Genomic DNA, 45,892 nt, shown 5'->3' on the forward strand with positions numbered 1-45,892 from the left:
GTTGTGATATTGACGGGAATAGGTACCGTTTTATCATCAACCCGGGCAACTACAGTATGTTCCCAAGTATACCATTCGGAAAATCTGTTTACGTAATTCCACACTGCTTCATCATTAGTATGAAACAGATGAGCGCCGTATTTTGAAACCAGAATTCCGTTCTGATCTATGTAGTCATAGCAGTTTCCCGCAATGTGATTCCTTTTTTCTACAATTAAAACTTTTTTGCCAATCGAAGCGTATCTTTCAGCAAGCACAGCACCAGAGATACCAGCACCGATGATTAAAATGTCAATTTCTTTCATTTGGCAAAAGTTTCGATGATAGACTCCATTCTGCTGACTGTTGTATCCCATGATGTGTTTTTGAGAATGTTATAATATTCTACCGGCATGCATAACTGCTCGTCTCTTTTTTTGAATACAGAAACAATAGTTTTTGCAAATTCATCAGCGGTTACTATAGTTTCAATGCAATTGCTATAATCTCGGACTACATCTGTTATTTTTGTAGAGATAATTGGTTTGCCAGCAGCCATATATTCCAGCGTTTTTGTCGGGCTTATATATTTTGTTGCGTCATTAATTGCAAAGGGCATCATGGCTATGTCAAAAGCTTTTAGATAGTTAGGAAGCATTTCATAAGAACGCATTCCGAGATAATGAATATTGCCAGCTTTTGGGAGATCCGACTCATCAATTTTGGCCAATGGGCCAATCATTACAAAAGAGGTGTCAGGGAGTAATTTTGCTGTTTCGTGTAATAATTCTAAATCTATCCTTTCGTCAATTACTCCATAATAACCTATGATGGGAGCTTTTAAATTAGATACATCAGCTGGAATTATAATCTCAGTTTGAGCTTTTGCAAAGTGTGTTTCATCTACAGAACTAGGAAAGCAATACACGTTAGTATGCAGTTTTTTTTTGGATTCGTATAATGATTTGCCTCCCGTAAAAACTATGTCAGCATGCGACATCAGATATTTTTCCTGATCAATAAGAACTTTTGGAGCTCCTTTAAACAAGGAAAGTTCGTCCATGCAATCGTATATTGTGATTTCAAATTTTAAAGACGTTAACAGCGGACTGAAAGAAGCAGAGTAAAACCATCCTATCGGAGTGCTTTTACTTTTTATGTACTGTGGCAGTATGGCAGCAATTGATTCGATGCTGGATACTTTTGGCTGTAATACGTGAAGATTATCATTAATACGCAGTAGAGTGGCTGTGTTTTCTTCGTTCTGCTCAAAAGACACTGGTTCTTCAATCAATAGGGTTTTTAAATTCTTTGATAATCTGCTAATTAAATGCTGGGGGCGCTGGTATACAAACTGCCATCTTAAATGACAAAAAACTACCATATCATACTCTGAGGATGTTTTGTTTTGGCGGATAGAAATTTCGTTTTCAGCAATTCTTTTCTTTGTTTTTTTTAAATTGTTAAGCATGATATTTTAATTTTTAATTATTAAATTTTATTAAGTGATTGTAAACCGAAATATTATTGACAATCCTCTAATCCCCAAAATTACCTGCAGATACCACTCAATATTTACATAATTACCAGCCGATGTTACAGAATTTTCCTTGATTCAGGCAAGGTCCTGACGTATAATAAATGCTATTAAATACTACGAGTAAAATGATGTAACGCTATGCAGAAATTGTATAAGAAGCGGTGTATTCCTTTGCATAAATTTGAATTGTAACAGTATTGCAGCTGAAATGATTCTGTTAACGATAAAAACGAAGCTTAAAGTGATGATTAAGTTTTGTTAGTAACCTGTGGTATACCCGATGTATCACAGGTTTTTTTATAAAAAAATGCTTCATAGAAAAAAGAGATAGAAATAATTAGTATGCCCGATGCTAGTTTCTGGCTGAATGTATTAGACAATTATTATTCTGTTCCATAAAAGAACTTCAATCTTTTTGGAAAAATGTATTTTTTCAGGATTGACAGTAAGAGATAAATTTTCGAAATTATATTCTAAATCCCAAACGGAAATAACTGCTTCTTTAAGATTCCATTCTTTGTGATGTATGTCGTGGCGATATAGTTTGCCGTGCTTGTAATTATAGAGGGCATGCCGCTCAGTAAGCCAGATGTCAAGTTTCGATTTGCCCACCGGCAGTCCAGCTGGCTGGAATGAGATATCTAGAAAGAACTTATGGGTTCTGTTGCTGCTAAAAAAGCTGTTATTGTTTTTTTCTATGTTTGATTTCAAATAAGGAAGGCCTATAAAGGTTCTGGTTAATAATACTTCAATCAATTTATCAGTTTCTATAGAAAACATATATATTCCCCTGATGCCATCCCGTATCACGTATGTGCGAACATTTATTTCTTTAAATTTGCTGATATATGGAAAAGGCGGCAAATAATGAACACACATTTTTTTTACTTCGAATGCTACCAGAGAAACCCATGCATTGTCCTCAAATATGTCAGTTTTTAAACCAGGAGGCAGCAGTTCTTGAATTTTTTCGGCTGGAATTCTCCAATGCAAAAATGTAGTATCGTGCCATTGCTGATAATAACTCCAATTTCTATCTGGAAGCGGATAAGTCCTTTTTGAGGTATCTTCTAAAATGTGTTTTGTTTTCATACTTAAATCTAACAGGGATCACTATTTGTAATAAATTAAAAAGCCAAGAACTCAGTGTTCCTGGCTTAGGTTAATGCTTAAATTGGTTTTCCAATTTAATTCTTAGTATCAATGAATGTAATTTATGCAAGACAGTCTATTTTTTACCAGAGCTTTTGTCAGTACTGCTTTTTCCAGAACTTCCGGAATCTTTTCCAGTTGTTTTCTTAGCACTGCTGCTTTTAGCTCCATCGGCCGTTTTTTTGCCAGTATCTTTTGATGTACTGTTTTTGTCTGTTTTATTTCCAGTTGTGTTCATGATAAATAGGATTTAAGAATTGATATTGTACAAATCTATACGCAATGCAAAAAATATTATTACAGAATTTTTATAGAGGTTTATATAATTTTGCACGCTTGTCGAGCTTGCTGTTCATTTATTGAAAAAAATATACCAGCTAATAAATGTGAAGAATTTCAAAGCGTTTCTTCGGAAACCCAGGTCAAGGCTTCATCATAAAGTTCTTTTTTGAAGCCTTTAAATTCTCCAGGAACAAAATAACTGAATCCGTTGGTAAAAGTGATTGCTGTGTCAGAGTCGGTAACAATAGCTGCGCGATTCCATTTGGATAAATTTTTGAGTCCAAGTAACGCATCTTGTACCCAGGCGCCAGTAGTAAAATTTTCTACCTGTGTATCCAGATACAATAAAAAATTAATATGCCCAATGGAGGATATAACACGGTTAACTTCGGGGATAACAATATTTTGATAGTCTTCTTTTGTTACTTCACCTTCAGCACGGAATGCTGCAACATTACTCGGTGCATTTTCTATTAAATGAATCATGATCTTATAATTTTAGTTTACATAAAAGTAAACACCATATAAAATTGTTCATTATATAATTTTTTAGAAATGTAATATAATTTTAACTAATTGATATTCAGTCTGTAGTTATTGTGTTATGGCTGAAGATTATTATTGAATTATGTAAGATATAATTAAAAACATGCAACAGTTAGCTGCAGCAGAATTTTAAATTTGAGTAAATAAACAAGTATTAACTTAAAATTTAAAATTTATGAAAACTGTATTCAAATCAAAATTGATAATGGTGGTTATCGTATTGATGCTTTCCTTTGCATGTAAAACAAATACATCTGGTGACTATAATTCGAATGATGAAAACGGAGTTACTGACAGCACAGCAGTAAATTCGGGTATGAATAGCTCAGGAACTCAATCTGGAACAAGTCAGGACACAATCTCTGGGACAAATACAAATCCTGGGACAAATAATTCTAACAGCGGCAGCACACAGCAGAATGGTACCACAATTGACACAACAGCCACTCCAAAAAAATAATAATCATAAAAAATTATATGGATTACGTAACGGCTGTTTTTTAGCAAACCCTTTGGCCATTATGGTGAGGGGTTTTGTTATTTTTGAAATCAGTTTAGGCTCTGCTGATATTTAGTAATCTGAATCAGTGATTTTTCGATTCCTAAAAGCTGGTTCTGCAACAATAAAGAGAGTGCCGAATAAAATTTTATTTCCTGTAATGATAATTTATATTTAAGAATAAGTTTCTGTTCCATCTCTATACAGGATAAAAGGAATGTATTGAGACAGAAAGCACTTTTCAAGCTCCAATCTCTTTCCTTTAAGTACTCTTCCCAATCATCATTGTAAGGCTGCCCTAATTTTTTCATTTCATGCTGCAGCTGCAGCAGATAAAAGGAACGTTCTCGAAAATAAACCATTATGGATTCTTTTATTAACGGATCTTCAACATCTTCTGAAGCTGCTTGATAACTGGCTGTACTCAATTGAAGAATAAAAATAAGCCCCTTTAACGTTTTTATTGCTTTATCTGTATGTTCCATAATTGTTTTATTGCTAAAGGTTTTATTTTTTAAATTTCTATTACTCCAGGATTATTGCTGGTTTATTTATACTGGAAAAAAAACATGAAAAACTGCTCCGCCATTTGTAATGCCTTCTGCAGATATTGTTCCCTTATGATTGTCCACTATTTTTTTGCAGATAGCGAGGCCAATCCCGGTTCCTGTGTATTGGCTATTATCATGAAGCCTGCTGAATATCGTAAAAATACTTTCGGCATACTGCTGATCAAATCCAATACCATTGTCAGCAAATGAAATCTGGTAGTATTTCAATGTTTTGTATCTGAGCTTAGGAATTTCATCTCCTGCAACTATTTTAGCAGCAATAGAAATCTGTAATGGAATGTTTTCCTTGGCATATTTAAGCGAATTACTTATTATGTTATTGAAAAGCTGCTGTATTTGAAAAGCAATACCATTGATGGTTGGGAGGATTCCTGCAGCCAGATTAGTTTTTTTCTCTTTGAGCGATTCATCAAAATCCTGAATCGTATTTTTAAGAATTAAATTAAGGTCAATTTCTTCAAATTCTTTATTCAGTTTATTGGATCTCGAAAATAGCAGTAAATCAAAAATAAGCTTTTCCATCCTGTACGAAGCAGCTTCTATTCGATTAAAGGACTGCTGCAGGCTTATTGGAAATGAATCAAAATGTTCGGTCCTGATTTTGGAGATAAATAGCTGTACTTTGCGCAAAGGTTCCTGTAAATCATGGCTTGCTACATAATTGAATGCAGATAATTCCTTATTAGAAATCTCCAGATCAAAGACTTTTTCCTCCAGTTCCTTGGCTTTCTGCAATTCATCTGTAATATCTAAATAGATGCCAATTAAGATTCTCTCTTGAAATAAATCTGAAATTACCTTTTCAGCAGATTTTATATACCGCAATTGGCCATCTTTTCTGATAACCCTAAAATAATATGTAAAAGTATTTTCTCCATTTATTATTTTTTGGCGTATGTCTGTAACCAGCTTTCTGTCGTCAGGATGTACAAATTCTATAAATTTTGTAAAATTGCTAAATTCATCAGCAGTTATCCCTAAAATTTTATAGCTGTTTTTGGAAAAATAGGTTTGCTCTGAATATATATATTTAAAGAAATGACTGGACAGGCCAATTTCTTCGGAGTATTCATATATGATTTTGTTGACTATTAATTCATTATTGGATTTTTTAAGATGTTTGAAACCCGATTGAATTTTCCAATAAGCACTGCTGATAATCAAAACAGTCAAAAAAGCCGCCGCAAGAAAGAACATAGGAGGGAAATTCCTGTCCTGCGCATAAGCTGACTGGGTGGCAGAGAGGGAGAAAAGCTGTTTCCCTTTCATCATATTGATATGAAGGAGCAGGGAATGGAACACTTTTTTGTGCTGCTCGGCCTTAATTCCAAATCGGTTTATTTGTTTTTTGCTCATCAGATCCCATTGAAACGGCGGGAACTTTATATCAATATAGTTTTTTAAAGTGCGAAGGTTTTTTTGCTGCGAACTTTCAGTTTTGTGAAAAGCTGCTAGTGTATTATAAGAGTTTTGAAGTTTTGTTACCGAAAAATTATAGTCAGACATTTTGAGGCTGTCTTGTAAATTTATAAAATCACGCTGTTTAATTTCGGCCTCATTAATATCGGAAACAACCTCTATAATAGCCAGATGCATATTATAAGATTGCATTATTTTATTTTCACTATCCAGATTGGTATTGATTTTATTGTAAAAAACAGCAATCAATACAGATAATATAATCAGAGCGCTCACAAAAACGAATGTGAGCGTGTTTTCCTTTTTATTATTGTAAAGATTATTCATGAGAAGTTATTGTGTCATACAGTTAAAAAAAACGTTTCAGTATTAAGATGAGAAATATGATATTGCCAGTTGATTGTTACTACTTTATGAAGAACTTTTTTTAATGTCTCAAAATTGCCTGGTTTCCGGATATAGATATTGGCTCCCAAAACAAAGGCGTTATGAATATCTTCGGGACTTGAAGATGTAGAGTAGATAGCAATGGATAAATGTTTAAGTTTCTCATCATTCCGGATTTCATTTAAGCATTGAATTCCGTTTTTTCGAGGCATGTTTAAATCCAGGAAAATAATAGTTGGCAATATAATGTTGGGGGTTCTGAGGTAAGTCATTAATTCCTCTCCATTTTTTACCATTTTCAGGTTTATCTTTAATGAGAGTGCTGTAAAAGCATCGGCAAAGAAAAGACGATCATCCTGATCATCGTCAGCCAAAAGAATATGCATAGTATTATCAATCATTTTGCTGCCTGTTTAATGTTGTTTTACATAATTGAATCATAAATCTGATTGTTCCGGTCTTCCATTATTCTTTGAAACATAGTCGGAGTAAGACCTATTTTGTTTTTAAACTGATTGGACAAATGGGCGACACTGCTGTAATTTAATTGCCAAGCCATTTCTGTCAGTGTGTATTTGTTTTCTAAAATCATTTGTTTTGCTCGCTCAATTTTTTGAATAATGATATAGTTTTCAATTGAGATATATGTTATTTCCGAAAAAACATTGGCAATATAACTATAGCTCTGCTGTAAGGTTTCTGTGAGATATACAGATGTCTTCCTGTGTCGCAATATGTTATGATTGCTGATAATCTGTGAAATGGCATCTTTAATCTTTTGTACAAAAATGCGTTTAGGATTGTCATTAATTTCAATCCCATAATGCTCCAAAGAAGCCCGCAGTTCCTGGTATACATCGTCCGGAATCGCTTTGGTAACAGCAATTATCATATTATTGAGCTCAAATGGGATCGATAATCTCTGGAGCTGTTCCTTTATTACGGTTTCACAGCATTTGTTGGCGTTATATTGAATTTGAAAGTGCATGTAAGTTTTTGTTTAAAAATTAATAATTGGTAATTCCTTTATTTAATATGAATTCTAGATAAGTTTTTCGTGGCTGGACCATTAGTTACAGTTCCGTCTGATGCGAATCTGGAACCGTGGCATGGGCAGTCAAAAGTCTTTTCGTCTGTGTTCCATTTTACTATACATCCCAAATGCGGACACACTGCCGAGAAAGCCTTTAGTGTATTGTCATAATCACGATATACGGCTATTTTTTTTAATCCTGATGAAATTATACCTCCTTCACCAGCAGGTATGTCTACAGTATCATTTAAATCATTAAATGAAATCCAATCCAGATATTGTGCTGCCATATTTCCAGTCTCTTTAAGGAAATCTCCAGTGGCTTTCAAGGTTATTCGTGATGGGCTGTACAATTCTTCCCATTTGTTTTTCTTTCCAGCAATACTGTCGCTGATAATTCTGGCACCAATTGTAGCATGTGTCATCCCATTTCCAGAGTCTCCTGTAATAATATAAATGTTGTCATCCCCGGGATTTTTACCCATAAAGCCAAGTGAATCCACAGGTTCAATTATCTGCCCTGACCATCTATAGTCTATATCATCTATCATAGGAAAATAGCTCCTTGCCCATGCTTCCAATCGGTCATATCGTGCAGATTCCGAAATGTTTTCTTCATCAGACTGCCCGGTTTTATGGTCTTCGCCTCCTGCAATCAATAAGTCATATTGTTCGTCAAAGTTTTCTAAACGAACATAATGATAAGGCTGGGAAACCCATTTAGACTCTGCATCTCCGGTATCCCACCATAAAGAGTATGGTAAAATGCCTTTTGGGATTTTGCCTGCAATCACATAACTTCTATAAGCATATTGTTTTGTATGCATAGTTACAATATTGTTGATAGGGGAGTTTGCAGCAACTACAATATATTGGGCCGAAAAATTAAATCCATTTACTATTGCCCCATGCTTTGAAATGTTTTCGGCATGAGCTTGAGTATATATAATTCCGCCAAGTTCGATAATAGCTTTTGAAAGCCCTTCGAGGTAATTCAGTACATGGAACTGCGCCTGATTTTTAAATTCAATACAGCGCATATTATTGCCACCATCTATCGCAGGCGTGTGTGCTAATATATTAGTCTGCAGTCCAGCTTTTTGTGTTGCTTCAAATTCTTTGTCCAGGTTTTCTTCCTTATCGCTGGAGTGCAAAAATAAATACCCATTTACCCTTTTAAAAGAACAGTCAATATTTAATGCAGCAACATTACGCTCTATTTCATCTATCGCCTCCGAATGGCTTGCAGCTGCAAGTGCTGTATCATCTTTACCAAAAATACTTTCAAGATAATAATAGCGGTCATCTAAAGCATTGCTCAAATGAGCTGTTGTTCTGCCAGTTTCACCGCTGCCAATAAAACCATCCTCGACCAGTACTGTTTTTTTCCCTTCCTTAAGAAGATTATAGGCTGTTGTAATACCTGCAATGCCTCCGCCTATCACAAGAACTTCGGCAGTTATATCTTTATTTGGCTGCGAGTGTGATAAAATAGACGTTGAATCAATCCAGTAAGAAACATTTTCTCCCGAAGATAGAGAGCCGCCATTTAACTTTGCATTCAAATTATCCATAAGTTTCCAGTTATAAGTTAGCCTGATTAAGTATTAGAGGAAAAAATAATACTCAAAGCTACTTAAACATTTAAGGAAAAGCTTACAACTTTATTTCGAAATCTTATAGGATTGCCATTTTAACTATTTATCATCGAAGCCACAGCCAAATATAGAGCTGCGAAAATCCAATATACTGCTGCAGCGGTCACACCAAAAATTATATGGGCAAAAAACAGCTGCAGATAATAGCCCTTAAAATCAATATGGGGCTTGTATTTAGCCAGTTTAAAGATTAACAGCCAGCCAAAAATCCCCACAATTCCAGATAAACTTCCTAATAATAAACCGCTTAAAAAGGATAGCTCAAGTATTGCTTTTGTCCACAAAAAATGATATATCAGCACGAAAATCAAGCCGATGAGATAATGAATTAACCAAGCGGCCTTTTTTTTAGTGTTTAAGGATAGCTCTAGATTCAGTTTTATAAGTACAAATGTCAATAAAACAGGTTCTTTGTATAATTCCTTATAACTTGCCGAAATGGCGTAGCTAAATAAAGTCATAGCCGAAACAGCAAATGCAGTTGTTACTATGATTTGAATAAAAGAATAAAAATCCATAAGGCTGTTTTACAAAAATGTTCAATCCTTTAAGGTTTCAATTTGTTGAGGTCTGTTTATTGTCTGCTGCTGGTTTGTTTCTTTTGCAGGCTCCTCTTCTTCGCAGGTGCATGCACTATTAAGCAGAATGGCAAAAAACAAGATTGGCAGTATTTTTAAATAGATAGATTTCATAACGGCTGATTATTAAAGTACGGAGTAAAAGTAATTTTGATGCCGATGCCTTTTTTATAGAATTACGGCTGATGTTTATATAATTTTCATCTGCCTATTCCATATAATTAACTCAAATCATATAAGTTTCACTAATAATTATGTAATATTTTTTTTAATGTAAAATCTATATTTGATTTAAGATAATTCTCAAAAAAATTAAAGGTATGTCTCTTCAAAAATACAATCAGAAGCGCAATTTTACAGAGACCGATGAACCGCAGGGAAAAATCGGAAGATCTGAAAATGAATTGATTTTTGTGATACAAAAGCATGCTGCATCACATTTGCATTATGACTTCCGTCTGGAAATGGATGGTGTTTTGAAAAGCTGGGCTGTACCCAAAGGACCTTCGCTAGATCCAGAAGTTAAGCGTCTGGCAATGATGGTCGAAGATCATCCTTATAGTTATAAAGATTTTGAAGGCACTATTCCCGAAGGAAATTATGGCGCAGGAAATGTGATTGTATGGGATAACGGAACCTATCTTCCTGCCGATGATGATTACAAAGGAACTGCCGAAAAAAAACTGCTGGCCGATCTTGCAAAAGGACATTTGAGCTTTATACTGAAAGGCAAAAAACTGAAAGGCAGTTTTTCATTAGTAAAGCTAAAAGGCAAACAGGAAAATGCCTGGCTTCTTATCAAAAAAGATGACAAATATGCCACAGGCAACGATATTCTTGAAAAAGACAAATCGGTTATTTCTAAATTAAGTCTTGATATTTTAGAAAAAAAAACATCGAAAGAAAAAAAAGCAGTCAGTAAAAAAAAAATAACTGAAAAACCTGCAGTTTCTACAAAAACTCCTCTCGTTTTTCAAAAACCAATGCTGGCAAGCCTAGCCCAAAAGCCTTTTGATGATCCTGATTGGATTTTCGAAAACAAATACGATGGCTATCGCACCCTTGCTCTTATTGATGGAGATACAGTACAGCTATTCAGCCGAAACCAAATCTCGTTTACCAACAGCTTTAAGCCAATTGCTGAGGATTTGAAAATGCTGACCCATCAGGCAATTCTGGATGGGGAAGTGGTGGCCGAGGATGTATCGGGACGCTCGAACTTTCAGCTATTGCAGAATTATTTAAAAACCGGGAAAGGAACTATCAAATATTATGTTTTTGATATTCTGAATTTAGATGAAAACGACACGACCCATTTAACTCTGCTGAAACGAAAAGAACTGCTTGAGATGCTGTTATTTAAATCTCAATTTAAATCGGTGTTTTATTCTTCCCACATTCAGGAAAAAGGTATCGATTTTTTAGCCTTGGCATCCAAAAATCAAAGTGAAGGCATTATTGCGAAAAAAGCTGACAGTTTATATCACATAGGAAAACGGACCGGAGACTGGCTCAAGATCAAACTGTCACAGCAGGAAGAGGCAGTTATTATTGGTATTACAGAGCCAAAAAACTCCCGTACATATTTTGGTGCCTTGCTTTTAGGACAGTATGCGGGAAATACATTAAAATTTATTGGCAAATGCGGTACTGGTTTTACAGAGGAAATTCTGAAAGAGCTTCACGCAGCATTTTCCCAGTATTTTACAGATAAGTCTCCGCTTGAAGAAAAACTCCCGCTGCGGGATACCATTCAATGGATAAAACCAAAATTCATCTGCCAGGTAAAATTTGCCGAGTGGACACAAGACAATCATCTGCGTCAGCCTGTATATCTAGGGCTTCGTATTGATAAAAAACTTAAAGAAGTTGTTTTTTCGGGAAAAAACAAGGAAACAGTAATGGAAGAAAATAAGGAAAAAATGGAAACTAAAACTAATACTCATACCGAAAATGATTATGATTTAAAAGTAGGGAAAACGACTCTCCACTTTACCAATCAGAATAAAATTTATTTTCCGGACGAAGGTATCACCAAAGGAGAAATTGTTAATTATTACAATGAAATTGCCGATTTGATTTTACCTTATTTAAAAGACCGCCCACAGTCTATGTACCGTTTTCCGAACGGCATTGATCATTCTGGATTTTACCAAAAAGATGTGGATTTGGATAAAATCCCTTCCTGGCTGCAGACCCAGAAGATTTTTTCGGAATCCAACAACGCCGATATAGATTATCTCATCTGCAATGATAAAGCAACTCTGCTCTACATGGCCAATTTGGGCTGTATTGATGTCAATCCATGGAATTCTACCATCAAAAAAATTGATAATCCAGATTGGGCAGTAATTGATATTGACCCTGAAAAAGATGATTTTGTTGAGGTGGTAAAAACAGCACTTGCCGTAAGGGAAGTAATGGACAATTTTGATGCAGAATGCTACTGCAAAACTTCAGGTGCTTCTGGTCTTCATGTCTATATTCCGTTAGGTGGCAAATATGATTATGAGACAGTAAAATTATTTGCACATCTTATCGCCGTCGAAGTCAATAACAGCCTCCCTGAGACGACTACTTTGGAGCGCTCTATCAAAAAGAGAAATCATAAAATATACATCGATTATCTGCAAAATAGAAAAGGCCAGACTCTTGCAGCACCATATTCGGTAAGGCCAAAACCTGGTGCAACAGTTTCTACGCCACTGGACTGGAATGAGGTAAATGTAAAACTTTCGCCTTCACAGTTTACCATCAAAAATGTTTTGCACCGTTTTGAAAAAAAAGGTGACTTATGGAAACCTGTTTTAGGAAAAGGAGTTGATATTGAAGCTATCATTAAAAATATTTCCTCAAAGCCGTGATACGCTATTTATTTCAGGAAGATTTTTTCTTTCTGCTTTCAAGACTGGCTTTGAGCATGCTCATTAAATCATCGCTTTGTTTGTGAACTACTTTGAGTTTAGCAGGAGCTTGTTTTTTGCCCTTGGCTTTATCCTTAATAATTTGAAGCAGCTTATCGGTGTATTCGTCTTTATAGCTGGAAATATCAAATTTTTCGGTAAGCTGTTCAACCAGCTTATTGGCCATTTCCATTTCTTTAGGCTTTGTTTTGGATATTGGAGGCAGCTTCAGTTCAGATGTATTCCTGATTTCCTGCTGAAACCGGATGCGGTTGAGTACAATGACATCTTTGTAAGGTTTTAATATAGCCAGCCCTTCTTTATTCCGGAGTACAAAACTGGTAACTCCCACTTTTCCCGAAGCCTGCAAAGCATCTCTTAATAGGGCATAGGCTTTCATTGCACCTTTATCTGGCTCCAGATAATAAGGCTGTTCATAATACAGGCTGTCTATTTCTTTTTCTAGTGTAAAGTTGAGGATATCGATAGTTTTTGTTTTTTCGGCATCGGCGGCCTCAAAATCCTTGTCATCAAGAATGACATATTTGTCCTCAATTTTATATCCTTTCACGATATTGGCAAACGTAACTTCCTTTCCGGTTGTTTCATTTACCCTTTTGAATTTTATATTAGAATGATCGCTTTTGTCTAGCATATCCATATCCAGCGTACTTTCCTGTACCGCAGAAAATAGCTTTACAGGAATATTTATTAACCCAAAACTGATTGAACCTGTCCATATAGATCTCATAATTAATGATTTTAAATTGTTATTCGTATGCTGCAATAACCAAATAAGCAATTAGAGCAATACTCATAAAAAAAAGTGCCATTGCAATAAAAGTTAATAATCGGGTCGAGTATTGAAATTTTCCCTGTTTTAAAAGCTTCACCGTTTGCATATAGCGTATGTATGATAAAATAATGGTCAACGCTCCCGACACCAAAAGACCAATACCCAGATAAATACTGAAATTACTGCTGGGAACTGTAGTGTCAGGCAAATATTTTGCTGGGAGCTGCTTGATGAATAAAGAAAATTTTACTGCCACAAAGCCAAAAACCATTATTCCCATTCCAGTTCGTATCCATGCCAGTAAAGTTCTTTCATTGGACTGATATTCATTTAAAAGCTCTTCATCTTTTTTCTGCTTCATTATTATCAGTATTTAAGTTTTTAAAAACATCAAATCTAATTAGAATCTTATTTTTTGATTTATAGAATTGGATGTTTTATTTATAAGATTCATGACCGATAAAATCCTTATAATTGATAATTATGTAATTGACAGCTTTAATTGTGTAAGCCTAAAAATGGCAAATGGTAATAGTTTTGAAATTATTAATCAAAAATTTTTGAGACATGAAAAACGATAGTAAAACTTCGGAAGATAAAAAAGAGACAAAAAGGACTGCTGATAAAAAATCAGTAAAAAACACATCCAAAGCGGTAAAAAAAAGCCCAGCAAAAAAATAACAATTTAAAACAATTAAAAATGGAAGATAACAGAAATCGTAATTACAATCAGGAAGATCGCAATTACACAGATGCACCAAGTACAGCTGATTTTGAAAAATCAAGTTTAAATGATGATCCAAATCAAAATTATCCGAGAGAAGAATCATCCGATAATTTCAGCCGCGATAGTTCAAATAATTATGAAGAGAGTGATACGGATATAAGTTCAGGCAACACTACGGATCCAAAATATGATCCAGATGAAAATTTTGAAGAAGACAGTGATATGGATGACGCAGATTTAGACGATGAAAGCGATAGCGATAATGCTTTTGATGAAACTGATATTGACGATTCCGAATCTGAGGATGAAATTGACAACGAGGACGATGATGATGAGTACATTTATGAAGATAGAGATCTTTAAGCATTTTTCATAGTGATTTAAAAGCCTATGGTTTAATTGATTTTATCGGTTAATTCATAGGCTTTCTGTTGATTCTTATGTTGATTTAAGGTCTACATCTGATTTTATTTAAAAGTTTCAATTTTTGTATTACAGCAGAATAAAAGTTTTGGTTTAAATAATATTTGTTTTAATTTTTTTATATGTTTGCAAAAACAATCGGTTGCGTTATTCGATTTTAATAGGTTTAATGGCAAAATCATCGAATATCCTTAGATAATAACCTGTATGGCCAGGGGCTTTTAATTATAACATTTTAAAAACTTAAACAAAAAACATATGAAATTTTTTATTGACACAGCAAATTTAAAAGACATCAAAGAAGCAAATGATTTAGGAATATTAGATGGAGTAACCACCAATCCGTCATTAATGGCTAAAGAAGGAATTACAGGAGCCGAAAACATTATAACCCATTACACAAAAATATGTGAACTGGTGGAGGGCGACGTTAGTGCCGAAGTAATCTCAACAGATTTCGATGGAATGGTTGCCGAAGGCGAAAAGCTAGCAGCATTGCATCCGCAGATTGTTGTAAAAATACCTATGATAAAGGATGGAATAAAAGCCATCCGTTATTTTTCGAATAAAGGAATCAGAACCAATTGTACTCTGGTTTTCTCCTCGGGACAGGCTTTGCTTGCTGCCAAGGCAGGAGCAACGTATGTGTCGCCATTTATTGGCAGGCTGGATGATATTTCTACAGATGGATTGCAGCTCATAGAGGAGATCAGATTGATTTATGATAATTATGGATATGAAACTCAAATACTGGCCGCATCAGTGAGGCACGTGATGCATATTCTTAATTGTGCCAAAATTGGTGCCGATGTAATTACTGGTCCATTAAGCGCGATAGAAGGCTTGCTGAAACACCCTCTTACCGATAGCGGATTAGCCACTTTCTTGGCGGATTATCAAAAAGGAAATAGTAATCTATAAAAATATCATTTGTTATTATTCATTTAGAAGAATAGTAGAATGCTTTATATTTCATTGTTGTTAAAAGGAGTCTGATTCAGGCTCCTTTTTTATTTTTTACAAATCAGATACTTTTCGCTTTAATTTTCTTATAAATATAATTAGTAAGGTTAAACATTTGTCTTTCTAAAAGCAATCGATTGTTTTTTTTAATGAAATTAAAGATTTTTTTTGATAAATATTATAAAACGAGGAGATTATGGTTTATTTATTTATTTTATTGAAATGATATTTTTTTATTAAATAATCTTTGATTTTAAAAATAATATTTAAATATAATTTAATTTTTTAAAACTATTTATATGCATATAATTTTTAAAAGCTGTATTTTTTTTTAAATTCATAAAAAAAAATATACACAACCGATTGTGTATTTAATTTATATGTATATATTTGTTTCTCTCAAAACTTATTAAAACAATGAGTTTAATTAACTAACCAATTTTAATAATTAAATCAATTTTTATGACTAGCTATTACTTTACTAGAAATTCAAAGCATTTCAAATGTTTTGTTTTTTTGATTTTAATGTTTGTTATGTCGCTCAATTCGAGTGCGCAAACAACTGTTACAGGAATAATATCAGATAAAAATGGTCCTATTCCGGGGGCGAATGTAAATTTGAAAGGATCATCTAATGGATCCAGTTCTGATTTTGATGGTAAGTATACTATAAAAGATGTTCCTTCCAATGGTGTACTTGTTTTTAGTTTCGTTGGATATCAATCTAAAGAAATTACAGTGGGCGGGCGAAGCACTATAAATGTAGTTTTAGAAGATGAATCAAATACTCTGAAAGAAATTGTTGTAATTGGTTATGGTGCCGTTAGAAAAGAAGCTGTTACAGGATCTGTATCCACTCTTGCAGGCAAAGAGCTTAGCGAATTTGCATCAGGTAATGTTACGCAAGCCCTGCAGGCAAGGCTTCCAGGTGTCGAATTGACTCAAACGTCTACCAAACCTGGTGCTTCGATGCAGATTCGAATTCGAGGAACCCGATCGCTTACAGCAGATAATAATCCGCTGATAGTGCTGGATGGAGTGCCTTTTGCTGGATCAATTGGTGATATTAACCCTGTTGATATAAAATCACTTGACATTTTGAAAGATGCCTCTGCAACTGCTATTTATGGATCCCGTGGTGCTAATGGAGTGATATTGATTACAACTAATAAAGGCAGAAAAGGACAGAAAGCTAAGTTCACCTATAATGGATTTGGCGGGGTAAAAAATGTATTCGGCGATTATGATATGATGAATGGTGACCAGTTTGCAGCACTTCGTGATATAAGCAAATTATATTCAGATGGCAGGGATGAAGTGAGAGGCCAGAACACTGACTGGCAGGGATTATTATATGATTCAGGCCAGATAACCAGTCACGATGTAGGAGTTTCTGGAGGAAGTGAAGGAGGTTCATACACTGGAGGTCTCGGTTACTATAAGGAAGAATCTGTTTTGCCAGGTCAATCTTATGAGCGTTTTAGCCTTAGAGCTTCATTGGATCAGGAAATTGGAACAGCATTCCGCATTGGTTTTACAACTAATAATAATTATGCGATTACTAATGGCGATAATATAGGTCCTGGAGCTGCCTTAGGAATGTCTCCTTTGATTGATCCATATGATGCTGATGGTAATTTAAAAAGAACAGTAAACATGGGACTTATAGATGATAAATGGGTTTATACCAGACAATCTATCAATGCATTAGGCGATTCTTATGTTAATTTAAACAAGGCATTCAGTTCATACAACAATATTTTTGGTGAGATAAAAATCCCTGGGGTAGATGGACTGAAATATAGATTAAATTCGGGATTGAATTTCCGTACTGCCAATAATGGGTATTATGAAGGGCAAGGCGTTTTTGATGTTAACCCAACCACAATATCGAATGCTTCAATCAGTAATTTTATGTCTACACAATGGCTGCTCGAGAATTTAATTACTTATGATAAAACTTTTGCTGGAAAGCATACTGTCAATTTTGTAGGACTGTATTCTAACGAAAGTTACACAGGAAATAGTTCGAGAATAGCTAGAAACGGAATTACTTCGGATGCATTTCAGTTTTATAATTTAGGTCAAAGTGAGGAACCTGTTACTATAACACCAAGTGAGCAGGATTATACAAAATGGGGATTACGTTCTTACATGGCTAGATTAATGTACTCTTATGATAATCGTTATTTTATTTCAGGAACTGTCCGTTCTGACGGATCTTCAAGATTAGCTGAGGGTTCTAAATGGGTTACTTATCCTGCGGTTTCTGCAGGCTGGACAATTTCGAACGAATCATTTATGAAGGATATATCATGGCTAAGTTCATTAAAATTGCGTGCAGGATATGGTGAGACTTCAAATCAGGCTGTCAGTCCTTATGCTACTTTGGGAGCTTTGAGCACAAGACCATATAATTTTGGTACTGCTACAAATTCTACAGGAGTATTTGTAACAGAATTGCCTAACCCAATTTTAGGATGGGAATATTCTAAAACTGTAAATGTTGGTTTGGATTTTGGATTTTTTAACAGCCGTTTGACAGGAACTGTTGAATATTATAATACACAGACAGAAAATTTATTGCAAAGAGTAGCACTGCCTCAGACAACTGGTGTTGATGGCTATACTGCAAATGTTGGAGCGACTGAAAACAAGGGATATGAAATTTCATTAAATGGTGTGATATTGGATAATCCTAATGGTTTGACATGGACAGTAGGTTTCAACTTATATGCTAATAAAAATCAAATTGTTTCTCTAGCTTCTGGAAAGGATAGAGATGAGGGCAATTTATGGTTTGTTGGTCATAACATTGCTTCACTTTATGACTATGAAAAAGTTGGACTTTGGCAAGAAGGTGATGCTTTTATGGATAAATATGAATCAGGGCCAACGAATGTAAATGATAAAGGAACAGTGGTTGGATCCATAAAAGTAAAATATACGGGAGGGTATAATGCAGATGGATCACCTATACGCAGGATCGATGCTACAGATAGACAGATCATGGACACAGATCCAGATTTTCAAGGAGGTTTTAATACTAATTTGACTTATAAAGGTTTTGATTTTAATGCTGTGGGAGCCTTTAGAAGCGGCGGAATTTTAGTAAGCACACTTTATGGCAGTGCCAGTTATTTGAACTTGCTTAATGGCCGAAGCAGTAATGTTGACGTAGATTATTGGACACCTTCAAATACAGGTGCAGATTTTCCTAATCCAAATGGAATCAGAAGCGGGGATAATCCAAAGTATATGTCGACTATGGGGTATTTTGATGGTTCGTATTTGAAAATCAGATCGATAACTCTTGGATATACACTTCAGCAGGATTTTATGAAAAAAGCAGGAATTGATAAATTACGTATCTATACTTCAGTTCAAAATCCATTTGTTTTCTTTTCTCCTTATTACGATATGTCTGGAATGGATCCTGAAACTAATTCATTTGGAGACCAGAATCAAGCCGTAAATTCTTATCCAAACAGAATTTTGGTGATAGGAACTAATACGCCTTCAACTCGTAACTTTTTATTGGGGCTTAACTTAACATTTTAATAAATTAGAATAATATGAAACGATATATTTTTAAAAATATAATTATAGGATCAGTAGCTTTGTTTAGCTTGGCAGGTTGTTCTGACCTATTAGAAGAAGAACCACATGATTTTTATGAGCCATCCTATTTTAAAACTGAACAAGGTGTACTTCAAGGACTAACATCTCACTATGCTCACTTACGCTGGATATATGGAAATGCTTATTTTTATAATTCATTACAAACAGGAACTGACGAGGCAACCTATGCACAAAGTGCCGATGGAAATTTCAAAGACCATGATTTATCAGGTGTTGGGACAATCACTCCAAGTTCAAGCCGTTCGGATGTGTTGTGGAATAATTCCTACGCCGACATTAATACGGCCAGCGGTATCATTGAAAACGGTGCAGAAGTAGGGGTATCTTCAAGTTTAATAGCTGAATCTAAATTTTTCAGAGGATTTGATTATTTCTTACTAGTACAGACTTTTGGTGGCGTTCCTTTAGATTTAGGTACGGGAATTTTAAAATTTAATAATAAAGCAACACGATATTCAGCTCGAAATACAGTTACTGAGGTATATACCAAAGCAATATTTCCTGATCTAAAAGCAGCAGTTGCCGAGTTGCCAGATGTACCAAGACTTACAGGAACCGCAACAAAAACACTGGCTCGCCTGTTTTTGGCAAAAGCTTATTTGACATATGCCTGGTGGCTGCAAAACCCAAATAATATTCCAACTTATCCTGATACACCACGAACAGATCCTGATGGACATAATGCGCAATGGTATTTTCAGGAAGCTTACAATGTCGCTATGGAAGGTATCAATAATGCTGGGTCAAATTTTGGACTAGAGGCTTATTATTATGATGTTAATTTAGGGTCTAATGATCGTAATAAAGAAATGCTGCTGTATGCAGATCATAATGAAAAAAATGAGTACTACAATGGCTCAAGCCTTACCTATGCTGGTGGTGGCGGTGCAGATAATTTTGCAGGATGGATGGTTACCTGGAATTATACAGCCTTGAAAAGTAAGGATGCATCAGGTAAACTGGTATCGCCTGTCCAGAGAGAAGCAGCTCAGGCATTAGGACGACCTTGGACACGTATGGCACCACCTATAGATGTTTTCACAAATACATTTGCTGATAAGTCAAATGATTCACGTTATGATGGTACTTTTGCAACTGTATATCGAGGAAACTGGAATTTAAAAACTACAGGACTGACAGATATAGTTACATTGTTTAATGCAAATGGATTGCCAGTAACTTCAAAAGATGCTATACTTACGTTCCTCAATGACGAGCCATCTACTGCCATTACTTATCCTGCTGGTGGCGGTGATAGCGGTATTGGTGCAGGAGTTTTGCCAGGCAGGGCTGATTATGTAATCTCTCCAAACGGTATCAGCAGGATAGTGTACCCAGGATTCTGGAAATTAGGTCCTTATCGTACAGACAATGCGGGAACTTTAGGACAGCCAAATGCGGCGAGTACCAGACCATTTCCAGTAGCTAAATTTTCAGAACTTTATTTTGTGGCGGCCGAAGCTGCTGTAAAAGGAGCTACAGGAACGATGACTGCCCGAAACCTGATTAATGTTATCCGTGCGCGTGCAGGAAAATGGCGCTGGGACAATAATGGCAATGTTGCAAAAACTGCAGATAACAGCGCAGCTCTTACTGCAGCAACTCCAGCTGTAATTGATATCAATTATATCTTGGCAGAACGTTCTCGAGAATATTTTGGTGAAGGATATCGCTGGTATGATTTAGTTCGTACTCAAAAATGGAATGAAGTTGCTGGAACTTATAGAATTGGTGGTTCAAGCTATGGTGATCACACCCCGGCTACAGTAACTAGAACAATCCAGCCGTATCATTATTTAAGACCTATTCCAATCGGGCAATTTGATCGTATGGAATTGACAGATGCAGAGAAAGCAGCTTATCAAAATCCTGGATATTAATTCTCAAAATAAAACAAATTTAGAATTGATTTTTGGTTAATGGACAATTGAAGTGTAGTTTTTACAGGATGCTCTTCAGGAGTTACTTAAGTTTGTTTAGTTAGGAGCCGAGTGTGAATTCGCTCGGCTTTTTAACAATTTTCAAAAAAATGTACACTCACAGACACAATCTATGTATTAAAACAATAGTAATGTATGTGAAAAAAAATCTTTATAAATTGTTTCTTTTAAAAATACCCCATCGGGTTTTTTTTTAACTTTTTTTAAAAGTGTGATATTAACACTTTTTAAAAATGTTTTTTATGAAGAATATGTAATTTATCGAGTTAAAGCAATAATTTTAAATTATGAAATTTAAATATACATCAGCTTTTATTGGAATAATTGGCATGACTTTGATGCTTAAGGCACAAAATCCAATTATAAGAGATGTTTTTACAGCCGATCCCGCACCAATGATTTACAAGGACAAAGTGTATATGTATGTAGGCCACGATACAGCAGCAGCAGGGGTAGAAAGTTATGAAATGCCAGACTGGCTCGTTTATTCTTCTTCTGATATGAAAAATTGGGAAAACCACGGTGCTCTTTTGTCTCCAAAAGATTTTTCATGGGCAGCTAAAGCGGCTAATGCAGCACAATGTATTGAACGGAATAATAAATTTTATTGGTATGTTCGGTTATCCACAAATCAGACAGAAACAGCAAGGGAGGAGTAGGTATTGGCGTAGCAGTTTCAGAAAGTCCAACTGGGCCTTTTAAAGATGCTTTAGGCAAAGCACTTATTACTAATGATATGACAACGGATATGACACATTCCTGGGACGATCTGGATCCAAGTGTTTTTATTGATGATAATGGCCAGGCCTATATCTATTGGGGAAACGGTAGCTGCAAATGGGCAAAGCTGAAAGATAATATGATTGAGCTAGATGGTTCAATACATACTTTTAAGCCTCAAAATTTTACAGAAGCTCCATGGATTTATAAACGGAATGGCTTGTATTATTTAGTTTATGCGGCAGGTATGCCGGAACGTGCAGAATATTGTATTGCAAATAGCCCTGCAGGCCCTTGGGAATATAGAGGCGTTATTCAGGATACCTCATTTAATAGTTTTACTACTCATCCGGGAATAATAAATTTTAAAGGAAACGATTATTACTTTTATCATAATGGAGCATTGCCAACTGGCGGAGGATATAGACGTTCAGTTTGTATTGAATATCTTAATTATAACGAAGACGGAAGCATTCAAAAAGTAATTCAGACTGAAAACGGAGTGCTTTCGACTAAAAAAAATAAATTATGAAATCCAGACACCTTTTCACAACTCTTATGGTTATTGGGATTGCAAGCGTCATACATGCCCAGAACCCGATAATAAACGAAATTTTTACTGCTGATCCAGCACCTTTGGTACACAATAACACTGTATATCTTTATGCAGGTCACGATGGAGCCACTTTAGAGGATACTAATTATAAAATGCCTGACTGGTACATCTTTTCGTCTAAGGATATGGTAAACTGGACAAATCATGGCCCCAGATTATCACCAGCTGTTTTCTCATGGGCAACCGGCGATGCTTATGCGGCGCATGCCATAGAACGAAATGGAAAATTTTATTGGTTCGTTTCTACTTTTCATAAAAAAGATGATGCCAGCGAAGGTGGTGCCGCAATAGGGGTGGCAGTTTCTGATTCTCCTTTAGGTCCTTTCAAAGATGCAATTGGCAAAGCCTTGATTGTAAATGAAATGACTACAGATATGAAACATGCGTGGGACGATATTGATCCCGCTGTATTTATTGATAATGATGGTCAGGCTTATCTTTTTTGGGGCAACGGCAGCTGCAAATGGGTAAAATTAAAAAAGAATATGACTGAACTTGATGGGGGAATCAATACGCTTGATATTAAAAATTTTATTGAAGGGCCGTGGATTTATAAACGGAAAGAATTATACTATCTTGTATATGCAGGCAAAGGCACTAAGCCCGAAATGATCGAATATGCAACTTCAAAGAATATTCAGGGACCGTGGGAATATAGAGGGATCCTTGCAGAAAATGCGCCTAAAAGCTTTACTATTCATCCTGGAATTATTGATTTTAAAGGCAAAACTTATTTTTTCTATCATAATGGAGAATTGCCCGAAGGAGGCAGCTACAGGCGGTCAATCTGCTTAGATTATCTCTATTTTAATAAAGATGGAAGCATTCAAAAAATAATTCAGACAAAAGAAGGTGTCAAAGCAGTAAACTCGAAATAAATGATTGCAAGAAAAAAAATATTCAGCATTTTATTGGCAGGATTTATAGTTATCGGCGCAGCAGTAGCGCAAGAACACAAAGCTCACAACCCAATTATTTATGCCGATGTGCCCGATTTATCCATGATCAGGATAGAGGATACTTATTATATGAGCAGTACAACAATGCACATGAGTCCGGGAGTTCCTATCATGAAATCAAAGGATTTAATAAACTGGGAATTAATAAACTATGCTTATAATACATTAGAAAAAACAGACGAACTGGATTTGAACAATGGCAAGAGCACTTATGGAAGAGGTTCTTGGGCGAGTAATATACGATTTCATAACAATCTGTTTTATGTGACCACTTTTGCGCAGACAACAGGCAAAACTCATGTTTACACTACGGGCAATATTGAAAAAGGACCATGGAAAGAAATCGCTTTTAGTCCAGCTTATCACGATCACAGTATTTTGTTTGATGATGATGGAAAAGTATATATGGTATATGGAAATGGAAAACTTTTTGTCAAAGAATTAAAACCAGATCTGTCCGGAATTAAAGATGGGGGATTAGATCAGGTTTTGATAGAAAATGCGAGCGCTCCAGCGGGTACAAATATAAATTTGGGTGCCGAAGGTTCTCAGCTGTACAAAATAAACGGAAAGTATTATTTATTCAATATTGCATGGCCAAAAGGAGGCATGCGAACTGTAATTATCCATAGAGCAGATAATATTTCGGGACCTTGGGAAGGAAAAATCGGTCTGCAGGATCAGGGAGTTGCGCAGGGAGGGCTTATAGATACTCCTGATGGCAAATGGTTTTCATATTTATTCAGGGACGCTGGTGGTGTTGGACGTATCCCGTATCTGGTTCCTGTAAAATGGGAAAATGGCTGGCCTGTTTTGGGAGAAAACGGCAAAGTCCCAGAAAAACTGGATCTGCCTGCCAACAAAAGCCTTATCCCAGGAATTGTAAATTCAGATGAATTTGACCGAAAAAAAGGCGAAGATGATTTGCCTTTGGCCTGGCAGTGGAATCATAATCCGGACAATTCACTTTGGTCTGTCAAAGAAAAAAAAGGATATTTAAGGTTAAAAACTTCAAGAATAGATGATGGTTTTCTTCAGGCGAGAAACACATTGACACAAAGAACTTTTGGGCCACAATGTGCAGCAAGTACTTTAATAGAAATTGCTAATATGAAAGATGGTGATTTGGCAGGTCTTTCGCTATTGCAAAAAGACTTCGGACTGTTAGCTGTAAAAGCTGATAATGGTTCTAAAAGTATTATTATGATAGATGCCGAAAAATCAATTCCAAAAGAAATTGAGAGTGTTCCTTTGAATCAGGATAAGGTTTATTTAAAAGCCGAATGTGATTTTAAAAATAATGCAGATACCGGAAGATTTTATTACAGCCTGGATGGAAAAAAATGGAAGGCCATAGGCAAGCCTATCAAAATGCCATATACGATTCCGCACTTTATGGGCTATCGTTTTGGGCTATTCAATTACGCCGCCAAAAAACCAGGAGGTTTTGCAGATTTTGATTATTTCCGCATAAGTGATGAAATTTCCGAATAGATTAAGCTGTCTCTAAGCTTCGAATATCTTTTCAGCACTCGCAATTGCACCATTTAATGATAAAACATATAGAATATATAGAAATGAAAAATAAATTATTACAAGCAGCAAGAACAAAACAAATGCTTTTTTTGGTAACAATAATGTGTCTTTTTTCATTCAGTGATCCTGGTGATAAAGAATCTCCAAAACCTAAAATGCCAAAGAATCCGCCTGTGTTTTCGAAAGTAGTTTATCAGGGTGATGATCAGATTTATAAAAAAAATCCGCTGAAAGATGGAGAATTCTATAATCCAATCCTGCAAGGCTGTTACCCTGATCCTGCAATAACCAGAAAAGGTGATGATTATTACATGGTTTGCTCTTCATTTGCGATGTTTCCCGGTGTGCCGATTTTTCATTCAAAAGATTTGGTAAACTGGAAAGATCTAGGCGGTGTACTCAACAATGTCAATGAGTTCAATCCTCATGATACAGGAATCAGTGCCGGGGTTTATGCTCCAGGGATTACCTATAATCCGCATAACGATACTTTTTATATGATTGTAACTGCATTTTCTGGAGGGCTTGGCAATATCATGGTCAAAACAAAAGACCCGATGAAAGGCTGGGGAAGCCCAATCAAGCTTGATTTTGGCGGAATTGACCCTTGCGTTTTCTTTGATGATAACGGAAAAGGATACATCGTTCATAATGATGCGCCTGATAAAGGAAAAGAATTGTATAATGGACACCGTGTTATCAAAGTGTGGGAATATGATACTGCTAATGATAAAGTGATTCCAGGTACTGATAAAATTATCGTTGATGGCGGTGTCGATTTGTCTAAAAAACCAATCTGGATTGAAGCTCCTCATCTTTACAAAAAAAACGGAAAATATTATTTAATGTGTGCCGAAGGCGGTACAGGAGGCAACCATAGTGAAGTGATTTTTATCAGTGACAGCCCAACAGGGCCTTTTACGCCATCATCTAACAACCCGATTTTGACCCAAAGATATTTTCCAAAGGACAGGACAGATAAAGTAGACTGGGCAGGACATGCTGATTTGGTATTGGGGCCAGATAATAAATATTATGGTGTTTTTCTTGGCATTCGTCCAAATGATAAGGACAGGGTAAATACAGGACGCGAAACTTTTATGCTGCCAGTAGACTGGTCGGGTACTTTTCCTGTTTTTGAAAACGGATTAGTCCCTATGACCCCAAAATTGAAAATGCCGAATGGTGTTACCGAAAATAAAGCTGGCAAGAATGGATTTTTTCCGAATGGGAATTTTACATTCGAGGAGAACTTCAATTCAGATAAATTAGACTACAGATGGATTGGTCTGAGAGGTCCCCGAGAAAATTTTACTGCAGTAACCAAAAAGGGATTACAGATTAACCCTTTTGCAGTAAATATAAAAGAGCTGAAACCAACTTCTACGCTTTTTTACAGACAGCAGCATAATTCTTTTTCTTTTGAAGCAACAATAGATTACAAACCATTTTCCGAAAAGGATCTGGCAGGTATTACTTGTTTGCAGAATGAGCGTTTTAATTATGTTTTTGGCATTACCAGAAAAGGAAATGACACATATATTTTACTGGAAAGAACAGAAAAAGGAGTTTCTAAGATTATTGCCAGCAGTAAAATTGATGTAAAAAAACCAGTACGCCTGCAAGTAAAGGCAGCAGGTGACAGCTATGAATTTAACTATTCAATAAACGGGACTGATTTTCAAAATTTGGGCGGGATAGTTTCTGGTGATATTCTTTCTACCAATGTGGCTGGAGGATTTACAGGAGCTTTGATTGGCTTATATGCGACAGCAGCTAATGATGCTTTACCTGAATAACGTGCTGATTAATCTTTAATCCGAATAAATTATGCAGATTATGACCAAGAGTCTTGCCAAATGGTTTTGTTTTTTTTGCTTATGCATAACTGCTTTGGGCTGTAAAACCACTAGCTCTACACATAGTGAAAACATCCCAAATTGGGTTGGAAGCTGGGCTACAGCCCAAATGCTTACAGAACCTCATAACATGCCACCGCCGCCAGGTCTTACAAATAGCACCCTAAGGCAGATTATTAGGGTTTCGATTGGAGGCAAAAGACTGCGACTGCGCTTTTCGAACATATTTAGTGATCAGCCAACGGAATTAAAATCTGTAACTGTTGCAAATGTTATCGAAGGGGCAGTAATTAATGAAACAACTCAAAAGATACTTAGCTTTAATGGGAATTCAAGTGTAATAATAAATCCTGAGCAAGAGGTATTTTCGGATGCCTTTGATTTTGCTTTGCAGCCGGGACAGCTTTTGGCTATTACTATTCATTATGGAAGTACTTCTCAAAAAACATCTGGTCATCCGGGTTCCCGAACAACTTCTTATATTCTCGAAGGGAATAATAGTAATAATGCATCATTTTCCGGGGCTGTAAAAACAGATCACTGGTACACTATTATGGGAGTAGATGTGATAGGAACAAAAAAAACAGCCAACATTGTATGTCTTGGCAATTCCATAACTGATGGAAGAGGATCTGGAACCAATAAGCAGAATCGCTGGACAGATATTTTATCGGAACGGCTGCTGGCAAATAAGGATACTGAACATATTGGTGTTCTGAATTTAGGAATTGGAGGCAATTGCGTTGTTCGTGGCGGATTAGGACCTGCAGCATTGAATCGTTTTGACAGAGATGTACTATCTCAGTCAGGTACAAAATGGCTGGTTATTTTAGAAGGCATAAATGACATTGGAGGTATAAAACGTGCAGAAGATGCTCCAACAAAAGCACAGGAAATTATTGATGCCTACAAGATTATGATTGATAAAGCCCATGCAAAAGGCATAAAAGTCTACGGCTGTACAATTTTGCCTTTTGAAAAATCATTCTATGATGCGCCATACAGGCAGGATGCAAGAGATATTGTCAATACTTGGATCAGAACCAGCAGAAGTTTTGATGCAATTATTGATTTTGATAAAGAAATGGCATCTGCACCCGATTCTAAAACAATTTTGCCCAATATGCATGATAATGATTTTCTGCATCCAAATGAATCAGGTTACCGCCGAATGGGGGAAGCTATTGATCTAAATTTATTCAGATGATTTTTTATCTGATAGACTGCTTTATAAACTTATTTTAATTACTATTTAATTATGAAAAATAATAATAATCTGCTGTTGTTTATATTGTTATTTACAGCAAACACGGTTTTCTCGCAAGATTCCAATTTTCATATTTACTTAAGTTTTGGCCAATCCAATATGGAGGGTGCTGCCAAAATTGAGCCAAAGGATACTGTGGAAATTGATGCACGTTTTAAGGTTCTGGAAGCAGTAAACTGCCCCGAACTGCATCGGGAAAAAGGCAAATGGTACACAGCTGTACCTCCATTATGCCGATGCAGGACAGGTTTGACGCTTACAGATTATTTTGGAAGGGAAATGGTATCGAAGCTCCCCAAAAACATAAAAATAGGAATTATCAATGTAGCGGTCGGAGGCTGTAAAATAGAACTGTTTGATAAGGATAAATATTCGGAATATGTAGCAACCGCTCCCGACTGGCTAAAAAATATGGTAAAAGAATATGATGGAAACCCTTACGGGAGACTGGTAGAAATGGCTAAAATTGCACAGAAAAGCGGAGTTATAAAAGGCATTTTACTGCATCAGGGCGAATCCAATACAGGAGATACACTATGGACAAAAAAGGTGAGGATAGTTTATGATAATCTAATGAAAGATCTTAATCTGAATCCTGCTGATGTCCCGCTGCTTGCCGGTGAGACAGTTCATGAAGAACAGAATGGAAAATGTGCCAGCATGAATGCCATCATAACTGCACTTCCGCAAACGATTCCAAATTCGTATGTAATTTCGTCAAAAGGATGCAGCGTTGCAAATGATAATCTCCATTTTAATGCTGATGGCTATAGTGAATTAGGAAAACGATATGCCCAAAAGATGATAACTCTATTGCCAAATCAGGATTTGAAATAATTTTTAGTTAATGCCGCTGATACGTTATTGATTTTGGAAAAGTCATACATTATTAAACGAAAATCTTAAAAATGAAAAAAAAGATATTGTCAATCGCCGCTATAGTTTTCATGGCTGCCGGTTTATGGGCACAAACGATAGAAAAAGAAGGACCAAAGGGTTTTGATCAAGTCAAGGCAGGAATTCCTAATGGAAAAATTGAAAGCCTTGAGTATAGTTCTAAGACTGTCGGGACTATGCGAAGAGTTACTGTTTATACTCCTCCCGGTTTCAGCAGACACAAAAAATATCCTGTTTTATACCTGCTTCACGGGATAGGAGGAGATGAAAAAGAATGGCTCAATGGCGGCACACCACAAATTATATTAGACAATCTGTATTCAGAGGGCAAAATCCAGCCCATGATAGTTGTAATGCCTAATGGAAGGGCAATGAAAGATGATAGTGCTTCCGGGAATATTATGGCTCCCGACAAAGTACAGGCTTTTACTGTTTTTGAAAAAGATTTATTAAATGATTTGATTCCTTTTATCGAAAAAAAATACCCAGCTCTAAAAGACAAAGATCATCGCGCGATTGCAGGATTATCTATGGGCGGTGGGCAATCACTGAATTTTGGATTAGGAAACCTGGATAAATTTTCATGGGTGGGAGGCTTTTCATCTGCACCCAATACGAAGCGGCCAGAAGAACTGATCCCCAATCCTGAAGATGCTAAAAAGAAATTAAAACTGCTTTGGATATCATGCGGTGATGATGACTGGCTTATTCCTAACAGCAAGCGGACTCATGATTTTTTGTTTAAGAAAAACGTGCCGCATATTTATTATATTGAGCCTGGTGTTCATGATTTTAAGGTATGGAAAAATGGCTTGTATATGTTTTCCCAATTTTTATTCAAAGCAGTAGACCCGGCAAGTTTTACAAAATACACTATATTGGGAACTCCCGCCGAAACTAATATCCGCAATGCAAAATATCCTCAGGTATTGCCAGACAACAGGGTGGTTTTTAAAGTAAAAGCCCCCGAAGCTGCAAAAGTGCAAATCGATTTGGGCAGAAAGTATGACATGATAAAAGACGCTTCGGGAAATTGGACTATAACTACAGATGTTATAAATAGCGGTTTTAATTATTATTCGTTGCTGATTGATGGAGTGGCAGCTGCTGATCCAGCGAGCGAAACTTTTTATGGCATGGGACGCATGGCCAGCGGTATAGAAATTCCTGATAAGGATGGAGATTTTTATGCATTAAAAGGTGTCCCGCATGGTGGAATTATAATTAAAAAATACTTTTCTAAAGCGACTGGCTCTTGGCGGGAAATGTATGTCTACACACCGCCTGGTTACGAGAATTCCACAGATAAATTTCCAGTTTTATATTTATTACATGGTGGAGGAGAAGATCAAAGAGCTTGGGCTAATCAAGGAAGAGCCAATCTGATTATGGATAATCTGATAGCCGAAAATAAAGCAAAGCCAATGGTTATCGTTATGCTGGATGGCAACATGGGTAATACGGGAGGCATAGCAGGATTCAATGAAAATGCCCTTAAAGCTTTTGAAAACGAATTGAAAACGGGGGCAATTCCTTTTGTAGAGAACAATTTCAAGGTAGCCACCGATGCTAAAAACAGAGCTTTGGCCGGTTTGTCAATGGGCGGATTACAGACTCTGTTTGCAGGCATCAAAAATTCCGGAATGTTTTCAAGCATTGGTGTTTTCAGTTCTGGATGGTGGGCAGATAATACAGTTTTATCGGATCCCCAATACGAGTTTATGAAAAATAATACTGCGGCTATCAATTCTAATATTAAGGAATTTTGGATTTCAATGGGAGGCAAAGAAGATATTGCTTTTGAAAACTGCAAAATAATGAGGAACAGGTTTGACCAGATGGGAATCAAATATAAATACAGCGAATATCCTGGAGGACACACATGGCCTGTATGGAGGCATGATTTAATGATGTACACACAATTATTGTTTAGATAAAACAGTTGTTCCGATAATCTTGAATTAGAAAAATAAATTCATCATGAAAAATATATTAGCACTCTTTATCACAATAGTATCCATGCTTTTTTGTGTACCATCATGGGCTGCAGAGCCTTTTATCACTGCCGAAAAAAAATCTGGGGTAATCGTCATGAAGGAAAAAACAGTTAAGCTTTCCTTTTTTTTTAATACTGGAATCGATAAAGGAATTGTGCGGGCGGTTTATAATCTGCAATCTGATTTTGAAAAAGTGACTGGAGAGAGGCCAGTTATTTATAGTCAAGTTCCATCGCTATCTTCGCCATTAATTATTATTGGCACAATTGGTACTCATTCTGTAATCGATGATTTGATAAAACAGAAGAAAATTGATGAGAAAGAGCTGAAAGGCAAAAACGAAAAATTCATCATTACAAATGTTAAAAATCCTTTTAAAGGTATTAACGAAGCAATTGTAATTGCAGGCAGTGACAAGCGCGGTACCATATATGGAATTTATGAGTTATCACGGCAGATTGGTGTTTCGCCCTGGTATTATTGGGCAGATGTACCTATAACACATCATGATAATATTTATTTCAAAAGTGGTATATATACTGATGGTGAGCCTGCTGTAAAATATAGAGGGATTTTTCTAAATGACGAGGCACCCGCTTTGAGTGGATGGGCTAAAGAAACATTTGGAGGCTTCAATAGCCAATTTTATGAAAAGGTATTTGAATTGATGCTTCGCCTAAAAGCCAATTATATTTGGCCGGCTATGTGGGGCAATGCTTTCTATGATGATGATTCGGCTAGTGGACCTTTGGCCAACGAAATGGGGATTGTAATGGGAACTTCGCACCATGAACCAATGGCATTGGCACAAACAGATTGGCATCGGTATATCAAAAAAAATAATCTGCCGAATGTTTGGGATTATTCCAAAAATAAAACTGTCTTGAATGAATTTTGGAAAGCAGGAATCGAACGCAGCAGGAATTGGGAGAAAATAGTTACCGTTGGAATGCGTGGAGACGGTGACGAAGCAATGAGCGAAGGTACTAATATTTCTCTGCTTGAGAATATTGTAAAAGAACAGCGCGAGATCATTGAAAAAAATACAGGACAAAAAGCCAATAAAACACCGCAGGTCTGGGCTTTGTATAAAGAAGTACAGGACTATTACGATCAGGGAATGCGTGTTCCAGATGATGTTACATTATTGTTCTGTGATGATAATTGGGGAAATGTACGCAAGCTTCCTGATCCCGCAAAACCAAAACATAAGGGAGGATATGGAATGTATTATCACTTTGATTATGTAGGAGCACCACGAAATTCTAAATGGATTAATATCAGTCCAATCCAGCGGGTATGGGAACAGATGAACTTGAGCTACGAACATGGTGTCGATAAAATATGGATTGTAAACGTTGGTGATTTAAAACCCATGGAATTCCCAATCAGCTTTTTTATGGAAATGGCTTGGAATCCAAAGCAATTCAATTCTCAAAACCTTTTAGAATTTACCGAAAACTGGTCAAAACAGCAATTTGGAACACAGCACGCCAAAGAAATTGCATCAATATTAAATACTTATCCTAAATACAACAGGAGGGTTACCCCCGAAATGCTGGATAGCAGAACATACAGCCTCGAAAACTATAATGAATTTGAAACTGTTGTAAATGATTATAAAAATTTGGCTCTTGCAGCATACCGTATTTATGATGATTTGCCAAATCAATACAAAGACTCCTATTTTCAGCTAGTGCTTTATCCTGTGGACGCATGCAGTAATCTGTATGAAATGTATTTTGCACAGGCAAAAAACAGAAAACTGGCTGAATCAAAAAATAGCGATGCTAACTATTATGCAGAAAAAGTTAAAGCTCATTTTATGCGAGACTCTATCCTGCAGGATAAATATAACAATAAAATTTCTGGAGGAAAATGGACTCACATTATGGATCAAATGAAAATTGGGTACAAAAACTGGCATGATTCCTCTAAAAATATAATGCCAGAAATTATTCATGTTGCCGATAAGGAGGCACAGGCAAAAAATATTTTCCAAGAAAGCAGCGGTTATGTATCTATAGAAGCAGAACATTTTGTTAAGTCTAATAATTCAAAGAAAATTCATTGGGAAATAATACCCGATTTTGGAAAAACAAAATCTGGCATCACCACTTTTCCTCAAAATGCCTATACTGATCCTGACGAGAATATTTTTGTCGAATATCAAGTAAATTTAGAATCTACAGGCGAATGCAATGTCCAGCTGCTGTTGGCTCCTACACTTAATTTTAATAACAATAAGGGGTTGCGATATGAAATTTCATTTGATGATGAAAAACCTCAAATAATAAATTTCAATGGACATTATCGAGGTGAATTAGGAAAATGGCAGGCAGAGCAGATCATCCGCTCATCAAGTAAACACACTATTTTAAAGACAGGAATGCATAAGCTTCGTTTCCGGGTTTTAGATCCAGGAATTGTCCTGCAGAAAATATTAATTGACACTGGCGGATTAAAACCCAGCTATCTGGGAGCACCAGAGAGTAATCAATTTTAAATCTATTTTAAAAAATCCCATTGCTTTTTTTTGTAATGGGGTTTTTTTGATGTTTTATCTTCGGAAAAATTTTGCGAAGAGCCAAATAATCAGGACCATTACAAAAATTACGATAAAGATCCCGACTCCCATGCCAGCTTGAAAAATATCTCCCACTAATTCACAGCTTGTAAATGAAAATAATAGTATAGTAAGTGCTAAAACTCTGTTTATTATATTTTTCATATTTTTTTGATTTAGTTTACTAAACCAAAATTAGTGTATTAACAGTGGCAGCGATTACATAATTATTGGATGTTGCTGCATCATTCCAATTAACTGAATTTTTAAAATATAAAATCAGATCCTTCATAAATGTCTATTGAATAAGCATCCTGGACTGCTGATGCTATATAATAAAAAAAATATTAAAGATTATTAATGAATAAATCCTAATTCGGAATTTGTATATTTGCTTGACCAAAGCAGCAGATGTTCAAAATACATAATTGAATATATATTTCTTGAAATAATAATAAATCTGTAATCTTTTAAAATCAAATAATTGCTAGATATGAACCAAAAAGTGTTACTCAATTCTAAAGAAGTCAATATTATTTTGAATCGTTTGGCTTGTCAATTAATTGAAAAACATCTTGATTTTTCGGATACCGTATTGATTGGAATTCAGCCACGAGGCACTTTTTTGGCAGAAAGATTAAAAGAGTTATTAAAAAAAGAATATCATTTGCCAAATGTATCTTTAGGATATCTGGATATCACTTTTTTCAGAGATGATTTCCGCAGGACTAACAAGCCTTTGGAAGCGAACAAAACACAAATAGATTTTTTGGTAGAAGATAAAAAAGTCATTTTTATTGATGATGTTCTTTATACTGGCAGAAGCATACGTGCCGCTCTGACTGCGATTCAGTCTTTTGGAAGACCATCGGGAATAGAACTGCTGACATTAATTGACAGGCGTTTCAGCAGAGATTTGCCCATACAGCCCGATTTTAGAGGCCGTCAGGTAGATGCTATCAATGGCGAAAAAGTAAAAGTATGCTGGTCAGAACAAGACGGAGAAGATGGTGTTTATTTATTAACCAATTAGAAAGCCCAATCGTTAAAATTGTTTAATTGTTAAATCGTAAATTAAGTGCGGTTTCAACAGTTTGACAAATAAACAAATAAACAGAAACAATGAGCGAATTAAGTGTAAATCATTTATTAGGTATTAAGTATATTAATGAAAATGATATTAACCTGATTTTTGAAACTGCCGATCATTTTAAGGAAGTTATTAATCGACCTATCAAGAAAGTGCCTTCGTTAAGAGATATTACGATTGCCAATATTTTTTTTGAAAACAGCACCCGCACCAAACTTTCATTTGAATTAGCCCAGAAAAGATTATCGGCAGATGTTATAAGCTTCTCAGCAGCACAGTCGTCTGTAAAAAAAGGAGAAACATTAATTGATACTGTCAACAATATTCTTTCGATGAAAGTTGATATGGTCGTTATGCGGCATTCAAATCCTGGAGCCGCTTATTTTTTGTCCAAAAATGTCAAAGCAAGTATTGTAAATGCTGGTGATGGTGCTCATGAGCATCCAACCCAGGCTTTATTGGACAGTTATTCTATTAGAGAAAAATTAGGCGATGTAGCAGGAAAAAAAGTGGTTATCGTTGGAGATATATTACATTCCAGAGTTGCGCTTTCTAACATATATGCGTTACAGATGCAAGGTGCCGAAGTAAAAGTATGCGGACCAAAAACACTTATTCCAAGATATATTGAATCACTTGGAGTAACAGTTGAGCCAAATCTTCGTAAAGCACTTGAATGGTGTGATGTAGCAAATATGCTAAGGGTGCAGAATGAGAGAATGGATGTAAATTTTTTTCCATCTACCAGAGAGTATGCGCAGCAGTATGGAGTCGATAAGGCTTTATTGGATTCATTGGATAAAGAGATTGTAATCATGCATCCTGGACCAATAAACAGAGGGGTTGAAATTACAAGCGATGTAGCTGATTCGCAGCAATCGGTAATTTTAAATCAAGTAGAAAACGGTGTTGCTATCAGAATGGCGGTAATTTATCTTTTGGCTTCAAAAATTCAATAGACGCATATGAAAGTTACGACTAAAGGACATACAATTATAATCAAAGATACTGAAGGTAATATTGAAGCTTTTTTAGAAAAGATAAATAGTCAATACAGCTCCTTTAAAGACCATAACCTTATTTTGGACATTTCGCAGGATGCATCAGTTGATGTAAAGTCAATTAAAATTTTTTCGGACTTGTCCAAGAAACATAAAAAAGCCAAAAAATCGGTAGTTATCGTTGTCGAAAATATAGATTTTAACAAAGTTCCCCAGTCTATTATTGTTGTTCCTACGCAATTGGAAGCTCAGGATTTAATAGAAATGGATGAAATTGAAAGAGATTTGGGTTATTAAAAAAGTTTAGTCGTTTAAAGGTTTAATAATTTCTTTAATCGTCAAAATGGGTTAAACAATTTTAAATCAGCTTAAACCATTTTAAACAAATAAATTAAAAATTTGAAACTTACTATTCTTGGCTGTTACGCAGCAACTCCACGTACTTTAACAAACCCAACATCTCAGGTTTTAGAAATTAAGAACAGGCTCTTTTTGATTGATTGCGGAGAAGGAACTCAGGTTCAGCTGCGCAAGAACAAATTAAAGTTTTCGAAAATCAATCATGTTTTTATTTCTCATCTGCATGGTGATCATTTTTTTGGGTTAATAGGCTTAATATCAACATTTGCGCTCCTTGGCAGAACAAATGACTTGCATATTTATGGCCCGAAAGGGGTAAAGGAAATAATTAATCTCCAATTGAAACTATCTAATTCATGGACAAATTATCAATTGTTTTTTCATGAACTGGAGTCAACGAAAAGTGAAATTATTTTCGAAGATGAAAAAGTGATTGTCCAAACAATTCCATTAAAACACCGTGTGTATACAAATGGTTTTTTATTTCAGGAAAAAACAGGGGAGCGCAAACTTGATTTGAATGCTGTTCAGAATTTTGAAATAGAAACCTGTTATTATCAGAATATAAAAAATGGAAAAGACATTACTCTAGATGACGGCCGGATTATTGCAAACAGCAAATTGACTTATGATCCTGATCCTGCGTTGAGTTATGCTTTTTGTTCCGATACGAGATACAATGAAGATATAATTCCGATAATTGAAAATGTTTCAGTCCTGTATCATGAATCTACATTTTTAGATTCTGAGGAGAGTCTTGCCTCCAAAACAATGCATTCGACTGCTAAAGAAGCCGCAAGAATTGCACTGAAAGCCAAAGCACAGCAATTAATTTTAGGTCATTATTCTACTCGATATGATAGTATTGAACTGTTTAAAGAAGAAGCATCTACTGTTTTTAAAGAAGTGCTTTTAGCAGAAGATGGCAAAAGTTTTGAATTTTAATTTTAAAGCTGCTTAGTTTTTATGTCTCTAAGATTCTCGGTAACTTAGAGACTTAGAATCTTAGTGTCTAATAACAAGTAATCAAAGAAAATGAGTGATTTAAGCAATTATAGAAAATCGTACGAAAAGAGTGAATTGCTGGAGTCTTCAATTCCAGAGGATCCAATAAATCTTTTCAACAGATGGTTTCATGAAGTTGAAGCTTTTGATGGAAGCGGCGAAGTAAATGCCATGACAGTTTCGACAATCGGGCTGGATGGTTTTCCTAAATCTCGTGTGGTTTTATTGAAAAAATTCAGCGAAGAGGGATTTACATTTTATACCAATTATAATTCAGAAAAGGGCAGGGCCATAGCCAGCAATCCCAATGTGTGTCTTTCTTTTTTCTGGGAAAGTTTAGAGCGCCAGGTAATTATAAAAGGGGTTGCCCAAAAAACTTCCGAAAATAATTCTGATGGCTATTTTGAATCCAGGCCAGACGGCAGCAAACTAGGAGCGATAGTTTCCAATCAAAGTGAAATGGTGCCTTCCAGAACGTATCTAGAAGAGAATCTAAAGCAATTGGAAAAAGATTTTGAAGGTAAGGAAATACTCCGGCCAAAACATTGGGGCGGATTTATAGTTACACCCTTAGAAGTAGAATTCTGGCAGGGAAGACCTAATCGACTGCATGACCGGATACGTTATAAGCTGGAAAAAGATTATTCATGGACCATTTCGCGTCTGGCTCCATAAATAAGAAAAATACATATTGTTTTTCTAATTTAATGCATTTCATCGGTTTTATTTTGTGGTTTAAGGAATTGTGAGTTTATTTGATAAAGAAATTTATTAAAGTCTTAATATTAAAGAGTTTGCCCCACAATCTGCTTTAAGCTTAACCACCCTGAATTATGAAATTGAAGTGTTTTAGTCTGTCTTTTTTTGCTGGTATTTTGTGTTTTATGGTTTCATGTTCTGCTGAAGATAATGCTGTAACAAATGAAACAGCAAGTAGTCCTGCAATTGTGCTTAACTATGATTACAGTGCTATAGAATTAGAAACAATGACTTTGATTAATAATTATAGACTCAGCAAAGGTTTAAATGCTCTTGAAAAAATAAATCACGTTTCCTTTAAATCAAAAGAGCATGATGAGTATATGATTGCAAACAATGTTGTGAATCATGATGATTTTGAGGCTCGTTCAAACAATATAATCAAAGTTTTTGGTGCAAAAAATGTGAGCGAAAATATTGCTTATAATTATAACAGTGCCAAAGGAGCTTTTGATGCTTGGTTAAGCAGTGCGGGGCATAAGGAAAACATAGAGGGAGATTTTACTCATTTTGGCATTTCAATAAGGGAAAATCCAGCAAACGGAAAAAAGTATTATACTAATATTTTTGTAAAAATCTAATTAGTCATTCATAAAACAGAAAAACTGCCAATTGGCAGTTTTCTGTTTATATAGGATAGTGAAATTATAAAGCTGTGATAATAAATTCGCTGCGTCTGTTTTGCTGATGCTGTTCTTCACTGCATTTTACGCCATCTGAACAATTATTGACCAATTGAGTTTCGCCATAGCCTTTATAACTTAGCCTATCTGGGTTAATGCCATTTTTGACCAGCCATTCCTTAGTAGATTTTGCTCTTCTGTCAGATAAGCCGTCGTTGTATTTGAATGAGGCCCTGCTATCAGTATGAGAACGGATATCTATTTTCATGTTTGGATATTGTGCCATTACATCTAATATTTTGGCCAGATCCAGAGCTGCTTCTGGCCGGATATTTGATTTGTCCAGATCAAAATAAATCCATTTTATGCCAAAGCATTTGCCAAGATCGTCACCCACAGACACTTTGCATAAAGCTTTTTCAAGAAATAAATCCAATTGGGTTTTACAGTCATCAGCTTTTATTGCGATTGTTTTTTCGGTGGTATTATAGTCCATTTTTTCTGCCCTTGTACTGAATGTCTTTTCACCATCAACAACAAAAGAATAATATCCCTTATCATCCGTTTCGGTAGTGTTTATCGATTTGTGCAGGTCATTATACAGCGTGATTTTGGCGTTGGACACTGGCAGTCCAGTTATCAGGTCAGTAACAATTCCGTTTAATTCGGGCTTGCATTTTGGCGTGAGCCTTTTGGTTTCCAGAAATTGGTAAATGTCATCATAACCTTTTCCGCCATCTCTATTGGAAGAGAAAAAACCAATCCGGTTTTTTGTATTGATCAGATAAGCAAAATCATCTTTAGGCGAATTCACATCAGCTCCAACATTTTGTACTTCGTCAAAGGTTCCGTCTGGATTTATTTTAGAAACAAATATATCTAGGCCGCCAAGCCCAGCATGTGTATCTGATGCGAAATAAATTTCATTTTCGTCAGTTACATAAGGAAAAGTCTCTTTTCCGGGAGTATTAATGATGTTTCCTAAATTCACAGGATTTCCATAAGATCCATCGGTATTAATACTGACTTTGTAGATATCGGATTCCCCAAAACCGCCAGGCATATCGGAAACAAAATATAAAGTTTTTTCATCTGGACTTAGAGAAGGATGTGCTGTTCTATAATTATTACTGTTAAATGGCAGTTCAGAAATAGCAGTCCAGTCATTGTTATCAAAAGTGGCTTTATATATTTTGATAAGCGTTACTTTGCTTTCATCTTTTCCTTTTTTTCCGTCCAGATAATTATTCCGGGTAAAATACATTGTTTTGCCATCTTTGGTAAAAATGGCGCTCGCTTCATGGAATCTTGATTTGACGCTTTTAGAAAATTTAACTGCTTTTTCTGGAGTTAACGAATCACCTGTTAAGTTGGATTCGTATAGGTTAGTAAAATATTGATCATTCCATGAGTGTTTTCTTTGGCCTAAACCGCCAGTATCTCTTGATGTTGCGAAAACTAATTTACTCTCATTGTAAAATGAACTCCCGTAATCTGAATATTTAGTATTTATTCCTGCGTCTTTTATTTTATACCTTCCTGAATTTGCTTTTATTTTGTCCAGATAATTCACTTCCTTGGCATAAAACTCTCCTTTGCCTTTATTGCCGGTTTTTTCATTGTAAATTTTGAGCATTTCCATTGCTTTTTCGTTTTGTCCTGCCGATTTTAGGCAATACGCATACCTGTAGTAATATTCGGGATCAATATCTTTTTCAAAAGCAAATAATTTTTGGTACCATTTAGTGGCTTCACCTAACTCAGAATTAAAGAAGTAAGCATTGCCTATTTTCTGGTACATATCTGGCGACTCATAGCCTTTTTGAGCAACTCTTTCATAGGTTTTTATAGCATCAATATAGGCATACTTGTCATATTTTTTATCTGCTCGAGCTATTTTTCCTTGTTGAGCATATGTAGATAATGCAAAAATATTGAGTATTGCTAGGTAAAGTGCTGTAATGTTTTTCATAATGTTTATTTTTTAAAATCTATAAATTACCGGATGATATTTTACACTATTATCTTGCACTGATGCTAGATAATTGATTGAATTTTTTTAGAAATTCATCTGACTTTTGATTGTTTCCCATCATTTTCAAAACGATTGAATAACGATAGTAATACTCTGGTTCTAAATTTGTTGTAATGCTGAATAATTTGTCGTAACATTTTTCAGCTTTTTCAATTTCGTCATTAAAAAAATATGAATCCCCCATTTTTTTCAGCATTTCAATAGATTCATACCCCTTGTCGGCAACTCTTTCATAGGTTTTTAGGATATCTATATATGCATGCGAACCACTTTTTTTTGGAGCATCTGTACTCACTATCTTCGATTGATTTTTATTTTTGAGCAGTGTATCCTGTATAATAGTGATTTCGTGTATTTCATCCATATCTTCATAAACTGGTGTTATCGTCCTGCTGCCATTTGGGCCTAAATCATAATCGTTTATTATTTTTGGGTTGACTACATCATAGACCGTTTTATGGCCTCCAAATTTTAATGAAACAATTTCTTCTACATGATAATATTTTATCTTTCTCGTGGCTTTCGGAATTTCCTCTTTCACTGTTACAGCATTTGTTTTTGAGGTCTCAGTCTTTTTTTCTTGTGATGAAGCTTGATTTCGTTGAGACAAACAATGAAATGAAGATAAACTGGCCCAAAATATATAAAGGAGCATTTGTTTTTTCATGATAACTGTTTTTAAAAATATTTTAGATTATTTACTAAATATTTAGTCCATGTCAAATCTCCTGTTCTTTTAAAAAAGATGGATAACTTTATTTTAGAAGAATCTCGGAGTTACTATTTTGCTGTTTTTCTTAAATACTTCATATCGTAAGAATAACTCGTGAGAGCCAGAGTTATAATTATTTAGTGCAGTAGTTTCAAAATCATAGGAATACCCTGCATAGAAAGCATCCGATATTTGAAAACCAACCATAGCGGTCACTGCGGCACTCCATCTATAGCCTAAGCCAACAACCACTTTGTCCATTAGCATAAAATTTGTAGATATATCCACTTGCAATGGTGAGCCTTCTACCAGTTTGGTCATAAAGGCCGGCTTGAATTTTATAGAAGGTGATAATTCGAAAATATAGCCGCCTATCAAGTAATAACTTATTTTTTCTTTATAAATAGCAACATCATTGTCATTATAAGCATTTGTTTCTATAAAGTGTGGAACTGAAAGCCCAACATATGCTTTGTCCGAATGCAAATAAATACCCGCACCTATATTTGGCGAAAATTCATTATCAAAATTTTGAAATTGTTCATCTGTCTGGTCACCGGGATTTAATTTATTGATATCGATGTTAAAAAGATTAGCGGTTCCTTTTATACCAAATGATAATCTATAGGATTCAGATACGGGGATAGTATATGAAATATCTGCTGATATTGAATTTGATGTTGATGGTCCAATTTCATCGTTAACAATTGAAAATCCAGCTCCTAAATTTGTATTATTAAAAGGCGTATTAACAGATATTGTATTGGTAATTGGTGCGCCATCCAAACCCACCCATTGTGTTCGGTGCAAAGCAAAAAAGCTCAATGCTCCCCTCGAACCCGCATAAGCAGGATTCACATTTATTGTGTTGTACATATATTGTGTATATTGAGCATCTTGTTGCGCAAAACTTCCAATGGCTGTGAGCATCATAACGATAGAAAATAGTTTTGTTTTCATAATCTGTGGTTTGTTGGTTAAAAATGGCTACTCTAATAAATAGCTTAGTTTGAGGTTTTTTTTATATTGAAATGCTTCTAGTCAAGATTAATGTAATGCTCTGGATATTGCTTATAACCAGAGCATTGTTTAGTATTATTTTACTAAATATAAATAACCGTCTTTTTTAATATCTATAACTTTGCCTAAACCATCAACTGATTCATAGCTTAAGATATAGAAGTAAGTTCCTGTTGGAAGGCCTTCATTTTTATTGATTGTTGTTCTGCCTTCTGATTTTCCTCTAAATGCGTTGCCTTCGTTGTTGTAATTTTCTCTTTCAAATACGAGTACACCCCAGCGATTATAGATTTCGACTTTGAAATTTTTATAACAATCATTGTTTTCTAAGTTTTCTATTTGGAAATAATCATTTTTATTATCCTCATTGGCAGAGACTGCATTATGTACAATAATTGTTTTGCAAGGGAGAGCTATACAATCATCAGTAATATCAATTGTCAAAAACAGGCTTCTTGGACAATCGCCTTCAATTTTATATTCAAATTTATATTTGCCAACTAATATTCCTATTGTATTTAAATTATTTCCAACTAATCCATTAGTATTATCAGTGTCAATCCATCTGCCATTTGCAGGTGTGCCAGCAGGAAGCGATTTAGATAAATCAACAAGGGAGGTGTCACCGTTGCAGGCTTCGATGCCAGTGATATTTACGGCTTCGGTTCCAGTAACATTTATTGTGATTTTTGCTGATGAACAATTCGTTGGGTTTATCGCTTCACAAACTTCATAATCAAAAACATATTCACCTGCAGCAATACCACTGCCAATGGCTATATTTCCAGTTGGGTCGATATTTATATTTAAAGCAGGTTCTGATTGCAGCTTGAATTTAAAAGCGCTGATAGCAGCAGGCGCACCATTTAGTAAATCATTGCTCACAGCATTTCGGATTTCAGTGCCAATTGCACATTGATTCACATTATATACATCATTTACAGCCTGAATGTCAGCAAACATTTTGCAGCTGATGCCAAAATCGATGTCCAAATGGACTTGATCAGCAGCAGTTACAGCAGCTATCTGAGGATTTGCAGTGGTAAGTCCGCATACTTCAAAGCTTGCAGGTTTTTTAATTTTAGATGAATTACCTTTTTTATTACTGTTCGGTAAAGTTTTTACCAGCCCAGTAGCTCCCATTGCCGATGACTGAGCTTCTAAGTCGGCATTCATTTTTAATTCTACTGTGTAATCTCCAAAGGCTCCAGCATCTGGTCTATTTCTCCAAAAACCTTGTATTCCAATTATAACTGTATCAGAATAATCAGGGCCTGTTACATATATATTATCAGATTTTGCGTTACCAAATCCAGCCGCATTCAGTTCTCCAGTATTAATTTTGCCTGTATAGCTTCCGTCTCCATTAAGGTCGATCCATTCCCATTTGCTATAATCAAATGATCCATTGGCATCTGGAATATTCTGAGTAACATGGTTATCATTATCAGCATCGAACCATTCATCTTGAAGGCCATTATTATTGGCATCATACCAGACATAATCACCAAGAACAGGACTATTAGATTTGTCGTATCCAAAATTATGAGCCTGATAAACACAAGTTTCTAATTTGGTAAAGAATAAACTGGAATCTACAGGGTATAAATCGTAGGCACTATTTAAATTGGCATCTTGAACTTGTACCAGATAATCTCCTGCAGGCATTCCTGTAAAATTATAATATCCTTGCGCATTTGTAATTCTGATAAGGATAGGGCCAGTTGTTGTTCCTTGCGGAATTAAGGTCACTGGGACATTTGCTAAAGGTGTGCTGGTACCGGCATTGAAAACAATACCTGCCATTTTTGCAGCATTGTTACAAATAACAGTGATAGTCACAACGGCTGTATCGCAATTTCCAAAATCAGCATTTTCACAAATTTGATAAACCAATGTGTAAACTCCGGCTGGCGTGCCATCTTTTAAATCAATTGAGCCATCGGGATTCATGGTCATAAAGCCCGCAGCATCTGGTGTTACTAATGTCAGTGTAACATCGGCAGGATTTACAGCAACAGTATTCAACGTATCATTATTGAAAACGTTCAGTACATTTGTCGCACCATTTATACCATCAATTGGTCCCGCAGTATCATCAGCCGCATCAATTGTGAATGTTGGTCTAGAAGTACATTTTGGATCCGATGGTGGATATGCTGCAATAATTGTCTGACTTGGGTTTAATGTAAATTTTATCGATGCCGTTGGTCTTAAGCCTTCGAAACCATCAGCGCTTTCAGTCCATTTTCCGTTGGTTAAAACCCATCCAGGCCAGTCAATTCCGTTTCCGTTATCATCAACAACTGCTCCTGGCCATAATACTTTGCCATTTAGAGGCAAACCTGCCATTGTTGCAATTACATTATTATTGCTGTCAGACCAAGTTAATGTCAATCCATTTACAGGAGTGAAATTATTTGCTGTAGTAGTATAGCTAAAGTAAGGAACATCATTGATGCATATTGCTTCGCCAGTTATAGTCATTGATGGCTCTTGTATTATTACTGTTACAACAGCAGTATCACAATTGGCAGTATTTAATTTTTCGCAAATTTGATATGTCATCGTTTGTGTTCCTGCAGGAGCATCTGGTAAAACATCTATTGAACCATCTGGATTCAATTGCAAATATGGATTTGATATTACAGCTGTTAAAATAACATCTGCTGGATTAACAGGCAATGCATTCAATGTGTCATTTGTGAAAACATTAATTACATTATGCGTAATCAGGTCTACACCAATTATTGTTCCAGCATTATCATCTACTGCATCAATTGGATTTGTTTTAGCTTTTACTATTTCATCATCACTAGCACTAATAGGTGTGTCATTTGGTGTCAATCCATCTGCTGCTGCAACATTTAAGATTGAACCTTTATTTAAATCTGTTTGAGTTACGGTGTAGCTTTGAGAATACTCTGCACTTGCGCCTGGTTCTAATAATGGGATGATATTATTTAAACCTGTTAGCGGGTCTTTTACAATTATTTGATGCAATGTTTGATTACCAGTATTTTTAACAGTTATGATGTAGTTTATTACATCACCAGTTTTACTATAATTCTCAGTTGAAGCAGTTTTTATTACTGTCAATCCTGGTGATTGGGTAACTGGTGTAATAGTACAGTCAGGACACTCAGGATTTGTTGGACAGGCAGTGCATGGTGTAGGATCAGAAGAATTGTCTGTTACAGGAATGCCTGCAGGATCTTTGCCAGCAGCTGTTGCTAAATTATATATGTAACCAATATTGATATCCGCTTGAGTGATGGCATGAGAACCTGAAAAAGTTGCAGAATCTGTTGCTCCCACAGCTAGAATTGGTATAGTCCCGCCAGTAATTACAGCATTGTTATCTGTAACGGTTATATTGGTAAGAGGAACATTTCCAGTATTAGTTATAACAAAATTATACGCTACTATATCGCCTACGTTTGTAATACCATCTTGATTGGTATCTATATAATTTCCGTCTTTGGTAATACTGATGCCTGACTGTGTAATTTCGAAAGAGTAATTTGCAGCGCATCCATTTTTGTCTTTTATTTCGACACTATATGTACCAGCAGTCAAGTTTGATATATCTTCTGTTGCAGAACCATTAGACCATAAAATTACATAAGGTTGTGTTCCTCCCGAAACAGTAAGATCTATGGAGCCATTACTGCAGTTTATACAATTATGATTGTCTATAATTATTGCTGTAGCACTAATAGATGCGAATGGCTGCGTGATGGTTACCATGGCCGATGCCGTGCAGGAGCCATTGGCATTCCCGTCAGGGGCAGATGCCGTAAGGGTATAATTCCCGGCAGGAAGCCCTGA

39 protein-coding genes (1 of these 39 running past the window's edge) are annotated in these 45,892 nt (G+C 35.7%); 21 read left to right on the forward strand and 18 right to left on the reverse strand.

The features are described 5' to 3' along the window. The 5 genes from glf to ABEG11_RS15420 all read right to left on the reverse strand — a co-directional run. Positions 1-356: the 5' end (the start) of a UDP-galactopyranose mutase gene (gene glf, locus ABEG11_RS15400; RefSeq protein WP_348825067.1), read on the reverse strand. It extends 829 nt beyond the left edge of the window; the window shows 356 of its 1,185 coding nt (coding positions 1-356); it begins with the start codon at positions 354-356; its stop codon lies off the left edge, out of view. After that, positions 302-1,450 (reverse strand): glycosyltransferase, encoded by a 1,149-nt coding sequence (locus tag ABEG11_RS15405; RefSeq protein WP_348825068.1) that lies wholly within the window; start codon positions 1,448-1,450, stop codon positions 302-304. The genes glf and ABEG11_RS15405 overlap by 55 nt, the downstream gene beginning before the upstream one ends. A 441-nt stretch (positions 1,451-1,891) precedes the next feature. Next, positions 1,892-2,611, reverse strand: a complete 720-nt coding sequence (locus ABEG11_RS15410; RefSeq protein ID WP_348825069.1) for a YqjF family protein — start codon at positions 2,609-2,611, stop codon at positions 1,892-1,894. A gap of 136 nt (positions 2,612-2,747) precedes the next feature. Beyond that, on the reverse strand, positions 2,748-2,909 hold the full coding sequence (locus ABEG11_RS15415; protein WP_348825070.1) for a hypothetical protein: 162 nt from the start codon (positions 2,907-2,909) through the stop codon (positions 2,748-2,750). A 158-nt stretch (positions 2,910-3,067) separates the two neighbouring features. Then, positions 3,068-3,439, reverse strand: a complete 372-nt coding sequence (locus ABEG11_RS15420; RefSeq protein WP_348825071.1) for a SpoIIAA family protein — start codon at positions 3,437-3,439, stop codon at positions 3,068-3,070. Positions 3,440-3,674: 235 nt separating this feature from the next. Here ABEG11_RS15420 and ABEG11_RS15425 point away from each other — a divergent pair, with 235 nt between their 5' ends. After that, the gene (locus ABEG11_RS15425; RefSeq protein ID WP_348825072.1) at positions 3,675-3,959 is read left to right on the forward strand and encodes a hypothetical protein; all 285 of its coding nucleotides are present in this window, start codon (positions 3,675-3,677) and stop codon (positions 3,957-3,959) included. 89 nt (positions 3,960-4,048) lie between these two features. Here the strand turns inward: ABEG11_RS15425 and ABEG11_RS15430 are convergent, their stop codons facing one another. The 7 genes from ABEG11_RS15430 to ABEG11_RS15460 all read right to left on the reverse strand — a co-directional run bounded on the left by ABEG11_RS15430 (position 4,049) and on the right by ABEG11_RS15460 (position 9,759). Further along, positions 4,049-4,483 carry a hypothetical protein gene (locus ABEG11_RS15430; RefSeq protein ID WP_348825073.1) on the reverse strand — a complete coding sequence of 145 codons (435 nt, stop codon included), beginning with the start codon at positions 4,481-4,483 and terminating at the stop codon, positions 4,049-4,051. Between the two features lie 66 nt (positions 4,484-4,549). After that, the gene (locus ABEG11_RS15435; RefSeq protein ID WP_348825074.1) at positions 4,550-6,316 is read right to left on the reverse strand and encodes an ATP-binding protein; all 1,767 of its coding nucleotides are present in this window, start codon (positions 6,314-6,316) and stop codon (positions 4,550-4,552) included. A 14-nt stretch (positions 6,317-6,330) separates the two neighbouring features. Continuing rightward, on the reverse strand, positions 6,331-6,777 hold the full coding sequence (locus ABEG11_RS15440) for a response regulator (protein ID WP_348825075.1): 447 nt from the start codon (positions 6,775-6,777) through the stop codon (positions 6,331-6,333). 23 nt (positions 6,778-6,800) lie between these two features. Further along, positions 6,801-7,364, reverse strand: coding sequence for a helix-turn-helix domain-containing protein (locus ABEG11_RS15445; RefSeq protein ID WP_348825076.1), 564 nt, complete (start codon positions 7,362-7,364; stop codon positions 6,801-6,803). A gap of 38 nt (positions 7,365-7,402) precedes the next feature. Next, positions 7,403-8,983, reverse strand: a complete 1,581-nt coding sequence (locus tag ABEG11_RS15450; protein ID WP_348825077.1) for an FAD-dependent oxidoreductase — start codon at positions 8,981-8,983, stop codon at positions 7,403-7,405. 119 nt (positions 8,984-9,102) lie between these two features. Further along, positions 9,103-9,585 carry a hypothetical protein gene (locus ABEG11_RS15455; protein ID WP_348825078.1) on the reverse strand — a complete coding sequence of 161 codons (483 nt, stop codon included), beginning with the start codon at positions 9,583-9,585 and terminating at the stop codon, positions 9,103-9,105. 21 nt (positions 9,586-9,606) lie between these two features. Then, positions 9,607-9,759, reverse strand: a complete 153-nt coding sequence (locus ABEG11_RS15460) for a hypothetical protein (protein WP_348825079.1) — start codon at positions 9,757-9,759, stop codon at positions 9,607-9,609. Positions 9,760-9,965: 206 nt separating this feature from the next. Here ABEG11_RS15460 and ligD point away from each other — a divergent pair, with 206 nt between their 5' ends. Beyond that, the gene (gene ligD, locus ABEG11_RS15465; protein ID WP_348825080.1) at positions 9,966-12,509 is read left to right on the forward strand and encodes a DNA ligase D; all 2,544 of its coding nucleotides are present in this window, start codon (positions 9,966-9,968) and stop codon (positions 12,507-12,509) included. Between the two features lie 13 nt (positions 12,510-12,522). On the opposite strand, the gene ku is transcribed toward ligD, so the two are convergent. Together ku and ABEG11_RS15475 are read right to left on the reverse strand one after the other, a co-directional pair. Further along, on the reverse strand, positions 12,523-13,299 hold the full coding sequence (gene ku / locus ABEG11_RS15470; RefSeq protein ID WP_348825081.1) for a non-homologous end joining protein Ku: 777 nt from the start codon (positions 13,297-13,299) through the stop codon (positions 12,523-12,525). A 19-nt stretch (positions 13,300-13,318) separates the two neighbouring features. After that, on the reverse strand, positions 13,319-13,705 hold the full coding sequence (locus ABEG11_RS15475; RefSeq protein WP_348825082.1) for a YidH family protein: 387 nt from the start codon (positions 13,703-13,705) through the stop codon (positions 13,319-13,321). Between the two features lie 339 nt (positions 13,706-14,044). Here ABEG11_RS15475 and ABEG11_RS15480 point away from each other — a divergent pair, with 339 nt between their 5' ends. From ABEG11_RS15480 to ABEG11_RS15570, 19 genes are all read left to right on the forward strand, one after another. Further along, entirely contained in the window at positions 14,045-14,434 is a 390-nt protein-coding gene (locus tag ABEG11_RS15480; protein WP_348825083.1) for a hypothetical protein, read from the forward strand. A 318-nt stretch (positions 14,435-14,752) separates the two neighbouring features. Next, positions 14,753-15,415: a fructose-6-phosphate aldolase gene (gene fsa / locus ABEG11_RS15485; protein ID WP_348825084.1), complete on the forward strand. Its 663-nt coding sequence runs from the start codon at positions 14,753-14,755 to the stop codon at positions 15,413-15,415. A gap of 576 nt (positions 15,416-15,991) precedes the next feature. Continuing rightward, on the forward strand, positions 15,992-19,018 hold the full coding sequence (locus ABEG11_RS15490; RefSeq protein ID WP_348825085.1) for a SusC/RagA family TonB-linked outer membrane protein: 3,027 nt from the start codon (positions 15,992-15,994) through the stop codon (positions 19,016-19,018). Between the two features lie 14 nt (positions 19,019-19,032). After that, a complete protein-coding gene (locus ABEG11_RS15495) occupies positions 19,033-20,979 on the forward strand; it encodes a RagB/SusD family nutrient uptake outer membrane protein (protein WP_348825086.1) in 1,947 nt (648 codons plus the stop codon). A 347-nt stretch (positions 20,980-21,326) separates the two neighbouring features. Further along, positions 21,327-21,698 (forward strand): family 43 glycosylhydrolase, encoded by a 372-nt coding sequence (locus ABEG11_RS15500; protein WP_348825087.1) that lies wholly within the window; start codon positions 21,327-21,329, stop codon positions 21,696-21,698. Beyond that, positions 21,647-22,291, forward strand: coding sequence for a family 43 glycosylhydrolase (locus ABEG11_RS15505; protein ID WP_348825088.1), 645 nt, complete (start codon positions 21,647-21,649; stop codon positions 22,289-22,291). The genes ABEG11_RS15500 and ABEG11_RS15505 overlap by 52 nt, the downstream gene beginning before the upstream one ends. Next, complete coding sequence (locus ABEG11_RS15510; protein ID WP_348825089.1) at positions 22,288-23,253, forward strand: glycoside hydrolase family 43 protein; 966 nt, start codon at positions 22,288-22,290, stop codon at positions 23,251-23,253. The genes ABEG11_RS15505 and ABEG11_RS15510 overlap by 4 nt, the downstream gene beginning before the upstream one ends. Continuing rightward, positions 23,254-24,828: a glycoside hydrolase family 43 protein gene (locus ABEG11_RS15515; protein WP_348825090.1), complete on the forward strand. Its 1,575-nt coding sequence runs from the start codon at positions 23,254-23,256 to the stop codon at positions 24,826-24,828. 83 nt (positions 24,829-24,911) lie between these two features. Beyond that, positions 24,912-26,669, forward strand: a complete 1,758-nt coding sequence (locus ABEG11_RS15520; RefSeq protein WP_435302849.1) for a glycoside hydrolase family 43 protein — start codon at positions 24,912-24,914, stop codon at positions 26,667-26,669. Positions 26,670-26,709: 40 nt separating this feature from the next. Next, positions 26,710-27,936: an SGNH/GDSL hydrolase family protein gene (locus ABEG11_RS15525; RefSeq protein WP_348825091.1), complete on the forward strand. Its 1,227-nt coding sequence runs from the start codon at positions 26,710-26,712 to the stop codon at positions 27,934-27,936. A gap of 51 nt (positions 27,937-27,987) precedes the next feature. Next, positions 27,988-28,833 carry a sialate O-acetylesterase gene (locus ABEG11_RS15530; protein WP_348825092.1) on the forward strand — a complete coding sequence of 282 codons (846 nt, stop codon included), beginning with the start codon at positions 27,988-27,990 and terminating at the stop codon, positions 28,831-28,833. Between the two features lie 71 nt (positions 28,834-28,904). Further along, positions 28,905-30,830, forward strand: coding sequence for an alpha/beta hydrolase-fold protein (locus tag ABEG11_RS15535; protein ID WP_348825093.1), 1,926 nt, complete (start codon positions 28,905-28,907; stop codon positions 30,828-30,830). Between the two features lie 43 nt (positions 30,831-30,873). Then, complete coding sequence (locus tag ABEG11_RS15540) at positions 30,874-33,396, forward strand: glycosyl hydrolase 115 family protein (protein ID WP_348825094.1); 2,523 nt, start codon at positions 30,874-30,876, stop codon at positions 33,394-33,396. 553 nt (positions 33,397-33,949) lie between these two features. Beyond that, a complete protein-coding gene (pyrR, locus tag ABEG11_RS15545; protein WP_348825095.1) occupies positions 33,950-34,489 on the forward strand; it encodes a bifunctional pyr operon transcriptional regulator/uracil phosphoribosyltransferase PyrR in 540 nt (179 codons plus the stop codon). A gap of 89 nt (positions 34,490-34,578) precedes the next feature. Next, the gene (locus ABEG11_RS15550; RefSeq protein WP_077375887.1) at positions 34,579-35,505 is read left to right on the forward strand and encodes an aspartate carbamoyltransferase catalytic subunit; all 927 of its coding nucleotides are present in this window, start codon (positions 34,579-34,581) and stop codon (positions 35,503-35,505) included. Between the two features lie 6 nt (positions 35,506-35,511). Further along, a complete protein-coding gene (locus tag ABEG11_RS15555) occupies positions 35,512-35,844 on the forward strand; it encodes a ribonuclease Z (protein WP_348825096.1) in 333 nt (110 codons plus the stop codon). A gap of 102 nt (positions 35,845-35,946) precedes the next feature. After that, positions 35,947-36,852 (forward strand): ribonuclease Z, encoded by a 906-nt coding sequence (locus tag ABEG11_RS15560; RefSeq protein WP_348825097.1) that lies wholly within the window; start codon positions 35,947-35,949, stop codon positions 36,850-36,852. 90 nt (positions 36,853-36,942) lie between these two features. Further along, the gene (pdxH, locus tag ABEG11_RS15565; RefSeq protein ID WP_348825098.1) at positions 36,943-37,587 is read left to right on the forward strand and encodes a pyridoxamine 5'-phosphate oxidase; all 645 of its coding nucleotides are present in this window, start codon (positions 36,943-36,945) and stop codon (positions 37,585-37,587) included. A gap of 158 nt (positions 37,588-37,745) precedes the next feature. Then, positions 37,746-38,252: a CAP domain-containing protein gene (locus ABEG11_RS15570; protein ID WP_348825099.1), complete on the forward strand. Its 507-nt coding sequence runs from the start codon at positions 37,746-37,748 to the stop codon at positions 38,250-38,252. 64 nt (positions 38,253-38,316) lie between these two features. Here the strand turns inward: ABEG11_RS15570 and ABEG11_RS15575 are convergent, their stop codons facing one another. The 4 genes from ABEG11_RS15575 to ABEG11_RS15590 all read right to left on the reverse strand — a co-directional run. Next, on the reverse strand, positions 38,317-40,266 hold the full coding sequence (locus tag ABEG11_RS15575) for an OmpA family protein (protein WP_348825100.1): 1,950 nt from the start codon (positions 40,264-40,266) through the stop codon (positions 38,317-38,319). Between the two features lie 49 nt (positions 40,267-40,315). Then, the gene (locus ABEG11_RS15580) at positions 40,316-40,996 is read right to left on the reverse strand and encodes a hypothetical protein (RefSeq protein WP_348825101.1); all 681 of its coding nucleotides are present in this window, start codon (positions 40,994-40,996) and stop codon (positions 40,316-40,318) included. A gap of 93 nt (positions 40,997-41,089) precedes the next feature. Beyond that, positions 41,090-42,001, reverse strand: a complete 912-nt coding sequence (locus ABEG11_RS15585) for a PorP/SprF family type IX secretion system membrane protein (protein WP_348825102.1) — start codon at positions 41,999-42,001, stop codon at positions 41,090-41,092. A gap of 135 nt (positions 42,002-42,136) precedes the next feature. Then, positions 42,137-45,892 (reverse strand): DUF7507 domain-containing protein (locus tag ABEG11_RS15590; protein WP_348825103.1); only part of this gene is annotated, 3,756 nt, incomplete at its 5' end.

The sequence above is a fragment of the Flavobacterium aestuarii genome, assembly GCF_040049115.1.
GTDB lineage: Bacteria > Bacteroidota > Bacteroidia > Flavobacteriales > Flavobacteriaceae > Flavobacterium > Flavobacterium aestuarii.

Bases quoted from the DNA above. Each gene is read 5' to 3' on its own strand.
- ABEG11_RS15445 (WP_348825076.1), bottom strand. From the start codon at position 7,364: ATGCACTTTCAAATTCAATATAACGCCAACAAATGCTGTGAAACCGTA.
- ABEG11_RS15555 (WP_348825096.1), top strand. From the start codon at position 35,512: ATGAAAGTTACGACTAAAGGACATACAATTATAATCAAAGATACTGAA.
- ABEG11_RS15475 (WP_348825082.1), bottom strand. From the start codon at position 13,705: ATGAAGCAGAAAAAAGATGAAGAGCTTTTAAATGAATATCAGTCCAAT.
- ABEG11_RS15520 (WP_435302849.1), top strand. From the start codon at position 24,912: ATGAAAAATAAATTATTACAAGCAGCAAGAACAAAACAAATGCTTTTT.
- ABEG11_RS15570 (WP_348825099.1), top strand. From the start codon at position 37,746: ATGAAATTGAAGTGTTTTAGTCTGTCTTTTTTTGCTGGTATTTTGTGT.
- ABEG11_RS15430 (WP_348825073.1), bottom strand. From the start codon at position 4,483: ATGGAACATACAGATAAAGCAATAAAAACGTTAAAGGGGCTTATTTTT.
- ABEG11_RS15415 (WP_348825070.1), bottom strand. From the start codon at position 2,909: ATGAACACAACTGGAAATAAAACAGACAAAAACAGTACATCAAAAGAT.
- ABEG11_RS15405 (WP_348825068.1), bottom strand. From the start codon at position 1,450: ATGCTTAACAATTTAAAAAAAACAAAGAAAAGAATTGCTGAAAACGAA.
- ABEG11_RS15575 (WP_348825100.1), bottom strand. From the start codon at position 40,266: ATGAAAAACATTACAGCACTTTACCTAGCAATACTCAATATTTTTGCA.
- ABEG11_RS15500 (WP_348825087.1), top strand. From the start codon at position 21,327: ATGAAATTTAAATATACATCAGCTTTTATTGGAATAATTGGCATGACT.
- ABEG11_RS15580 (WP_348825101.1), bottom strand. From the start codon at position 40,996: ATGAAAAAACAAATGCTCCTTTATATATTTTGGGCCAGTTTATCTTCA.
- fsa (WP_348825084.1), top strand. From the start codon at position 14,753: ATGAAATTTTTTATTGACACAGCAAATTTAAAAGACATCAAAGAAGCA.
- ligD (WP_348825080.1), top strand. From the start codon at position 9,966: ATGTCTCTTCAAAAATACAATCAGAAGCGCAATTTTACAGAGACCGAT.
- ABEG11_RS15480 (WP_348825083.1), top strand. From the start codon at position 14,045: ATGGAAGATAACAGAAATCGTAATTACAATCAGGAAGATCGCAATTAC.
- ABEG11_RS15425 (WP_348825072.1), top strand. From the start codon at position 3,675: ATGAAAACTGTATTCAAATCAAAATTGATAATGGTGGTTATCGTATTG.
- ABEG11_RS15515 (WP_348825090.1), top strand. From the start codon at position 23,254: ATGATTGCAAGAAAAAAAATATTCAGCATTTTATTGGCAGGATTTATA.
- ABEG11_RS15435 (WP_348825074.1), bottom strand. From the start codon at position 6,316: ATGAATAATCTTTACAATAATAAAAAGGAAAACACGCTCACATTCGTT.
- ABEG11_RS15460 (WP_348825079.1), bottom strand. From the start codon at position 9,759: ATGAAATCTATCTATTTAAAAATACTGCCAATCTTGTTTTTTGCCATT.
- ABEG11_RS15440 (WP_348825075.1), bottom strand. From the start codon at position 6,777: ATGATTGATAATACTATGCATATTCTTTTGGCTGACGATGATCAGGAT.
- pdxH (WP_348825098.1), top strand. From the start codon at position 36,943: ATGAGTGATTTAAGCAATTATAGAAAATCGTACGAAAAGAGTGAATTG.
- ABEG11_RS15410 (WP_348825069.1), bottom strand. From the start codon at position 2,611: ATGAAAACAAAACACATTTTAGAAGATACCTCAAAAAGGACTTATCCG.
- ABEG11_RS15510 (WP_348825089.1), top strand. From the start codon at position 22,288: ATGAAATCCAGACACCTTTTCACAACTCTTATGGTTATTGGGATTGCA.
- ABEG11_RS15490 (WP_348825085.1), top strand. From the start codon at position 15,992: ATGTCGCTCAATTCGAGTGCGCAAACAACTGTTACAGGAATAATATCA.
- ABEG11_RS15495 (WP_348825086.1), top strand. From the start codon at position 19,033: ATGAAACGATATATTTTTAAAAATATAATTATAGGATCAGTAGCTTTG.
- ABEG11_RS15525 (WP_348825091.1), top strand. From the start codon at position 26,710: ATGACCAAGAGTCTTGCCAAATGGTTTTGTTTTTTTTGCTTATGCATA.
- ABEG11_RS15450 (WP_348825077.1), bottom strand. From the start codon at position 8,983: ATGGATAATTTGAATGCAAAGTTAAATGGCGGCTCTCTATCTTCGGGA.
- ABEG11_RS15420 (WP_348825071.1), bottom strand. From the start codon at position 3,439: ATGATTCATTTAATAGAAAATGCACCGAGTAATGTTGCAGCATTCCGT.
- ku (WP_348825081.1), bottom strand. From the start codon at position 13,299: ATGAGATCTATATGGACAGGTTCAATCAGTTTTGGGTTAATAAATATT.
- ABEG11_RS15535 (WP_348825093.1), top strand. From the start codon at position 28,905: ATGAAAAAAAAGATATTGTCAATCGCCGCTATAGTTTTCATGGCTGCC.
- ABEG11_RS15585 (WP_348825102.1), bottom strand. From the start codon at position 42,001: ATGAAAACAAAACTATTTTCTATCGTTATGATGCTCACAGCCATTGGA.
- ABEG11_RS15540 (WP_348825094.1), top strand. From the start codon at position 30,874: ATGAAAAATATATTAGCACTCTTTATCACAATAGTATCCATGCTTTTT.
- pyrR (WP_348825095.1), top strand. From the start codon at position 33,950: ATGAACCAAAAAGTGTTACTCAATTCTAAAGAAGTCAATATTATTTTG.
- ABEG11_RS15530 (WP_348825092.1), top strand. From the start codon at position 27,988: ATGAAAAATAATAATAATCTGCTGTTGTTTATATTGTTATTTACAGCA.
- ABEG11_RS15455 (WP_348825078.1), bottom strand. From the start codon at position 9,585: ATGGATTTTTATTCTTTTATTCAAATCATAGTAACAACTGCATTTGCT.
- ABEG11_RS15550 (WP_077375887.1), top strand. From the start codon at position 34,579: ATGAGCGAATTAAGTGTAAATCATTTATTAGGTATTAAGTATATTAAT.